The sequence below is a fragment of the Flavobacteriales bacterium genome (assembly GCA_016715895.1).
Classification (GTDB): Bacteria; Bacteroidota; Bacteroidia; order Flavobacteriales_F; family PHOS-HE28; genus PHOS-HE28.
In genome coordinates, this window is record JADJXH010000003.1 from 1,023,594 (window position 1) to 1,080,629 (window position 57,036).

At 66.2% G+C, this 57,036-nt stretch carries 53 protein-coding genes and 1 other RNA gene (2 of these 54 running past the window's edge); 34 read left to right on the plus strand and 20 right to left on the minus strand.

The features are described from left to right. From IPM49_04750 to IPM49_04795, 10 genes are all read left to right on the plus strand, one after another. A protein-coding gene (locus IPM49_04750; protein MBK9273835.1) for a hypothetical protein crosses the window boundary here: on the plus strand, positions 1-463 show its 3' portion. 383 nt of this gene lie to the left of the window's left edge; the window shows 463 of its 846 coding nt (coding positions 384-846); its start codon lies beyond the left edge, outside the window; the stop codon is at positions 461-463. A gap of 38 nt (positions 464-501) precedes the next feature. Beyond that, on the plus strand, positions 502-1,119 hold the full coding sequence (gene recR / locus IPM49_04755) for a recombination protein RecR (protein ID MBK9273836.1): 618 nt from the start codon (positions 502-504) through the stop codon (positions 1,117-1,119). A 34-nt stretch (positions 1,120-1,153) separates the two neighbouring features. Beyond that, positions 1,154-3,070, plus strand: a complete 1,917-nt coding sequence (locus IPM49_04760) for a glycosyltransferase (GenBank protein ID MBK9273837.1) — start codon at positions 1,154-1,156, stop codon at positions 3,068-3,070. Positions 3,071-3,116: 46 nt separating this feature from the next. Continuing rightward, a complete protein-coding gene (locus tag IPM49_04765; GenBank protein ID MBK9273838.1) occupies positions 3,117-4,436 on the plus strand; it encodes a 2-oxo acid dehydrogenase subunit E2 in 1,320 nt (439 codons plus the stop codon). A 70-nt stretch (positions 4,437-4,506) separates the two neighbouring features. Further along, complete coding sequence (locus IPM49_04770; GenBank protein MBK9273839.1) at positions 4,507-6,690, plus strand: PD40 domain-containing protein; 2,184 nt, start codon at positions 4,507-4,509, stop codon at positions 6,688-6,690. 71 nt (positions 6,691-6,761) lie between these two features. Next, positions 6,762-7,538, plus strand: coding sequence for a 3'-5' exonuclease (locus IPM49_04775; GenBank protein ID MBK9273840.1), 777 nt, complete (start codon positions 6,762-6,764; stop codon positions 7,536-7,538). Between the two features lie 41 nt (positions 7,539-7,579). Continuing rightward, the gene (locus tag IPM49_04780; protein ID MBK9273841.1) at positions 7,580-8,194 is read left to right on the plus strand and encodes a fumarylacetoacetate hydrolase family protein; all 615 of its coding nucleotides are present in this window, start codon (positions 7,580-7,582) and stop codon (positions 8,192-8,194) included. 68 nt (positions 8,195-8,262) lie between these two features. Then, positions 8,263-9,108, plus strand: a complete 846-nt coding sequence (gene kdsA / locus IPM49_04785) for a 3-deoxy-8-phosphooctulonate synthase (GenBank protein ID MBK9273842.1) — start codon at positions 8,263-8,265, stop codon at positions 9,106-9,108. 48 nt (positions 9,109-9,156) lie between these two features. Beyond that, positions 9,157-10,179 carry a CBS domain-containing protein gene (locus IPM49_04790; protein MBK9273843.1) on the plus strand — a complete coding sequence of 341 codons (1,023 nt, stop codon included), beginning with the start codon at positions 9,157-9,159 and terminating at the stop codon, positions 10,177-10,179. Between the two features lie 23 nt (positions 10,180-10,202). Then, the gene (locus tag IPM49_04795; GenBank protein MBK9273844.1) at positions 10,203-10,880 is read left to right on the plus strand and encodes a phosphatase; all 678 of its coding nucleotides are present in this window, start codon (positions 10,203-10,205) and stop codon (positions 10,878-10,880) included. On the opposite strand, the gene IPM49_04800 is transcribed toward IPM49_04795, so the two are convergent. From IPM49_04800 to IPM49_04825, 6 genes are read right to left on the minus strand one after another with little or no spacing between them, the layout of a single operon-like run. After that, positions 10,881-11,339, minus strand: coding sequence for a DUF2141 domain-containing protein (locus IPM49_04800; GenBank protein ID MBK9273845.1), 459 nt, complete (start codon positions 11,337-11,339; stop codon positions 10,881-10,883). Then, positions 11,330-11,935, minus strand: coding sequence for a leucyl/phenylalanyl-tRNA--protein transferase (locus IPM49_04805; GenBank protein MBK9273846.1), 606 nt, complete (start codon positions 11,933-11,935; stop codon positions 11,330-11,332). The genes IPM49_04800 and IPM49_04805 overlap by 10 nt, the downstream gene beginning before the upstream one ends. Next, on the minus strand, positions 11,932-13,596 hold the full coding sequence (locus IPM49_04810) for a S8 family serine peptidase (GenBank protein ID MBK9273847.1): 1,665 nt from the start codon (positions 13,594-13,596) through the stop codon (positions 11,932-11,934). Before IPM49_04810 ends, IPM49_04805 begins: the two co-directional genes overlap by 4 nt. A 16-nt stretch (positions 13,597-13,612) precedes the next feature. Further along, the gene (locus IPM49_04815; protein ID MBK9273848.1) at positions 13,613-14,293 is read right to left on the minus strand and encodes a hypothetical protein; all 681 of its coding nucleotides are present in this window, start codon (positions 14,291-14,293) and stop codon (positions 13,613-13,615) included. Then, on the minus strand, positions 14,290-15,399 hold the full coding sequence (gene mnmA / locus IPM49_04820; protein ID MBK9273849.1) for a tRNA 2-thiouridine(34) synthase MnmA: 1,110 nt from the start codon (positions 15,397-15,399) through the stop codon (positions 14,290-14,292). The genes IPM49_04815 and mnmA overlap by 4 nt, the downstream gene beginning before the upstream one ends. Then, positions 15,396-16,406: a hypothetical protein gene (locus IPM49_04825; GenBank protein ID MBK9273850.1), complete on the minus strand. Its 1,011-nt coding sequence runs from the start codon at positions 16,404-16,406 to the stop codon at positions 15,396-15,398. The genes mnmA and IPM49_04825 overlap by 4 nt, the downstream gene beginning before the upstream one ends. Positions 16,407-16,472: 66 nt before the next feature. Between IPM49_04825 and IPM49_04830 the strand changes: the two genes are divergently transcribed. The 4 genes from IPM49_04830 to IPM49_04845 all read left to right on the plus strand — a co-directional run bounded on the left by IPM49_04830 (position 16,473) and on the right by IPM49_04845 (position 22,620). Further along, positions 16,473-17,570, plus strand: a complete 1,098-nt coding sequence (locus IPM49_04830; protein ID MBK9273851.1) for a glycosyltransferase family 9 protein — start codon at positions 16,473-16,475, stop codon at positions 17,568-17,570. 9 nt (positions 17,571-17,579) lie between these two features. After that, the gene (locus IPM49_04835) at positions 17,580-18,716 is read left to right on the plus strand and encodes a glycosyltransferase (protein MBK9273852.1); all 1,137 of its coding nucleotides are present in this window, start codon (positions 17,580-17,582) and stop codon (positions 18,714-18,716) included. A 107-nt stretch (positions 18,717-18,823) separates the two neighbouring features. Continuing rightward, the gene (locus tag IPM49_04840; protein MBK9273853.1) at positions 18,824-19,495 is read left to right on the plus strand and encodes a murein L,D-transpeptidase catalytic domain family protein; all 672 of its coding nucleotides are present in this window, start codon (positions 18,824-18,826) and stop codon (positions 19,493-19,495) included. Beyond that, positions 19,492-22,620 carry a L,D-transpeptidase family protein gene (locus IPM49_04845; protein ID MBK9273854.1) on the plus strand — a complete coding sequence of 1,043 codons (3,129 nt, stop codon included), beginning with the start codon at positions 19,492-19,494 and terminating at the stop codon, positions 22,618-22,620. Before IPM49_04840 ends, IPM49_04845 begins: the two co-directional genes overlap by 4 nt. On the opposite strand, the gene IPM49_04850 is transcribed toward IPM49_04845, so the two are convergent. Then, on the minus strand, positions 22,590-23,543 hold the full coding sequence (locus IPM49_04850) for a glycosyltransferase family 2 protein (protein ID MBK9273855.1): 954 nt from the start codon (positions 23,541-23,543) through the stop codon (positions 22,590-22,592). The genes IPM49_04845 and IPM49_04850 overlap by 31 nt on opposite strands. Before the next feature lie 57 nt (positions 23,544-23,600). On the opposite strand from IPM49_04850, the gene ffs reads away from it, so the two are divergent. The 4 genes from ffs to IPM49_04870 all read left to right on the plus strand — a co-directional run bounded on the left by ffs (position 23,601) and on the right by IPM49_04870 (position 25,931). After that, positions 23,601-23,693, plus strand: an RNA gene (gene ffs / locus IPM49_04855) — signal recognition particle sRNA small type. Between the two features lie 56 nt (positions 23,694-23,749). Next, positions 23,750-24,559, plus strand: coding sequence for an SDR family oxidoreductase (locus tag IPM49_04860; GenBank protein MBK9273856.1), 810 nt, complete (start codon positions 23,750-23,752; stop codon positions 24,557-24,559). 86 nt (positions 24,560-24,645) lie between these two features. Then, positions 24,646-25,308: a fructose-6-phosphate aldolase gene (fsa, locus tag IPM49_04865; GenBank protein MBK9273857.1), complete on the plus strand. Its 663-nt coding sequence runs from the start codon at positions 24,646-24,648 to the stop codon at positions 25,306-25,308. Positions 25,309-25,310: 2 nt separating this feature from the next. Further along, positions 25,311-25,931 (plus strand): threonylcarbamoyl-AMP synthase, encoded by a 621-nt coding sequence (locus IPM49_04870; protein ID MBK9273858.1) that lies wholly within the window; start codon positions 25,311-25,313, stop codon positions 25,929-25,931. A gap of 321 nt (positions 25,932-26,252) precedes the next feature. On the opposite strand, the gene IPM49_04875 is transcribed toward IPM49_04870, so the two are convergent. From IPM49_04875 to IPM49_04885, 3 genes are all read right to left on the minus strand, one after another. After that, positions 26,253-27,785, minus strand: a complete 1,533-nt coding sequence (locus IPM49_04875; protein MBK9273859.1) for an NAD(P)H-hydrate dehydratase — start codon at positions 27,783-27,785, stop codon at positions 26,253-26,255. 72 nt (positions 27,786-27,857) lie between these two features. Then, complete coding sequence (locus IPM49_04880; GenBank protein MBK9273860.1) at positions 27,858-28,706, minus strand: hypothetical protein; 849 nt, start codon at positions 28,704-28,706, stop codon at positions 27,858-27,860. A 245-nt stretch (positions 28,707-28,951) separates the two neighbouring features. Next, positions 28,952-29,605, minus strand: coding sequence for a protein-L-isoaspartate(D-aspartate) O-methyltransferase (locus IPM49_04885; GenBank protein ID MBK9273861.1), 654 nt, complete (start codon positions 29,603-29,605; stop codon positions 28,952-28,954). Positions 29,606-29,672: 67 nt separating this feature from the next. Between IPM49_04885 and IPM49_04890 the strand changes: the two genes are divergently transcribed. The 5 genes from IPM49_04890 to IPM49_04910 all read left to right on the plus strand — a co-directional run bounded on the left by IPM49_04890 (position 29,673) and on the right by IPM49_04910 (position 34,647). Then, positions 29,673-30,698 (plus strand): Gfo/Idh/MocA family oxidoreductase, encoded by a 1,026-nt coding sequence (locus IPM49_04890; protein MBK9273862.1) that lies wholly within the window; start codon positions 29,673-29,675, stop codon positions 30,696-30,698. A 23-nt stretch (positions 30,699-30,721) separates the two neighbouring features. Beyond that, entirely contained in the window at positions 30,722-31,579 is an 858-nt protein-coding gene (locus IPM49_04895) for a hypothetical protein (GenBank protein MBK9273863.1), read from the plus strand. Between the two features lie 8 nt (positions 31,580-31,587). Next, positions 31,588-33,003, plus strand: a complete 1,416-nt coding sequence (locus IPM49_04900) for a sugar transferase (GenBank protein ID MBK9273864.1) — start codon at positions 31,588-31,590, stop codon at positions 33,001-33,003. A gap of 259 nt (positions 33,004-33,262) precedes the next feature. Next, positions 33,263-34,150 (plus strand): 3-hydroxybutyryl-CoA dehydrogenase, encoded by an 888-nt coding sequence (locus tag IPM49_04905; GenBank protein ID MBK9273865.1) that lies wholly within the window; start codon positions 33,263-33,265, stop codon positions 34,148-34,150. Continuing rightward, complete coding sequence (locus IPM49_04910; GenBank protein ID MBK9273866.1) at positions 34,147-34,647, plus strand: GNAT family N-acetyltransferase; 501 nt, start codon at positions 34,147-34,149, stop codon at positions 34,645-34,647. Before IPM49_04905 ends, IPM49_04910 begins: the two co-directional genes overlap by 4 nt. A gap of 21 nt (positions 34,648-34,668) precedes the next feature. Here IPM49_04910 and IPM49_04915 read toward each other — a convergent pair whose 3' ends face one another. Together IPM49_04915 and accC are read right to left on the minus strand one after the other, a co-directional pair. Next, positions 34,669-35,364, minus strand: coding sequence for a DUF4294 domain-containing protein (locus IPM49_04915; GenBank protein MBK9273867.1), 696 nt, complete (start codon positions 35,362-35,364; stop codon positions 34,669-34,671). Positions 35,365-35,428: 64 nt separating this feature from the next. Further along, positions 35,429-37,048 (minus strand): acetyl-CoA carboxylase biotin carboxylase subunit, encoded by a 1,620-nt coding sequence (gene accC, locus IPM49_04920; protein ID MBK9273868.1) that lies wholly within the window; start codon positions 37,046-37,048, stop codon positions 35,429-35,431. A gap of 3 nt (positions 37,049-37,051) precedes the next feature. On the opposite strand from accC, the gene IPM49_04925 reads away from it, so the two are divergent. After that, entirely contained in the window at positions 37,052-37,873 is an 822-nt protein-coding gene (locus tag IPM49_04925) for a hypothetical protein (GenBank protein MBK9273869.1), read from the plus strand. Positions 37,874-37,875: 2 nt separating this feature from the next. Here IPM49_04925 and IPM49_04930 read toward each other — a convergent pair whose 3' ends face one another. Then, a complete protein-coding gene (locus tag IPM49_04930; protein MBK9273870.1) occupies positions 37,876-38,568 on the minus strand; it encodes an alpha/beta fold hydrolase in 693 nt (230 codons plus the stop codon). Between the two features lie 52 nt (positions 38,569-38,620). Here IPM49_04930 and IPM49_04935 point away from each other — a divergent pair, with 52 nt between their 5' ends. Next, positions 38,621-40,861 carry a cation:proton antiporter gene (locus tag IPM49_04935; GenBank protein MBK9273871.1) on the plus strand — a complete coding sequence of 747 codons (2,241 nt, stop codon included), beginning with the start codon at positions 38,621-38,623 and terminating at the stop codon, positions 40,859-40,861. A 44-nt stretch (positions 40,862-40,905) separates the two neighbouring features. Here the strand turns inward: IPM49_04935 and sucC are convergent, their stop codons facing one another. Beyond that, the gene (gene sucC, locus IPM49_04940; protein MBK9273872.1) at positions 40,906-42,096 is read right to left on the minus strand and encodes an ADP-forming succinate--CoA ligase subunit beta; all 1,191 of its coding nucleotides are present in this window, start codon (positions 42,094-42,096) and stop codon (positions 40,906-40,908) included. Positions 42,097-42,157: 61 nt separating this feature from the next. Here sucC and IPM49_04945 point away from each other — a divergent pair, with 61 nt between their 5' ends. The 5 genes from IPM49_04945 to IPM49_04965 are packed head-to-tail and all read left to right on the plus strand — an operon-like array spanning position 42,158 to position 46,492. Next, positions 42,158-42,805 (plus strand): ABC transporter ATP-binding protein, encoded by a 648-nt coding sequence (locus IPM49_04945; protein MBK9273873.1) that lies wholly within the window; start codon positions 42,158-42,160, stop codon positions 42,803-42,805. An 18-nt stretch (positions 42,806-42,823) separates the two neighbouring features. Beyond that, on the plus strand, positions 42,824-43,537 hold the full coding sequence (locus IPM49_04950) for a hypothetical protein (GenBank protein MBK9273874.1): 714 nt from the start codon (positions 42,824-42,826) through the stop codon (positions 43,535-43,537). Further along, positions 43,534-44,292, plus strand: coding sequence for a DUF4412 domain-containing protein (locus IPM49_04955; GenBank protein ID MBK9273875.1), 759 nt, complete (start codon positions 43,534-43,536; stop codon positions 44,290-44,292). Before IPM49_04950 ends, IPM49_04955 begins: the two co-directional genes overlap by 4 nt. Then, complete coding sequence (locus IPM49_04960) at positions 44,289-44,900, plus strand: YdeI/OmpD-associated family protein (GenBank protein MBK9273876.1); 612 nt, start codon at positions 44,289-44,291, stop codon at positions 44,898-44,900. The genes IPM49_04955 and IPM49_04960 overlap by 4 nt, the downstream gene beginning before the upstream one ends. Before the next feature lie 17 nt (positions 44,901-44,917). After that, positions 44,918-46,492 (plus strand): T9SS type A sorting domain-containing protein, encoded by a 1,575-nt coding sequence (locus tag IPM49_04965; GenBank protein MBK9273877.1) that lies wholly within the window; start codon positions 44,918-44,920, stop codon positions 46,490-46,492. A gap of 23 nt (positions 46,493-46,515) precedes the next feature. Here the strand turns inward: IPM49_04965 and IPM49_04970 are convergent, their stop codons facing one another. Continuing rightward, on the minus strand, positions 46,516-47,304 hold the full coding sequence (locus tag IPM49_04970; protein ID MBK9273878.1) for a hypothetical protein: 789 nt from the start codon (positions 47,302-47,304) through the stop codon (positions 46,516-46,518). 86 nt (positions 47,305-47,390) lie between these two features. Between IPM49_04970 and IPM49_04975 the strand changes: the two genes are divergently transcribed. After that, positions 47,391-48,140, plus strand: coding sequence for a TIGR02757 family protein (locus tag IPM49_04975; protein MBK9273879.1), 750 nt, complete (start codon positions 47,391-47,393; stop codon positions 48,138-48,140). Here the strand turns inward: IPM49_04975 and IPM49_04980 are convergent. Then, the gene (locus IPM49_04980; protein ID MBK9273880.1) at positions 48,127-50,547 is read right to left on the minus strand and encodes a VCBS repeat-containing protein; all 2,421 of its coding nucleotides are present in this window, start codon (positions 50,545-50,547) and stop codon (positions 48,127-48,129) included. The two genes, IPM49_04975 and IPM49_04980, sit on opposite strands and share 14 nt — an antisense overlap. A 178-nt stretch (positions 50,548-50,725) precedes the next feature. Here IPM49_04980 and IPM49_04985 point away from each other — a divergent pair, with 178 nt between their 5' ends. Together IPM49_04985 and IPM49_04990 are read left to right on the plus strand one after the other, a co-directional pair. Continuing rightward, positions 50,726-52,765 (plus strand): BatA and WFA domain-containing protein, encoded by a 2,040-nt coding sequence (locus IPM49_04985; protein ID MBK9273881.1) that lies wholly within the window; start codon positions 50,726-50,728, stop codon positions 52,763-52,765. Then, a complete protein-coding gene (locus tag IPM49_04990; GenBank protein ID MBK9273882.1) occupies positions 52,762-54,054 on the plus strand; it encodes a dihydroorotase in 1,293 nt (430 codons plus the stop codon). Before IPM49_04985 ends, IPM49_04990 begins: the two co-directional genes overlap by 4 nt. On the opposite strand, the gene IPM49_04995 is transcribed toward IPM49_04990, so the two are convergent. From IPM49_04995 to IPM49_05010, 4 genes are all read right to left on the minus strand, one after another. Beyond that, on the minus strand, positions 54,051-54,626 hold the full coding sequence (locus IPM49_04995; GenBank protein MBK9273883.1) for a tetratricopeptide repeat protein: 576 nt from the start codon (positions 54,624-54,626) through the stop codon (positions 54,051-54,053). The genes IPM49_04990 and IPM49_04995 overlap by 4 nt on opposite strands. Continuing rightward, positions 54,623-55,216, minus strand: a complete 594-nt coding sequence (locus tag IPM49_05000; protein ID MBK9273884.1) for a peptide deformylase — start codon at positions 55,214-55,216, stop codon at positions 54,623-54,625. Before IPM49_05000 ends, IPM49_04995 begins: the two co-directional genes overlap by 4 nt. Positions 55,217-55,276: 60 nt before the next feature. Then, positions 55,277-55,696 (minus strand): Holliday junction resolvase RuvX, encoded by a 420-nt coding sequence (ruvX, locus tag IPM49_05005; GenBank protein MBK9273885.1) that lies wholly within the window; start codon positions 55,694-55,696, stop codon positions 55,277-55,279. Between the two features lie 347 nt (positions 55,697-56,043). Then, complete coding sequence (locus tag IPM49_05010; protein ID MBK9273886.1) at positions 56,044-56,478, minus strand: four helix bundle protein; 435 nt, start codon at positions 56,476-56,478, stop codon at positions 56,044-56,046. Positions 56,479-56,676: 198 nt separating this feature from the next. Between IPM49_05010 and IPM49_05015 the strand changes: the two genes are divergently transcribed. Beyond that, on the plus strand, positions 56,677-57,036 hold the 5' portion of the coding sequence (locus IPM49_05015; protein ID MBK9273887.1) for a 2,3,4,5-tetrahydropyridine-2,6-dicarboxylate N-succinyltransferase. Its footprint extends 456 nt past the window's final position; 360 of the gene's 816 nt are visible here — the first part of the coding sequence; it begins with the start codon at positions 56,677-56,679; its stop codon lies beyond the right edge, outside the window.

The window sequence follows — 57,036 nt, forward strand, 5'->3', positions numbered from 1 at the left end:
CATCCGCGTGAACGGGCAGCAGGTCTACCTGAACAACAGCCAGCAGTTCAGCCAGGTGTGGCTGCAACAGACGATCGACCTGACGCCCTTCCTGGGCCTGAGCACGGTGGACATCACCTTCCACCTCTTCGCCACCACGGTGGTGAACAAGGCCGGCTGGTACCTGGACGACATGGAGGTGACCGCCTGCCTGCCCTCCAGCGGCACGAGCGCCCTGGAGGAGCGGGATGGTGGGGGCCTGTGGGTATGGCCGAACCCGGCCGAGGGGCTGTTGCAGGTGCGCAGCACCGCGCCCCGTGCGCAGGGTTGGCGGCTGCTGGACGTCAGCGGGCGCGAGGTGCGTCAAGGCGGCTTCAGCGGTGCGGGTACCTGGACCATTCCCACCGAAGGGCTGACCGGACCGCACATGCTGGAGGTGAGGTCCGATGACCGGATCCGGCGCCACCGGGTGATCCTCCGTTGAGTGCGGAGCCCCGAGGCCGGGCCGTTACCTTTGAACGCGTGAGCACATCGTCCGCTCTGCTGGAGAACGCTGTTGACCAATTGGCCACCCTTCCCGGCATCGGTCGGCGCACGGCCATGCGGATGGCGCTGGACCTGTTGCGCCGTGATGTGGCCGCCGTGCAGCGCTTCAGCGAGGCCGTGCGCCGCCTGCGCGAGGATGTGCGCTATTGCGGCGAGTGCTGCAACATCAGCGACCAGCCGATCTGCGGCATCTGCGCATCACCCACGCGCGACCGGGGCCTGGTGTGCGTGGTGGAGGACATCCGCGATGTGGTGGCGATCGAGAACACGCATCAGTTCAAGGGCCTATACCACGTGCTCGGCGGGGTGATCAGCCCCATGGACGGTGTGGGGCCTGACGACCTGCAGATCGCCCGGTTGCTGGACCGGGTGGATGGCGGCTCGGTGCGCGAGGTGGTGCTCGCCCTTGGGGCCACCCTGGAAGGCGACACCACCTGCTTCTACCTGAACCGACGCCTGCAGGAACGCGGTGTATCGGTGAGCCAGATCGCCCGGGGGATCAGCGTGGGGGGCGACCTGGAGCACGTGGACGAACTCACCCTGGGCCGCAGCATCATGGACCGGAAGCCCTACGAGCAAGGCGTGAAGCGATGACGACATCCCGCCATCGGGATGTGCCCATGAGCACATGAAACTCAGTGTCATCATCGTCAACTACAACGTCCGGGCCTACCTGGAGCAGTGCCTGCGCGCGGTGTTCGCCGCGATGGAGGGCGTGCCCGGGGAGGTGTTCGTGGTGGACAACCAGAGCACCGACGGCAGTGTGGAGATGGTGCGCGAACGCTTCCCGCAGGTGCGGCTGCTCGCCAACACCGGGAACGTGGGCTTCAGCCGGGCCAACAACCAGGCCATCCGGGAGGCCAGGGGCGACCACATCCTGCTGCTGAACCCGGACACCATCGTGGGCGAGGATGTGTTCCGCACCGTAGTGGCTTACATGGATGCCGACCCCAAGGTGGGCGGCGTGGGTGTGAAGATGATCGATGGCACGGGACGATTCCTGCCCGAGAGCAAGCGCGGGCTGCCGACACCGGCGGTGGCCTTCTACAAGATCATCGGCCTGGCCCGTCTCTTCCCGAAGAGCAGCGTGTTCGGGCGCTACCATCTGGGGCATCTGCCGGAGGACCGCGCCGCCCGGATCGAGATCCTTTCCGGAGCGTGCATGTTCCTGCGCAAACGCACCCTCGACGAGGTCGGCTTGCTGGACGAGAGCTTCTTCATGTACGGGGAGGACATCGACCTCAGTTACCGCATCACGCTGGGGGGCTACGAGAACCACTACGTCCCTCAGGCGCGCATCCTGCATTACAAGGGCGAGAGCACCAAGAAGAGCAGCGTGAATTACGTCTTCGTGTTCTACAACGCCATGGCCATCTTCGCCCGCAAGCACTTCACGCGCAAGGGGCCTGACCTCTTCAGTGCCCTGATCCGCGGGGCCATCTATCTCAGCGCTGCGGGCGCCCTGTTCAGCCGCTTCTTCCACCGCGCGCTGCTGCCGCTGCTGGACGCCCTGGCCATGGCCGCATTGTTGCTGCTTGTGGGCCCGCACGTGGGCGTGGTGCAATGGGCCGATGGAGCCCCCCGCCACCTGCTCCCCTTCCTGTCCGCCGCCCTCACCTGCCTGGCCCTCTTCGGTGCGTACGACAGGCCCATCCGGCTCGGTCACGCCGTGAAGGGCGCCGCCGCCGCCACCCTGCTGATGGCCGCCTGGTGGAGCTGGCGCATGCAGGCCTGGCCGGGCAGCTGGGCCCTGCTCACCTGCCTGGGGCTGATGACCGGCACGGCCTTCGCCATCCGGGGCCTGCTGCACATGCTGCGGGTGAAGGGATACGCGTTGCGACCGAGCCATCGGCTGCGCATCGCGGCCATCGGTTCCCCCGAGCGGGCCAGACAGGCGCTCGACCTCCTGTGGCAGACCCACTTCGGGCTTGGCCGCCAGCTGGTGGAGCCGCCGGAGGTGCTGCAACGAACGGACCGCACGGCCGAGCTGTGCCGCAGCCTCCGAGACCAGCGCTACGACGAGGTGGTGCTCTGCGCCGGCGACCTGAGCTGGGCCGCGGTGATCGATGCGCTTGAACGGTTGCGCACCAGCGGGGCCGCCTTCAAGATCGCGCAGCCGGACGGACAGGCGATCATCAGCCCCAACAGCATCGAGAGCCTGCAGGATCTGCTGGTGCTGGAGGCGCACGCGGTGAACAGCCCCGCCGCGCGGCGCACCAAGCGGATCATGGACGTCACCGTCGCGGTCCTGCTGGCGCTCACCCTTCCCATCAACCTGTGGTTCGTGCGCCAACGCCGGGGCTTCCTGGACAACCTGTGGCAGGTGCTGCTCGGCCGGCGCACCTGGGTGAGCTACCACCATCGGCCGCCACGGACCATGAAGCTGCCCCACCTGCGCCGCGGCGTCATCGATCCGGTGCGCGCCCTGGGCCTGCCCGCCGACGGCCTCCTCGTGGACCGCCTCAACCTCATGTATGCCAAGGACTACCGCGTCTGGGACGACCTGCGGTACATCCGGCGGGGCTTCGCACTGATGGGCTCCTAGGGCCCGCGCACGTCGGTGTCCGGTGGTTACTTTTGGCCCCGACGCGATGGCCCAGAACGAGATCCTCCTGCCCAAGATGGGCGAAAGCGTGGCCGAGGCCACGATCATCAAGTGGCTCAAGAACGAAGGCGACCGTGTGGCCGCCGATGAGCCCATCGTGGAGATCGCCACCGACAAGGTGGACAGCGAGGTGCCCGCGCCGCACGACGGGGTGCTGGTGAAACGCCTGGTGGGCGAAGGGGATGTGGTGAAGGTGGGCCAGCCCATCGCCGCGATCAGCTCCGGCGCCGGCGCGCCTGCAGCAGCGCCTTCGAGCGCGGCATCGACCGCCGCCCCCGCCAGCAACGGAAGCCCGGCGGCCAGCGCCACACCCCGGCCTGTTGGTGCCGCCGTCACCCGCACCGGTCCCAGCGGCAAGTTCTACAGCCCCCTGGTGCGCACCATCGCCGAGCAGGAAGGGGTGAGCATGGCCGAGTTGGAAGCCATCGCCGGCTCCGGAGAAGGTGGCCGGGTGACCAAGAAGGACCTGCTGGACTACCTGCCCACGCGCGGTGCCGCTCCTGCCCCCGCCCCTGCCACTGCTTCTGCTCCTGCCCCTGCTCCTGCCCCGGCGCCGGCCGCCGCTTCGGCGCCCGCCCCCAAGCTCACCCCTGCCCCGGGCGACGAGCTGATCGAGATGGACCGCATGCGCAAGCTGATCGCCGATCACATGGTGATGAGCAAGCGCACGAGCCCCCACGTCACCAGCTTCGTGGAGGCCGACGTGACGAACCTTGTGCTCTGGCGCGATCGGGTGAAGAACGCCTTCGAAAAGCGCGAGGGCGAGAAGCTGACGTTCACGCCGATCTTCATCATGGCCATCGCGCAGGCCATCAAGGAGATGCCGATGATCAACATCCAGGTCGACGGCCATACGATCATCCGCAAGCGCGACATCAACATCGGCATGGCGGCGGCGCTGCCCACGGGCAACCTCATCGTGCCGGTGATCAAGAACGCCGACCAGCTCAACCTGGTGGGCCTGGCCCGGAAGGTGAACGACCTGGCCCGGCGCGCACGGGAGAACAAGCTGCAGCCCGACGAGATCAGCGGCGGCACGTACACCGTCACCAACGTGGGCACCTTCGGCAATGTGCTGGGCACGCCGGTGATCAACCAGCCGCAGGTGGCGATCATGGCCACCGGCGCGATCAGGAAGAAACCGGCGGTCCTGGAGACCCCGGCCGGGGATGTGATCGCCGTGCGCCACATGATGTTCCTGAGCCACAGCTACGACCACCGCGTGGTGGACGGCGCGCTGGGGGGCCGCTTCGTTCGACGCGTGGCGGACATTCTGGAAGCGTGGTCACTGGACCAGGACATCTGAACCGATCCCCGCTGGGGAAAATGGCTACATTTCGCAGCCCTCGATCAGGGCCTGAACCATTCGTACCGCAATGAAGCACGGCTACGCGCTCCTTCTCTCCTCCACACTGCTCGTCCCCATGGACGGCGCCTTCGCCCAGGGCGAGAGCACCACGTTCACCTGGAAGTTCGAGGAGGGCAACAAGCTCATGGAGGAGAAGCTCTACAACCAGTCGGCCGAGATCTGGGACCAGCTGGTGCAGGAGCAACCGGACAACGCCAACCTGAACTACAAGCTGGGGTACTGCTATTTCCATTCGTACAACCAGAAGCACAAAGCCCTGCCCTATCTGGAGAAGGCGGCCGCCCAGCGCAGTTCCGGCTACGGGGGGTTCAACACGGCCGGCTACGATCCCTTCGACGTTCGGGAGAAGAACGCGCCCGTGGAGGTGGATTACTATCTGGGACGCGCGTACCACCTGAACGGGGAGTACGACAAAGCCGACCAGTCCTACCAGAAGTTCCTTGATGGCGCGGACAAGGCGCACGAGCTCTATCCCATGGCGACACGCGGCAAGGAGCAGACGGCCAATGCCCGCAAGCTCGTCGCCGACCCCAAGCCGTACCAGATCAGCAATGTGGGCAAGGTGGTGAACCAGGATCACCCCGACTTCAGCCCCGTGCTGAGCGTGGACGGCAACGCGCTCTTCTTCACCAGCCGACGTGTGCGTCCGGACAGCTCCAACAGCGGCGTCATCGATCCGGTGGCCGGCCTGCCGTTCGAGAACATCTATGTGAGCTACAAGGACCGCGAGGGCAACTGGCAGGCACCCGAACTGCTCAACATCAACCCGCCCGAAGGAGGTCATCTGGCCAGCGTGAACGTATCCGCCGATGGACAGACCCTCTTCATCTACCGGGACGACGGAGGTGATGGCAACCTCTACGAAAGCCGGCTTGTGGGCGAATTGTGGAGCGATCCCGTGCTCATCGGCAGTGACGTGAACACCAAGAGCTGGGAGACCCATGCCGCGATCACGGCCGACGGGAACACCCTCTACTTCGTGAGCGACCGCAAGGGCGGCGCAGGTGGTCGTGACATCTACCGCGTGGTGAAGCTGCCCACCGGTGAATGGAGCAAGGCCCAAAGCATCGGCAATGTGGTGAACACGCCATATGACGAGGATGCCGTGTTCATCCACCCCAATGGCCGCACCATGTTCTTCGCTTCCAAGGGCCACAACAGCATGGGTGGCTTCGACATCTTCACCACCGAGATGCAGGAGGACGGCACGTGGACCCCTCCGGTGAACATCGGGGTGCCCCTCAACACGGTGGACGATGACGTCTTCTTCGTGACCACCGCCGACGGCCGGCGCGGTTACTTCAGCTCCGACAAGATCGGCGGGTATGGCGAGAAGGACATCTACTTCGTCGACCTTCCCGAGGAGATGGAATCCGAGGGCCTCACGGTGCTCAAGGGATTCATCATCCCCCCGCCGGGCACCACCCTGCCGCCGAGCACCATCCTGTACGTCACCGACAAGGCCACTGGCGAGGTGAAGACCTACAAACCGCGGCAGCGTGACGGCGTGTATGTGGTGATCCTGCCGCCGTGCAAGGAGTACAACCTGGATTACCGGGTGGACGACAAGACGATCCATACGGAGGACATCTATGTCGAGTGCGAGACCGCCTATCAGGAGATCAACAAGGAGATCTACCTGAACCCGGTGAGCATCACCGGACCGGCGAGCATTGTGGACCTGCCCAAGGGCGCTCCTCCGGGCAGCAAGGAGAAGGGTGAACCCGCCACGACCGGTGGGAAGGCCAAACCTGAGGAGTACCTGACCGATGCCCAGTTGAAGGAGAAGGGCAAGACCCACACGATGCCCGACGCCAGCTACGCGGCCGAGTATGCCAAGTACTACGAGTACAACAAAAAGGACATCGATCAGGCCGAGACGGATTGGAAGGGCTTCATCGACACCGTGGTGGGCCTGATCGACAAGAACGGCAAGGCCACCATCGTCATCGAGGCCAGCGCCTCGAAGGTGCCCACCCGGACCTTCGGCACCAACGAGAACCTGAGCCGCCAGCGGATGGACGATGCCCGCAAGCGCCTCATCGAGGCGGTGCAGGCCCGCGGCAAGAACGCCGACGTCATCTACATCGAGGCCATCAACTCCCTGGTGCAGGGCCCGGCCTACAAGGGCGATTACATCAACACCGAGAAGTACGGCAAGTTCCAGTATGTCAAGCTGAAGACGCGCTGATCCCTGCCGCTGTGGACAACTTGAAAGCCCTCCGGACCTCCGGGGGGCTTTTTCATGGCCAACTTGCGGACATGCGGCTGCACCTTCAACGGCCACTCGCCTTCTTCGACCTGGAGACCACCGGAACCCGCATCGGTCAGGACCGGATCGTGCAGGTCGGCATCGTGCGCATGACCCCCGACGGGAGCAGGCAGCCGTGGCAGAGCCTGGTGAACCCTGGCATGCCCATCCCTCCGGAGGCCAGCGCCATCCACGGCATCACGGACGCCATGGTGGCCGATGCGCCGCCGCTGGGGGCCTTGGCGGATGAGGTGCTGGCGGCCCTGGAGGGTTGCGACCTGGCCGGTTTCAACGTCATCCGCTTCGATGTGCCCTTCCTGGCCGAGGAACTGCATCGCGTGGGCCATGCGTGGGACACCTCCGCCCTGCGTATCGTGGATGTGCAGCGCATCTTCCACCGGATGGAGCCCCGCGACCTGAGCGCGGCGCTGCGCTTTTACTGCGGCCGGGAGCACGGTGGCGCACACGATGCCCTGGCCGATGTGGAGGCTACGGCCGATGTGCTGCTCGCCCAGTTGGAGCGGTACGGCGACCTTCCTGCCGACGTGGACCAGCTCGGCGAGTTCAGCGGAGACCGCCAGCGCAGCCCCGATGCGGCCGGCAAGCTGGCCTTCGACCAGAACGGCCAGATCTGCCTCACCTTCGGCAAGTACCGGGGATGGCCCCTGGAGTCAATCGGCCGCAACGACCCCGGCTACATGCAATGGCTGATGACCAAGGCCGAACTGCCCGGCAGCACCCTGGCGGTGATGCGCAAGGCCTTGGAGGACCTCAACAGCGTGGGCTGACCGGCCACGAAGACCCGTTCAACACGCCAACCACCACGCTCATGAAGTGCATCTGCATCGGCCGCAACTACGGTGACCACGCCCGCGAGCTGGGGAACGCCCCTCCCGAAGAGCCGGTCTTCTTCCTGAAGCCCTTCACGGCCATCGCCCACCCCGGCAGGCCCCTGAAGCTCCCCACCCACCTGGGCACCATCCACCACGAACTGGAGCTGGTGTGCGTGCTGGACGGCTACGCCAAGGACATCCCGGCGGCCATGGCGCCGGGCATGATCAGCGCCTACACCCTGGGCCTGGACCTGACCGCGCGCGACATCCAGAACGACCTGAAGGCCAAGGGGCTGCCCTGGGAGAAGGCCAAGGCGTTCGACGACAGTGCGGTGATCGGGGACGTGCACCTGCCCATGACCAGCGCCACCGACCTGCAGAGCTTTCAGATCGAGCTGCTCCGCAACGGCACCCTGGTGCAGCGTGGCCGAACGCGGGACATGCTCTTCCCGGTGCATGAACTGATCGCCTACGTGTCGCGCTTCATCACCTTGGAACCGGGCGACCTGCTCTTCACGGGCACACCGGCCGGTGTGGGCCCCATCGCCGTGGGCGACACCCTGGAGGGCATCCTGGACGGCAAACGCATGCTGCGCGTCACCGTGGAGTAAGGCCGGACGGCTCGAAGCGCCGGGCTACCTTTGCCCGCCGGCCGGTCGAGCGGTCGGTCCCTGTGCTCATGACCAAGATCGTCCACGTCGGCAACATCGCCTGCGGCTCCGACCAGCTCTTCCTCATCTCCGGTCCCTGCGTGATCGAGACCGAGGACGTGATGCTGCGCACCGCCGAGAAGCTCAAGGAGGTGAGCGAGCGCCTGAAGCTGCCCGTGATCTACAAGAGCAGCTTCACCAAGGACAACCGCAGCAGTGTGGACTTCTACCAGGGCCCCGGCTTGGAGGAAGGGCTGAAGGTGCTCGCCCGCATCAAGAAGGACTTCGGCTTCCCGATCCTCACGGACATCCACTACCCCAGCCAGGCCAAGCCCGCCGCCGAGGTGGTGGACGTGCTGCAGATCCCGGCCTACTTGGTGATGCAGACCACCTTGGTCACCGAGGCTGCGAAGACCGGCGCGGTGATCAACTTGAAGCACGCGCAGTTCCTGGCGCCGGACAACATGATCAAGCCGGCCGAGAAGTGCGTGAGCGTGGGGAATGACAAGATCATCCTCACCGAGCGCGGCTACACCTTCGGCTACAACGACCTGATCGTGGACCCCCGCGCGTTCTACCACATGCGCAGGACGGGCTACCCCGTGGTGTTCGACATCACGCACAGCATCCGCAAGTACGGCATCCCCAGCGCCGACCCGCGCGGCGGCAACCGCGACGTGATGCCCACCATCGCCCGCGCCGGCGTGGCCGCTGGTGTGGACGGCGTGTTCATCGAGACCCATCCCGATCCCAGCACCGCCGAGTGCGACGCCGCCAGCCAGCTCTGCGTGTACGACCTGGAGGAATTCATCAAGCCCCTGCTCGATCTTCACGCCGTGGAGGTGAAGCACCGCAACGTCACTGTAACCCCATAGATTAAAGTACGGGCGACTATATGGTCGCCCCAACACACTCCGCATTCCATGGAACTCTACCTCGACAGCGCCGACATCAAGGAGATCGATGAAGCCTTCAAGCTCGGCTTCCTCACCGGCCTCACCACCACGCCCACCTTCATGCACCGGGGCGGGGTCACGAACATCGACAAGATGATCCTCGACCTCGCCAAGAAGGTCCCCATCCTGCAGGTGGAGGCCCTGGGCGAGACCGCCGAGGAAGTGGTGAAGGAGGCCAAGCGCCAGCTGAAGATGGGCCTGAAGAAGGAGACCACCGTCTTCAAGATCCCTGTGAGCCTGGAGGGCCTGCGCGCGTGCAAGATGCTGCGCAACGAGGGCATCATGGTGAACGTGCACCTGGTGTACACCATCCAGCAGGCCTACATGGCCATGCAGGCGGGTGCCACCTACGTGTGCCCGCTCGTCGGCCGCCTTCAGGACCAGGGCCACGACGCCCTCGCCCTCGTGGAGCAGTGCGTGCGTGCCGTGAACTACTACGGCTACGACACCAAGATCATGTTCAGCAGCGTGCGCACCGTGGAGCACGTGCGCAATGCCGTGGAGCTCGGGGTGCACACGATCACCGTGCCCTGGAAGCTGATGAAGCAGCTCACCGACAACCATTTCACGGCCATTGGCACCAAGCAGTTCTACGTGGACACGCGCCTAATCACCATGAAGGTGAAGGACGTGCTCTCGCGCAGCAACCCCATCGTGAAGGACAGCGCCACCGTGAGCGAGGCCCTGGTGGAGATGACCAAGCATGGCTTCGGTGCCGTGATGGTGGTTGACGGCAAGGGCAAGAACGTGGGCGTCTTCACCGACGGTGGTCTACGCCGCGGCATCGAGAAGGAGGGCAACAAGTTCCTAGCGAAGAAACTGAGCACGCTGAAGTTCAACGCGCCCTTCACCATCAGCCCGGAGGCCCTGCTCGACGAGGCCCAGAAGGCCTTCAAGGAGCACAAGGTGGACACGCTGAGCGTGAGCGAGAACGGCAAGCAGCTCGGCATGCTCGACATCCAGGACCTGATGAAGGCGATCGCGGGGTGACCGAGGCCACACACCAGCACCCCATGGACCGTGACCCTTTTCTGGAACTGGGCACGGAAGTCCTGCTAGGGCAACCGGAAATGGTGGAGCGCCTCGCTGCCGTGCGCGCAGTGCTGTTCGACTGGGACGGCGTCTTCAATGACGGCTGGAAAGACCTTGAAGGTGGCAGCCCCTTCAGCGAGGTGGGCAGCATGGGCGTGAACCTGCTGCGCTTCGGGCTGTGGTTGCAGAACAAGGAACAGCTCCCCTTCGCTGCCGTCATCACCGGACAGCACAACCCCCATGCGGAAAGGTTCGCGCAGCGGGAGAAGCTGCACGCGCTCTACATGGGCTTCATCGACAAGCGAGAGGCCTTCGATGCCTTCCTGAAAAAACACCGGTTGCGCGACGAGGAAGTCGCCTTCTTCTTTGACGATGCTATAGACCTAGCGGTTGCAGCCCGGTGCGGACTTCGGATCCTGATGCGGGGCCAGGCCGGCGAGTTCTTCGTGAAGCACGCGGTGACCAGCGGATGCGCAGATGTGATCACGGCCCTTAGCGGCGGACAGAATGGTCTGCGCGAAGCAACCGACGCACTGCTGACCCTCATGGGACGCTACGGTGAGGCCATCGACAACAGGGCCGGCTACTCGGAGACCTACCAGCGCTACCTCAGCGAACGTCAGGCGGTGGCGCCGGAGATCGTGCGCAACGCGCGATGATCAGGGCGCAGGACGTGCGGGCGGCTTTCCCCGCAACCTGAACCGTATGGTGGTCCCCTCCGGAGGCACGGTCACGGAGGCCTTCTCGAACAGGACAGCGGAGGGTTTGCCCAGCACGTCGTTGCTGAAGCCGATCGGCTCCCCCGGCAGACCTTGGGCGCCTTTGTCCAGCGCATCATTGCCGTTGAGGTCGAGGAAGGCCTTGGCCGCATATCGCCCGGCCGGCAGGTCGGCGAAGCGCACCGTGGTCACCGGCCGCACGGCCTCCACCTTGCGCTGCAAGCAGCCCTTGTCCGTGGCGAACGACACCGCGTCCGGGCACACGGCCACCATCAGTGCGCCATCCCCCTGTGCCGGAAGGGTCACCTCCACCACCAGGCCGCCCTGCGCCATCGACCGGACCAACCCAAGGCAGGCCATCACCATGAACAGGGCGCGGGGCGAGGGGATCAGAAGCATGCGGGGACCTGCTTGGCGGCGGCAAGCATACGCAAGAACCTTGCCCGGGGCACCTCCACCGCACCCAGGCTGGCCGTGAAGGGGTTCAGGTATTGGGAGTCGAACAGCGTGAACCCCGCGCTGCGCAGGTGTTCCGCCAGGGCGTGGAAGGCCACCTTCCCCGCGTTGGGCACGCGATGGAACATGCTCTCTCCGAAGAACGCGCCGCCCAAGGCGACCCCGTAGATGCCGCCGACCAGTTGGCGCCTGCCGGGTCCGTCAGCGGACCAGACCTCCACGCTGTGGGCATGCCCGGCCCGGTGCAACTGGACGTAAGTGGCCTGGATCCGCGCGTCGATCCAGGTCTCCGGACGCTCGGCGCAGGCCTCCACCACGGCCGGGAACGCTACGTCGCGCGTGATGTGGAGGTCCATCTGGCGCATGGCCCGTGCGAGACGTGCGTTGGGTCTCACCGTTCCGAGGTCGAACACGGCTCGGGGATCGGGATCGTGCCAGTAGAGCTCCCCATCGGCATGCGCCATCGGGAACCGGCCTTCGCCGTACGCCTCCAACAGAGTGTGCACCGGGATCACCGGCACTTCCCGGGAACGGCTCATGGCCGCACCTTGACCACGGTGCGTTCCACCAGCGGACCACCGAGGTCGGCGCGCAGGTGATACAGCCCGTCCGGCAGGCCGGCCAGCTGCGGATCGGCGAGGGTGAGCTGGCGATAGGTGCCCGGCTCAACGGGCTCGGACAGGCGCCAGACCAGCCGCCCGAGCGCATCGAAGAGCTCCAGCTGCAGCAGGTCGGCCTCCCCGGTGAACAGCGCCAGGGTGAACCCGTCGCTGAAGGGCATCGGGAAGACCTGCAGGACGGCCTCATGCCGCAGGCCGGTGAGGTCCTCACCCTCCAGCAGCAGGTGAGCCCGCCACAGATCGGGGATGCCGTACCCGACATCGCTGTCCGGACGCAGGGCGTGCGATGCGCTGCGCCGAATGACGTCGGTGATCTCCGCCGCGGACCGGTCGGGATGGAGCTGCCACAGGCAGCACGCAAGCCCGGCCACGATCGGTCCGCTGAAGGAGGTGCCGTTGATGCGCGCCAGTGAAGTGCCGTCCACATCGAGGCCGGTGGCCTCCCAGCCCACCGCACACACATCGGGCTTCACCCGGCCGTCCGCCGAGGGACCATGCCCACTGAAGGGTGCGCTCTGGCGCTCAAGACCCACGGCCCCCACGGCGAGGATGCCCTCGGCGTCGGCGGGCGGGCTGATGCGGTACCACGCGCTCTGGCCGCTGTTGCCCGCGCTGTTCACCACCACCATGCCCTTGCGGGCGGCGATGCCGGCGGCGATGCTGATGCGGGTGGTCCGGCCGTCGAGGTCGGTCACGCTGTGGTCCTGCGTGCTGTCATCGAAGGTGGTGTAGCCCAGGGAGGTGTTCAGCACATCGCAGCCCAGGCTGTCCAGCAGTTCGGCCCCGCGCACCCAGTGGTCCTCCTCCACGATGAACTCGCTGTCCGCATCCTCCGTGCGCACCAGCGCCACATCCACGTCCGGGGCCACGCCCAGGAACCGTCCGGGCAGGCGACCCGCGATGACCGACAGCACGCTGCGCCCGTGCCAGTGATCAGCGTACACATCGCCGTCGGCCTGCACGAGATCGGCGGTGAGGACGATGCCGTTGCGTTCGCGCAGCGCGGAGAAGGCGGCCAGTTGGTCCACGCGATCGAACCCGCTGTCCAGCACACCCAGCAGCATGCCCTCCCCCGTGGCGCCGGCGCGGTGCAGCAGGTGTCCGTTGAGCATGCTGAGCTGCCGGAAGCCCTGGCCGTAGGTGGCCTCGTCGGCCGCATCCACGCTGTTCTTCAGAAGCACCGGGAACTTGGAGGGAGTGCCCACGTGATGCGGCCGGCCATCATGCACGCACCGCATGGCCCGCACGAATGGCAACCGGTCGAGCGTGTCAAGCGCGAGCGTGTCGGTGCTGCGGATGGTGGCGCTGTTCTGCCAACGGCTTGTGCCAAGCACCTGCAGGTCGCCCGCCTGCCGCAGGGCGGCCACGAAGGCCGGGTCCACCGGCAGGTCGAGGGAGTCCAGCGGGATCCCTTGCCGGTCGCGGCGCTCGATCGCGCGCGCGCTGAGGAAGGTGGTCGGGGCGGAAAGGCTGTGCGGCGTGCCTCCCTTGTGCGTGAACTCGATGAGGTAGGTCGCCGGTGCCGTCTGGGCAGCGGTCTCGGGGGATGTGATCAGCAGGGCCGCCACCGACGGCACCATCCACCAACAGATGCCCCTAGTTCCCATGTGCGGTGATGACCTGCCGGAAGTACCAGCCGTTCGTGCCGGTGACCTGGGTGTTCGACGTGTCGCGCATACGCTCCACAAGCCCCACGTGCTTGGCGTACCGTTCACGGTAGATGAGCGTGTCCACCTGGTTGTTGGGATAGTAGTTGCGCACCAGCAGGGTGCTGTCGAAGCTGAGGGTGCCATGCTGCCAGGGCCGGTCCACCTCCTCATAGCCCACCTCCACGTCGCGGAGGCTGTTGAAGGCGTTGAGGTTCCAGCGCTCGCCCACCTTCGGCGGGAAGGAGAGCTTGAGCAGCCGCACATCCTCCTCGGTGCGCTCGGCGTAGGTGGCCTGGCGCGTCTGGGTCCACACATCCTTGATCCGCCAGTCGTTCGTGAGGGTATCCCACACGAAGCGCTCGATGCGCTGAGCGGTCCGGCCTTCCGGGTCGGTGTACACCGAGTCGATCACCTCGCGAAGGCGGTAACGGACCGCTCCGCTCACGCCGATGGCCTCGAAGGACCAGGAGGAATCCACCAGGTACTCCGCCCAGGCGCCTTGCTGCACGGGGAAATAGCCATAGCCCAGGTCGACCGGCCCGGTCCCGTCCTTGCGGCAGGCGGGCAGCAGCGCGGCCAGCGCGCCGATGGCGAGCAGGGAACGACGGGCGATCAGGCGGTGTGTCATGGCATGCGGTCGATGAACCCTCCACCGAGGACATCATCCCCGTCGTAGAAGACGGCGCTCTGCCCCGGAGCGATGCCTGCCACCGGCGCATGGAACTCCACACGCACGTGCTCACCCTCCATCCGGAGCGTGCTGGGCGTGCCTTTGTCCTTGTAGCGCACTTTGGTGACGGCTTCGATCTCGCCGTTCAACGCGTTGATCTTCATGAAGTTCGGACGCCGCACCCACATCGTCTGCCGGCGCAGTTCCTCCTTTCTGCCCAGGACCACGGTATTGGTCTCCGGACGGATGTCCGTGACGTAGAGCGGTTCGCCGACGGCGATGCCCAGGCCCTTTCGCTGGCCGATGGTGAAGAACGGATAGCCGTCATGCTCCCCCAGCACTTCGCCGGAGGTGCTCACGAGCTTGCCGTGCGCGAGCCTGGCGGTGACCTCGGGTTCCTTGCGCTTCAGGAAGCCCCGGTAGTCGTTGTCAGGGATGAAGCAGATCTCGTAGCTCTCGCTCTTCTGGGCCAGTTGCGGGAAGCCCGCCTCATGCGCCAGCCTGCGGATCTCGCTCTTGTGGAACCCACCCACCGGAAAGCGGGTGCGCGCCAGGCTGTCCTGCTTGAGGCCCCACAGCACATAGCTCTGGTCCTTGCCTTCGTCCAACCCCTTGCTCACGGTGAACCGACCGGCATGGGGTCCTTCCACCACCGGGGTGAGGCGGGCGTAGTGGCCCGTGGCGATCAACGGACAGTCCAGCATGTCCGCGCGCTTCAGCAGGGCCTCCCACTTGATGAACGTGTTGCACAACACACAGGGGTTCGGCGTACGGCCACCGAGGTACTCCTCCACGAAGTTGCCGATGATGGCCTCGCCGAACTCGTCGCGGATGTCGAGGATGATGTGGTGGAACCCGCGGCTGACGGCCAGGTTGCGCGCGTCGTTGATGCTGTCCAGGTCGCAGCAACCCGTAAGGCGCTTCGCGCCGCCGCTGCTGGCGTAGTCCCAGGTCTTCATGGTGACCCCCACCACCTCATAGCCCTCCTCATGCAGCAGCAGTGCGGCCACGGAGCTGTCGACCCCGCCGCTCATCGCCACGAGCACCCGTCCATGCCTGCTCATGGGGCGGTGGGTCTGGGTTCTCCGTCCACATAGTCCACCCGGCTCAGGACCCGGCCCGCCGTGTCGTACTCGGTCACGATGCCATTGAGCAGCCCGTTGCGGTAGGTGCCTTCACGCTTCTTCGATTGCCCTTTCAGCACGCGCTGCACCTCGGGCGTTCCGCCAAGGGCGGGGTCGGCGGGCAGCTGCTCCGTCACCCACGTGCCATTGCAGTGGTACTCCGTGAACGGCCCGTCGAGCCTGCCCTGCACGTACGTGAACTCACTGCGGAGCTGGTCGTCGTCGCAGTACTCCTTGAACACGCCGTTCTCCTTCTTGTCCTTGATGAAGCGCCCCTGCTGGTACACGAGCTGCAGCTGCACCTTGCCGTTCTCCAGAAAGTGGTACCAGATGCCATCACGGTCGCCGTTCACCATGCGTCCTTCGATCTCCTTCACCCCATTGGGGTGGTACCAGGTGAAGGTGCCATCGCCCAGGCCGCGCACGTAGGTGCCGCGGTGCTTCACCTGCCCTCCCGGGAAGAACTGCTCGTGGACCCCGTCCTGCTCCCCGTTGGCGTAGGTGATCCGCTCGGCCAGGGTGCCGTCGCTGAACCAGGTGAGCTGCTCCCCATGCTGCCGTCCCTTCACCCAGGCCTCCATGGAGCGCTTGCCCCCATCCGGACCGTAGTAGGTCCAGATGCTGTCCTTGTCCTGGCCCACGTAGCGTCCTTCGGCCATCAACCGGCCGTTGGGATGGTAGTGCCGTGCATGGGCCGCCGATCCATCGGCGTAGTGGTCCACGATGCTCTCCACGGCGCCGTTGGTGGCGAAGTAGGTGAAGGAACCGACGGGCCGGTCGTCCTTGAACTGACCGGTATAGCGCAGCTGCGGGCTGTCCGCCCAGGTCCGGGCCCAGGGGCCCTGCTTGCGGCCCTGCGCGTCGGTCCGGTTGGGCGCGGGGGGTTGGGCGGCGAGCCCACCAGCGACGAGCAACGGCAGCACCGCACGAAGGGCGTGGCAACGCATGCGGCAAAGATACCCACGCACGCCCGGCAGCCCCCGCTGAAAGGGGCCCGCTATCTTCGGCCGCGGATGACCCTCTTCAGACCGGATTGCCGCCACTTCAGGGGCGACGTGCCCTGCGGACCGCACAAGCTGCATGGCGTACACTGTGCGGACTGCACGCATTACGACCCCATCCGCCAGCGCGTGCTGATCATCAAGCTCGGTGCGTTGGGCGATGTGGTGCGCACCACGCCGCTGCTGACACCGCTTCGCCAGCGGTTCCCGCAGGCGGAGATCCACTGGTTGACGCTCAGCCCCGAGATCCTGCCGGCCTCGGTGGACCTGAAGCTGCCATTCGACCTGGCCTCCCTGCTGGTGATCGAGGAGACCACCTACGATTACGCCATCAACCTCGACAAGGACCGCGAGGCCTGCGCCCTGATGGTCCGCGTGAAGGCCGGCGAGAAGCACGGGTTCATCTGGAAGGACGGCCGTTGCGCTCCGGTGGATGAGCGGGCGGTGCACAAGTTCAGCACGGGGGTGTTCGATGACCTGAGCCGGTCGAACACCCTGAGCTACCTCCAGGAGATCTTCGACATCGCCGGCTTCACCTTCCAAGGCGAGGACTATGTGCTGGACAACCACGCGGCCGGACGCAGGGCCTGGGACATCGACCGGGCCCGTCATGTGGTGGGCCTGAACACCGGTTGCGGGGGCCGCTGGACCAGCCGCCTGTGGAGCGAGGACCGCTGGACCGAGCTCGCAAGGCACCTGAAGCGCGACGGCTATGAGGTGGTGCTGCTGGGCGGCCCGCCGGAGCATGACCGCAACCTGCGCATCGCGGCGGCCAGCGGAGCCACCTACTTCGGACATTTCGACCTGCAGCTCTTCATCGACCTGCTCGACCAGTGCGACACGGTGGTGACCCAGGTGACCATGGCGATGCATCTGGCGCTGGGCCGGCACAAGAACCTGGTGCTGATGAACAACATCTTCAACCGGCACGAGTTCGAGCTGTACGGTCGCGGAAGTGTGGTGGAGCCGAGCACGGGCTGTGAGTGCTTCTACGCGCCGCGTTGCCGCCGCCTCGACAAGGGCGGACACGCCTGCATGGACGACATCAGTGCAGAAACGGTGCGTTCGGCGGTGCATGCCTGCAGGCTGCACCGTGCACCGGATGCTTGATCCGCGTCCATGCGCATCACCTACCTGAGCACCTTCTTTCCGCTCCGCGGCGGCATCGCGCACTTCAACGAGCGCTTCGCCGGCGAACTCCTTCATCGCGGCCATGCGGTGCGGGCCGTCACCTTCAGCCGGCAGTACCCCAAGCTGCTGTTCCCGGGAAAGACGCAGGAGGAGTCCGGTGGTGCGGCGGGGAGCGCACCGATGACCGCGGAGGTGCGCGTGGACAGCATCGGTCCACTGAGCTGGTGGCGGACCGGGCGCTCCATCCGTCGGGATGCGCCGGACGTGCTGCTGTTCAAGTACTGGATCAGCTTCTTCGCCCCGTGCTTCTGGGCCATCTCGCTGCTGGCCCGTGGCAACCGGGGCACGCGCGTCGTGTACGTGGTGGACAACTTCATCCCGCATGAGAACAGGCCCGGCGAGCGGATCCTGCGGTGGCTCGCCTTCCGCTGCGTGGACGGCTGCCTGGTGATGAGCGAGGCCGTGGAGAAGGACATCCGCACAGCGCACCCCCGGCTTCCCATTGAGCGGTCACCCCATCCGGTGTACGACAACTTCGGCGCTGCACAGGACATGGCCCATGCACGGCGCATGCTGAAGTTGCCGGAGGATGCCGTCGTCGCGCTCTTCTTCGGCTACATCCGGCCTTACAAGGGGCTCGATCTGCTCATCGAGGCCTTTCCTGCGATGGCCGCGCTGGACCCTCGTCTGCACCTGGTGATCGCCGGCGAGTGCTACGAGGACGAGCAGCGATACCGCGATCTGGTGAACGCCAGCCCGATGGCGGAGCGCATCCACTACTTCGGCGACTACATTCCCAACGATGCGGTGGCCACCTACTTCAGTGCGGCGGACGTGCTGGTGCTCCCCTACCGCACCGCCACCCAGTCCGGCATCGTGCAGATCGCCTATCACTTCGAGCGTCCGTGCATCGTGAGCGATGTGGGCGGGCTGGGCGAAGTGGTGGTCGATGGGGTCACGGGCTACGTGGTCGGTGCTGGTGGAGGCGCTGCGCTTGTGGACGGGATGCGGCGCTTCCTGGCCGGACCGAAGGACATGCGTGAGGCCATCCGACGCGAACGGCGCAAGTACGCCTGGGATGCCTTTGCCGAGGCCTTGGAACGGCTGGCCGCGCGCATCCGGTGATCGCCAACGCCCCGGACACGGGACCGGACGGCGTAACCGGCCGGTCCGTCGACCGTTGAACGGGACGATCGTTCGCGGTCCTTACCTTCAACCCCGCAAGGAAGACGATGGTGCTGCTACCGGCCATCCTGGCATTGCTATTTCCTTCGGCCACCCCGGCCGAGCCCATGGTCGTGCCCGGCGCGGACCGAGGAATCCACCTGCAGGTGGATGAGGTGGTGGACCTGCACCGCACCTACGGACTGGAAGGACTGCTGGACCTTGAAGCCTTCCGCACCGGCATCGAACGGGCGTGCGCGGAGGCCCCGGATGCCCATGTCCTGGCCATCGCCGACATGTCACGACCCTCCACGCAGAAGCGCCTTGTGGTGATCGACCTCATCACGGGCCGCACGGTGCTGCATACGTACGTGGCCCATGGACAAGGCACCGGCGAACTGATGGCCGAGGTGTTCGGCAATGAGGAGGGCTCGCACCGCACGAGCCTTGGTCTGTACCGCGTGGGAGCGGAGATCGTGAGCCCCAAGCACGGGCAGGCCCTTCTGCTGCACGGGCTGGATGCGGGAATGAACGACCGTGCGCTGGAGCGTGAGATCATCATGCACGGCGCGGACTATGTGAGCGAGGCCTTCATCGCCGCGCATGGCCGGCTGGGCCGCAGCTGGGGGTGCCCGGCGGTTCCACGGAGCACCATGTCCGACCTGGTGCGGCTGCTCGCCGATGGTGGACTGCTCTACGTACACCACCCGGTCGCCGAAGCGCTGACCGCGGCCCGATGAGCGCGCGCCCTTCCGCAGGTTCCCTGATCATCGGCGCCGTGGTGCTGTGCTGCGGCGGTTGCGAGGTGGTGCAGGTGCCCTCGTCCAGCGCCGAGGAGGAGGCGCGCACGATCAACGCGGTGTTCGAGACCCCCCAGGTCTACTCGGTTCGCCATCTCCTGGCCGGAGAGCTGGACAGCTTCCTGACGGCGCATCCCGAACACGCCGTGGACTCCAACGCCATCGAGGCGTTCTACCGGCGACGCAACGGGCAGTACGCGTGGTTCATCAACGATTCCCTCTCCTCAGCGGCCGGGACCTTCATGGACCTGGTGACCGCGAACGACAGCATCCTGCGGCAGGCCTTTTCGCACGACGCGCTTCATGCGTTGATCGACCGCATCCGTGACCGGCGGGATACGGTGCCGCTGACGCCGGCGTTCATGCGACACCTGGAGCTCTCGCTCACGGCCCAGTTCTTCCGCTTCGCGGACCGCAAATACAGCGGCCTGGTGCAACGCGACCTGCGCGAGCTTGACTGGTTCATCCCGCGACGGAAGAAGGACCTCGCCCAATTGCTCGATTCGCTCGTGGCCGGAAGGATGGACCTCTCCCCCATCGAACCCCTGCATCCGCAGTATGCGGCGCTCAAACAGCGCCTGCCTGCGCTGTACGGGCTGCGCTGGATGGATGCGCTCCCACGTGTGGACCTGGGCAAGCGTCGCAAGCTGGAGCCCGGGGACCGGGACACGGCCGTGGTGCTCATCCGGGAACGCCTGACGGCACTGGGGGACCTCACGTGGTATGACCTGGGCCGTGCACAGGACCCGCATCTGTACGACAGCACATTGCTGGCCGCTGTCAAGATCTTCCAAGGCCGGCATGGACTGCTGCCGGACGGGGTGATCGGCAAGGGCTTCCTCCTTCAGCTCAACACCCCGATCAACGACCGCATCCGTACCGTGCTGGTGAACATGGAACGGCTGCGGTGGGTGCCCGAACGGACCGCTCCGGACATGCTGCTGGTGAACATCCCCGAGTTCCGCCTGCACGTGCACGAAGGGGGGCGCACGATCTGGAGCATGGATGTGGTGGTGGGTGCGGAGGCCACGAGCACGGTGGTCTTCACCGACTCGCTGTCGCGGATCGTGTTCAGCCCCACCTGGTCCGTGCCATCGAGCATCGTGCGCAATGAGATCCTGCCCGCCATGCGGCGCGACCCGGGTTATCTGGCGCGCAAAGGCATGAAGCGTGTGGGCGGCAGCGACGCGCTTCCGCGCATCGTGCAGGAACCGGGACCAGGCAATGCGCTGGGGCGGGTGAAGTTCCTGTTCCCCAATTCCTACAGCATCTATTTGCACGACACCCCCAGCAAAGGAGCCTTCGCCCGTGAGAACCGTGCCTTGAGCCATGGCTGCGTGCGGTTGAGCGACCCCAGGCGCCTGGCGGCCTATTTGCTGCGCAATGACACGGGCTGGACGGCCGCACGCATCGATTCCGCCATGGTGCGCCCGACCGAGCTGAGCGTGCCGGTGCGGCCGCGCCTTCCTGTGGTCATCGGCTACTTCACAGCATGGGTGGATGAGGATGCGCGGCTGAACTTCCGCGACGACATCTATGGTCACGATGCCCGGCTGGCGAGGGAGCTCTTCGGTGAGCCCGCTGTCCCAGCCCCCCGTCCGTCAGTGCGGCGCCCCCGGAGGCAGGGCCGTAGCCTCAACGGCCACCACGCGGAACGCGTCGCCGCCGAAATACCCGGCCAGGGTGCGGTTCCAATAGGCATCCGGATCCGCGGTGGGCTCCGGGATCCGCAGGCTCCTCAGGGGTTGAGGGAACACGGGCAGCTCCGCCTGAGGAGATCCGCTCCGCACAGCGAACGTGATGGTCCGGTGCAGATCCGCGGTATGCCGCCGGAAACGCCAGGCATCACCGCTCAGGAGATCGCGGGTCACCCAGCGGTCGTTGCCCCAAACGAGCAGCCCGACCAAGGCGAGGCCAAATGCCATCCGCACTGCCGTCGATGTGGCAAGCCAGCCTGGCACCGGTCGATCGCGCATATGCAGGCCCAGGGTCCAAGCGGCCCCGATGATGCCGATGAGGAAGGGCCCCAGCACGAAGTTGAGCGTGCGGTGCTGCCCCAACATGCCCATGGTCCAGTACGGCAGCAAGGTGCCCACGCCAAGCGCAAGTGCCGCCGCGATGAGCCAGGGCGACGCCCGCTGAAAGGCGCTTGGCGCGGTCGCTCGGGTGCGACCGGCCCACCAGGCCAGGAACAGGGCGCACAGGACCACGGGATCGGAGAGCCAGGTGAGGGCGAAGCGCGCGGCCTGAGCACCTCCCATGCCGAGCGTGAGCAGCACGTCGTGACGCTGGTCGAAATGCATGCTTCGCACGGCATTGCCCGGCGCAAGCGCCACGAAGAGCCCGCAACCGACCGCCATGGCGAGCATGCCCCAGCGACGGAACGGTGCGGTCCGCGTGTTCACCAGTTCCGCGAGCGTCCATCCGGCATGGCCGCACACCAGGAGGACCATGGCCGTTTCATTGCAACCTGCGGCGGCGACCAGGGAACCGACCGCGATCGGGACTTGGAGGCGGCGCGGCCCCGCCCTCTCCAGGCGGATCAGGGCACCGGCATGCACGAGCAGGAGCAGCCACGCCCCATGGTAGGTCACCGCACCGGTGTACCAGTAAAGCCCTTCACCGAGGTGCGGCATGGCGTGGAGGTGAAGCAGGTTGAAGGCCGCGGCCAACGCCCAACGGTCACTCCGCCGCGGGATCAGCTTCGGCCAGCCCGCAAGGAGCCAGGCCATGGCCGCCGTGACAAGGACGAGGAGCACCACAGGCACCGCGCGATACAGGGGAAGGCCGATCCCGAGGCCCAGGGTGAGCGGTCCATAGAGCACCAGCGCATTGCTGAAGTACCGACCGTTCCACGTGTGGTGCTCATGCACAAGGCGCTCAAGGGGCTCGCTGCGCATGCCCATGGCCGCGTAGCCCCAATCGTCACCATAGGGGGCGCAGGCGGACGCCAGCAGCACATTACGCGCGAGGAGGAGGAGGAGGACGGCGCCGATCGACCATCGAATGGACCGGTGCACCATGTCAGGCCGGGTCACAGACCTACACGCTCGTCGATCCGGTAGTGCCCGCGTTCCGGAGCGTTGCGCGTGACCAATTCGGCCAGGAAGCCCACCGTGAACAACTGCACCCCGATCACCATGGCCACCAGTGCCACGTAGAAGAGCGCGTTGTCCGACACGAGGCGCGCAGGGCGATCGTTGAGCACGTGCCAGAGCTTGTCACCGACGAGCCAGGTGGTGGCCCCGGAACCGAGCACGAACATCACCGTTCCGAGCGCACCGAAGAAGTGCATCGGTCTGCGCCCGAAGCGGAACACGAACCAGATGGTCATCAGGTCCAGGAAGCCATTGATGAAGCGGTCGAGCCCGAACTTGGTGCGGCCGAAACGCCGGGGATGGTGCTTCACCACCTTCTCGCCGATGCGCCGGAAACCTTCGCGCTGCGCGATGAACGGGATGTACCGATGCATCTCGCCGTAGACCTCGATCGACTTCACCACGTGCGCCCGGTACGCCTTCAGTCCGCAGTTGAAGTCGTGCAGGCGCACACCGCTCACCTGCCGGGTGGCCCAGTTGAACAGTTTGGTGGGGAGGGTCTTGCTGAGGGGGTCATGGCGCACTTTCTTCCAGCCGCTGACCAGATCGTAGCCCTCATCCACGATCATGGAATACAGCGCAGGGACTTCCCCGGGGTCGTCCTGCAGGTCGGCGTCCATGGTGACCACCACGCGGCCGGCAGCGGCTTTGAAGCCCTCATTGAGGGCGGGGCTCTTGCCGTAGTTGCGTCCCAGGCGGATGCCTTTGACCCGTGGGTCCCGAGCCGATAGGGCCCGGATGACCTCCCAGGAGCCATCGGTGCTCCCATCGTCCACAAAGATCACCTCGTAGGCCACGCCCATGGCGCCAAGCGCGGCGTGCAAGCGCTCGGTCAACGGGGTGAGCGACTCATGCTCGTTGAGCAGGGGGACGACGATCGACAGGTCCATGGAGCCCACAAAGGTGCGCAAACGCCCGGTGCGTCGCAGAGCGCTACCTTTGCGCCGGGGCAAGTCTTTCACGACCAGCTCCCGCTGAACCCCCCAGGGCCGGAAGGCAGCAAGGGCAGGCGGTCGTAGCGGTGCGATGGAAGTCGCTTGCCCCACCCATTCGCGTGCCCGGGCCGGTGACAGGACCGGCCTGGGGCACGATTCCGATGAACGACCAGGCCTTCGTGAAAGTGGTGCTCGTCACCGGCGGCAGCAGCGGCATCGGTGAGGCCATCTGCAAGCGGCTGGCCGCGGAAGGGCATCGCGTGTACGGGACCGGACGAACGGTGGACGAACAGCCGAGCGGCTATCGCCTGGTGGAGATGGACATCACGGATGCGGATTCGGTGCAGCGCGGGGTGCAGGAGGTGCTTACGGAGACCGGGCGCATCGACGTGGTGGTGAACAACGCCGGGCTCGGCATCCAAGGGCCGGCGGAGGACATCACTCCGGAGCTTGCACTGAAGGTGCTGGATACCAACGTGATGGGCGCGCACCGCGTGTGCAGGGCCGTGTTGCCGGGAATGCGGCAGCGAAAGCAGGGGCTGATCGTACACATCACCAGCCTGGCGGCGAACTACGGGCTGCCCTTCCGGGGCTTCTACAGTGCCAGCAAGGCGGCCCTGGAGCGGTATGCCGAGGCGCAGCGGATGGAACTGGCTCCGTTCGGCGTGAACGTGGTCACCCTGCAACCCGGCGAATACCGAACGGGTATCGCCACGTCCCGGGCCCGGCCCACTTCGATCGGCACCCATTATTCCGAGGCCTACGAGCGCGTGATGCAGGTACTGAACGGCAGCCTTCATTACAGCCGCGACCCGGATGAGGTGGCGGTGAAGGTCTCCCGGCTGATCCACCAGGCGGCACCGTACGGCGTTCACTACGCGGCGCACGGGGTCCAGCGCCTGTCCGTGCTGTTGAAGAAAATACTGCCCTCGCGCCTGTTCGAACAGCTGATGATGCGGCATTACCGGTAGATCGCGGCTCCGCCCCACCTGCCTGTCGATCCGGCATGTGGAGAATCCGAGCGCCGGCCTGATCCGCCGCCGTCTACCTTCGGCGCATGAAATTCTTCATCGACACGGCCAGCCTGGCGCAGATCCGGGAGGCCCATGCCCTTGGCGTGTTGGACGGTGTAACGACCAATCCGAGCCTGATGGCCAAGGAAGGCATCAGCGGTGACGACCAGGTGCTCAAGCATTACGTGGACATCTGCTCGATCGTGGACGGGGATGTCAGCGCCGAAGTGATCAGTACGGACCTGCAGGGCATGGTGACCGAAGGAGAACGGCTTGCGGCGCTCCATCCGAACATCACCGTAAAGGTGCCCATGACACGGGACGGGGTGAAGGCGATCAAGCACTTCACCGGCAAAGGCATCAAGACCAACTGCACGCTGGTGTTCAGTGCAGGCCAGGCCCTGCTCGCGGCCAAGGCAGGGGCCACGTACGTATCGCCGTTCATCGGACGGTTGGATGACGTGAGCACCGACGGCGTCCAGCTCATCGAGCAGATCCGGACCATCTATGACAACTACGGGATGACCACCCAGGTGCTGGCGGCCAGCATCAGGCACCCGATGCACATCATCCAATGTGCCGAGGTGGGGGCCGATGTGGCCACATGTCCGCTCAGCGCGATCCTGGCGCTGTTCGACCACCCCCTGACGACGATCGGGCTGGAGAAGTTCCTCGCCGACCATCGGAAAGCCCAGGCGGTGCGCTGATCATGCTGCTGCAGGTCCACCACCGCGACCCGGAGCCCAGAAAGGTGCGCACCATCGCCGGGAAGCTGCGCGACGGTGCTGTCGTGGTCTGTCCGACCGACACGGTCTACGCGTTCGTTTGCAGCCCCAAGCACGCTGCGGCCATGGAACGTGTGGCGCGCTTGAAAGGCGTCAAGCCACAGCGCGCGGAGCTCTCCCTCCTGTGCAAAGACCTTTCCCAGGCCGCTCTGTTCGTTCGACCGATCGATACCTCCACGTTCAGGCTGCTGAAACGGGCGCTGCCCGGTCCGTTCACCTTCATCCTACCAGCAGGAGGCGAGGCACCGAAGCTGTTCCAGACGAACCGGAGGACGATCGGTCTCCGGATCCCGGACCACCCAGTGGTCCTGGCCTTGGTGGAGGAACTGGGTCATCCACTTGTGGCGGCTTCCGTGCATGATCCGGACCAGGTGGTGGACTACACCACCGACCCGGAGCGGATCGCGGAGCACCTGGGCGCTCAGGTGGATCTGGTGATCGATTCGGGTATGGGCGGGCTTGTGGGCAGCACCGTGATCGACCTTAGCGGAGATGCCCCCGTGGTGCTGAGGCCGGGAAAGGGGTCGGTGGACGGCCTGTTGTGAAGGGGCTTACCGAGGACCGAACGGTGGCCGATCTTCGGGATGGCGAGCGACGGTCCTTTCGAACGCTGATACCGGAGATCGTACGGTCAAGGGAAGCACCTTGATCGAGGATGGTCGATGAGCGGGCTTCATGGAGTGCCTCGCACACCGACATATGTATGGCCATACATACTTTCTTCCCGTTGACTTTGAATCACTTAAGAAGATCATCTTCGCTTCCCCCTGCCAGGCCGCACTCCATATTGCATTGATCATCAATTATTTACACTGGTCATTGATTTTGACGTATGTATGGCCATACATATGTCGGTCAGGAAATGATCACACCTTCTTCTGCGAAGTCTCTCCTTCCTTCACCCGCTTATATGCATTAGGAACAGCCCGGATCACATCCATCACCGTCATCCCGTCCTGACCCAGTTCCGCGGCGGCCAGATCCCCGGCCAGCCCATGCACCCACACGCCAACCACCACAGCATCCTCCGCCGACAGCCCTTGGGCCAGTGATCCTGTGATGAGACCGGTAAGGGCATCACCGGATCCGCCTTTGGCCAGTCCGGCATTCCCGGTAGCGTTGTACAGCACCCTTCCGTCGGCCAGGCAAATGGCGGTGTTCGCCCCTTTCAACACCACGACCACGCGCCGCTGCTGCGCGAAGGCTGACGCCCTCCGGATCCGCTCGCGGGTATCGATCGACGCACCGAACAGCCTGTCCGCTTCGCCTGGATGGGGAGTGAGCACCGAACCGGCAGGCACGGATCCGAGCATACCGGGTGTGGCCGCCAGGATGTTCAGCGCGTCCGCGTCGAACACGATCGGCCCCTTGAAGGTGCGCATCAGCTCATCCAGGACGTGGACGGTGGCCTCGCTCTGGCCGATGCCGGGGCCGACCCCTACCGCGGACCATCGACCCTCGGGGACGCGGGAGCTCAGGAACGGCATGGGCCCATCTTCGACGACCATCGCCTCGGGTACGGTGCAGTGGATCGCCTGGGCCCCGCCCGGAGGGACAAAGGCCGTGACCAGACCGGCACCACTGCGGGTCGCGGCGGCTGTGGCCATCACCGCCGCACCCAGATGCCCCTGACCACCTGCCACGATCAGCGCGTGTCCGAAGGATCCCTTGTGGGCATTCCGGGGCCTGTTGGCCAGCCGCCTGCTCACATCACCGGGTTCCACGAGGTGGTGCAGGCTGGCACAGGAGGCGATCGCCTGCTTGTCCAGACCGATGTCCACGATCTGCCATTCACCACACGAACCGGAGTGCTCCGGTAGGACCATGAAGGGCTTGGGCACCTGGAAGATGCAGGTCCACTCGGCCTGCACGATCGCGGACCGATCATCAGGACCTCCGTCCGCCCACGCACCCGAAGGCAGGTCCACGGAGAAGACCCGAGCCCCGCGCGCGTTCAAGTCCTTAACCAGCTTCAGGAAGTGACCCGCGAGCGGCCTGTCCAGCCCGGTCCCGAACAAGGCATCGATCACCACTTCACCAGGCACGATGGGCGGGATCGATCGGTGCGCACCGATCAACACGTCGACCGGGAGTTCTTTCAATCGCCTGAGATTGATCGCATTGTCCGCTGTGGCCCTGGTCGGATCGTAAGGGCACAGCACACGGACGGGCCACTTGCGACCGGCCAGCAGCCTGGCGATCGCCAGTCCATCACCTCCATTGTTCCCAGGACCGCACACCACCAGGACCGGGCGCGGAGAACGACCGTGGGCCAGCAGGAACGCCGTGGTGAACGCCTTCGCCGCGCGCTCCATCAGGTCGAGGCTCGCCACCGGCTCCCGTTCGATCGTCGATCGATCGATGGAGCGGACCTGCTCGGCGGAGAGCACAGGCAGCATGGCAGCAAGGTATCTGAAATGAAGAAGCCCCTGCCTTGCGGCAGGGGCTTCCTGTTCCGCAGGAGGGACTCCTTACTGGAAGTAGAAGTTCATGTTGATGGACACACCGTTGTTGTTGGTGTCCACACCGAAGTCGTTCACCTTCGTGCCACCCTCGATCTCGCCAGGGCCGTTGTCGCCAGCGGCGCGGTCCCAGCTCGTGGTGTTGAAGCCTTTGCTGGCGAGCATCAGGCCCCAGCCGTATTCAGCACCGAGGGAAACTTTCGGAGCAACGAACCATTCCACGCCCACGAAGGCGTTCAGGCCCACCATCAGGGCACCGCCCATCTTCTCCTCGGTGATGCGCGAACCCGTGTTCTCCAGGCTGTTGCCATACTCGAAGCTCTTCTTCTGGCCAGCGATGCCGAAGTTCAGATCAGCGCCGTACACACCGACCACGCGGGTGCTGCCGACACGCTTCTCGAGACCCACACCGATCTGGATCGTGTTGCCGCCCCACTTGGTGGAGTTCTCCACAGTGGCGTTCGGGTCGGTCGAACCCGCATCGGGAACGAGGACCGTCTCCTTGTGGCTGTAGAAGCCCAGGCGCAGGCGGCCACGGAACGCAGTGTTGGCGTTCTTCAGCTTCTTCACACCGATCACGGCACGGGTCACGCTACCGAAAGCGCCCTCGTCACCACCACCGGACCAGTTGTACGGATCCCATGTGCTGGCGGAGATCCAGCTCGGCACGGCATTGCCCGTGGTCCCGTTGAACAGGTTGCCAGCATAGCCGATGAACGGGGTGGCGTCGATGGTCAGGCCCCAATCACCATCCTGGGACAGCCAATTCTCACCGCGGTTGCTGGTGATCTCGCCCGTTTGGGCGGTCACTGCCGTAGCGGCGGAGATCGCTGCAGCGAACAGTACAGTCTTTCTCATGACGAACGTTTTGGTTTTACGTGTGCTTCTCGTTGATACTCACGGTCCTTCCCGGTCAAAGGTAGGTCCGAGGCGCGGCAAAGCTATTAACAATCGAGGTGGATATCAACACTTTTTTGTTGATCCATCGATCCGTTCATCGCCTTGGTCAGCCTCATCACGTGTTCGACCGGAGAATTCGGGGGCGAAGATAGCCCCGGTTCTGACACTACCAAGTTCAGGCCAGAAGAAGTGTAGTTCGTCGACTACTGACGATCGGCGAGCATCGGTACGAAGCGGAAGTCGCCATGCTCCTCGCGGTTGATCGAGACGTCGTCCATCCGTCGGATGCGGACCATGCGTTGCACCGGCCCCTCCCCCACGGGAATGACGAGCACCCCTCCTGCGCGCAGCTGGTCCACCAATGGCTCGGGCACGAAAGGCGCACCACAGGTGACCAGGATCCGATCATACGGCGCATAGGCCGGCAACCCCTGGAAGCCATCCCCATGATACAGGGCGGCCTTGTAGCCCAAGGACTCCAGGCGCGTGCGGGTCGTGAGGTACAGTGGCCTGTGCCGCTCCACGCTCCACACCTTCGCACCCAGGGCCGCCAGCACGGCGGTCTGGTACCCGCTCCCGGTGCCCACCTCCAGCACCCGATCCCCGCGACGCACCTCCAGCAACTGGGTCTGGAACGCCACGGTGTACGGCTGCGAAATGGTCTGGCCACACCCGATCGGGAACGGTTTGTCCTCGTAGGCATGAAGCCGAAGGGCACTGTCCTCGAAGAACAAATGCCGCGGCACCTGTCCGATGGCGTCGAGAACGGCCGCGGCGCTGATGCCCTTGGTCCGCAGCTCCTGTACCAACTTCCGCCGGGCCCCTTGGGACCGGTAATCATCACCCCGCAAGGTCATCGTCGCAAAAGTAGAAGCCCCCTCCACGGGACCGGGGCCTATTTTCGCGCCGCTTTCAACAGGCAGCATGTCGGAAAACCGTTTGCGCATCGGGATCCTTGGGGCCGGCCATTTGGGGCGCATCCACCTCCAACAGGCCCTGACGGTGGAGGGCCTGGAGGTGGTGGGCTTCCACGACCCTGACCCGGTGAAGTGCGCGGCGGTACATGCGGAGTTCGGGATCTCCGCCCTGGGCTCGGTGGACGCGGTCATCGAGGCCGCGCAACTGGTGGACGTCGTGACCCCGACACTGAGCCATCATGCCTGCGCCATGCAGGCCTTGGCCCAAGGTCGCCATGTGTTCATCGAGAAACCCCTGGCCAACACGGTGGAGGAGGGTCGTGAGCTGGTGCGGATGGCCGAAGCTTCAGGCCTCTGCGTCCAGGTGGGGCATGTCGAGCGGTTCAATCCGGCGTTCCAGGCCGCGGTGCCCAGTTTGAAGGAGCCCCTCTTCATCGAGGGTCACCGGCTGGCACAGTTCAACCCACGCGGCACGGATGTGCCGGTGATCCTCGACCTGATGGTACACGACCTGGACCTGGTGTTGAGCACCGTGCGTTCCGCCGTGACGGCCGTGCACGCGAGCGGAGTGGCCGTGGTGAGCGATTCTCCCGACATCGCGAACGCGCGCATCGAGTTCGCCAATGGCTGTGTGGCCAACCTCACGGCCAGCCGGATCAGCTTGAAGAACATGCGGAAGATGCGCTTCTTCCAGCGGGACGCGTACATCTCCGTGGACATGCTCGCCAAGGAGACGGAGATCGTGCGCATGGAGGCCGTAACGGGGGAACCCGATCCCTTCGCGATCACGCTCGACCTCGGGGGCGACAAGGGCAGGCGGGCGATCCAGTTCGAGAAGCCCGAGGTACCATCGATCAACGCCATCCGCGAGGAGCTGCGGTCGTTCGCCAGCGCGGTCCGCTCAGGCGCCACCCCGGCGGTCACCATCCAGGATGGTCTCAACGCGCTGGAGCTGGCGCACCGCATCCTGGAGCGAATGCAGGAGAACCTGCGGCGGGTGGTACCGTCCGGCCACATACCAGGCCCCTCCTAGCCCGCGTTATAACCCATCGGCCCATGCGCTCCACCACCCTCCTCGGATCCGTCGCTCTGGCGCTGCTGGGTTCCTGCACCAAGGGCGACAAGGAGGCTTCTTATCTCCAGTTGGGCACTGTCTCGGTGGTCACCGATCCGCTGACCGAGGGCACCGGTTCGAACCGCATCACCGACCTCTGGGTGTTCGTGGATGACAAAGCACTCGGGGTGTGGGAGTCCGGTTCACGGTTGCCGGTCCTGCGCGAGGGCCCGGTCGTCATCAAGCTCATCGCGGGGATCCCAAGGAACGGTATACGGGACGATCGCATCCAATATCCGTTCTATGACACCTGGTCGGGCGCGGTGGACCTGACGAAAGGCGCCACGGTGAGGATCGACCCGGCGTTCACCTACTTCCCGGGCAACGTGTACTGGATCGAGGGCTTCGAGGACCCCGGGTTCAAGTTCACGCGGAGCGCGGACAGCGACACCACGATGGTCCTGGTCAACGATCCGGCCCTGGTGCTCACGGGGAACGGTGCGGGACTCATCCATGTGGACCCTGCCAGGCCCTATGTCCGCATGGTGAGCAGCGATGCGTTCACCCCGAACGGCGCGGTGTTCCTGGAGATCGACCGGCGCAGTGACCATCGGTTCCTGATCGGCGGCCTGATGGACCCCAGCGGAGGCGGTAGCCCCATCGACCTGCCCTACCTTTATGTGGCACCCACCCTGCGGGATGATGGAGGCATGCCTTGGTCCAAGATCCATGTGGACCTGAGCAGCCTGTTCAACGCACCGGGGATCACCAACAGGCGCTTCTACATCGAAGTGCAGCTCGTGGATGGCGCCACGAGCGGGACCATCTACCTGGACGATCTCAAGGTCGTGCACCGCTGACCTGAAGCATGGACCGACGCGCCCAGGTCATCCGCTACGTGCTTTCCGACGTCCTCTCGGCCGCCACGGCCTGGACCCTGTTCTACCTGTATCGGAAGACCGTCCTGGAACCCCTGACCTTCGGCCATCCGGTCCCGGTGGAACTGGACCGCAACTACTTGACCGGGCTGGTGGTCATCCCGCTGTTCTGGCTGGGCCTGTACACCATGATCGGCGGCTACACGGACATCTTCCGGCGGTTCCGCACGAAGGAGCTTGGGCAGACCCTGCTGATCAGCGTGCTCGGCGTGGTGGTGATCTTCTTCGCCCTGCTGCTGGATGATGAGGTGCCCGATGGCACCTACCTCTCCCGCTCCTTCGTGGTGCTCTTCGGCCTCCATTTCGGGCTCACGTTCCTGCCCCGGTTCCTGCTCACCAGCCGCACGGTGCGCATGGTGCACGAGCGGCGCATCGGTTTCAACACCGTACTGGTGGGTGGGAATGAACGGGCGGTGGCCATCCATCAGGAGATCGAAGGCATGCGCAAGAGCCCGGGCAACCGGTTCGTGGGATTCGTGAGCGTGAACGGCGGTGATCAACAGCTGGGCACCACGGGCCTGCCGCGCCTGGGCAAGTGGACGGAGCTGCGCCGCGTGATCGCCGAGAACCAGGTGGAGGAGGCGATCATCGCCGTGGAGAGCAGTGAGCACGAGCACATCAGCCGCATCATCAACGAGCTGGAGGGCACCAACGTGCGGATCAAGATCATCCCCGACATGTACGACATCATGGCCGGGAGCGTGAAGATGACGAGCATCTTCGGTGCGCCGCTGATCGAGGTGAACCCCCAGATCATGCCGGCGTGGCAGTTCGCCTTGAAGCGGTTGGTCGACATCGTGTTCAGCGGTCTCGCACTGCTGCTGCTCTCTCCGGTGCTCTTGGTCATCGCCGTGCTCGTTCGGTCCTCCGGCGCAGGCCCCATCTTCTTCCGCCAGGAACGCATCGGCCGGTTCGGCAAACCCTTCCGCATCATCAAGTTCCGCAGCATGGTGGCCGATGCCGAGCAGGCCGGCCCGCAGCTCAGCAGCTCCACCGACCCACGCATCACCCCCATCGGCCGGTTCCTGCGTCGCACCCGGCTGGACGAACTGCCGCAGTTCTGGAACGTGCTGAAGGGTGACATGAGCCTGGTGGGACCGCGTCCCGAACGCCAGTTCTTCATCGACCGCATCATGGAGGTGGCCCCCCACTACCGCCACCTGCATAAGGTCCGCCCCGGCATCACGAGCTGGGGTCAGGTGAAGTTCGGCTACGCCGAGAACGTGGAGCAGATGGTGCGCCGCCTCAAATACGACATCCTCTACATCGAGAACATGAGCCTCGCGGTGGACCTCAAGATCCTCGCCTACACGGTCATCATCATGCTCAAGGGCGACGGGAAGTAGTCCTACGCACATCCTTGTCCGCAACAGTGCTTGCGCACGGGCCAACGCGCGACAGTGCCTGCCCGCAATACCACCGCGTGACAGTGCTCTCCCACGGGCTTACGCACGACAGTGCCCACGCACAGTCCAACGTGCAACAGTGCCCGCCCGCTGCCCATTGTCAACTGTGGTACTGTCCACTGTCCCACTGTCCACTGTTACAGGGAGGACCGTACGCCGGGCACTGTCCGCTACTTTCGTCCCCCTATAGATCGAAAAGATGAACATCTCCGTCATCGGTGCCGGCCAGATGGGCAATGGCATCGCCCACGTGTTCGCGCAAGGTGGATACCGGGTCACCCTCATCGACATCGCGCAGGACAGGCTGGACAAGGCCGTGGCCACCATTGCGAAGAACATGGACCGCCAGGTGGCCAAGGGCGGCCTCACCGAGGAAGGCAAACAGGCGGCCCTCGCGAACATCGCCACCACCACCGACATGGCTGCAGGCGTGCGCACCGCAAACCTGGTGGTGGAGGCCGCCACGGAGAACGTGGACCTGAAACTGAAGATCTTCCGCGACATCGATACGCATGCCCCCCAGGGCTGCATCCTTGCGACCAACACCAGCAGCATCAGCATCACCCGCATCGCCGCCGCCACCCACCGTGCGGGCGACGTCATCGGCATGCACTTCATGAACCCCGTGCCGGTGATGAAGCTGGTGGAGGTGATCCGCGGCTACGACACCACGGATGCGGTCACCAGGACCATCATGGACCTGAGCACCGCGATCGGCAAAGTGCCGGTGGAGGTGAACGACCAGGCGGGCTTCGTGAGCAACCGGATCCTGATGCCGATGATCAACGAGGCCATCGAGACCCTGTTCCAGGGCATCGGTGGCGTGGCCGAGATCGACACGGTGATGAAGCTGGGCATGGCGCATCCCATGGGACCACTGCAGCTGGCGGACTTCATCGGGCTGGATACCTGCCTGGCGATCCTGCGCGTGCTCCACGAGGGCTTCGGCAACCCCAAGTACGCCCCCTGCCCCCTGCTCGTACAGATGGTGACCGCAGGCAAGCTGGGCGTGAAGAGCGGTGAGGGCTTCTACCGGTACACCGCCGGCAGCAAGGACCTGGTGGTTGCACCCGCGTTCGCGAAGTGAACATCCGCGAGGCGACACCGGCCGACATCCCGGTGATCCAGGGCATCGCCCACGCCTGCTGGCCGGTGGCCTACACCGGCATCATCAGCCCGTCACAGATCGCCTACATGCTGGACCTCATGTACGGAACGCCGGCGTTGGAGGAGCAGTTCGGGCCGATGGGGCACCGGTTCCTTGTCGCCGAGCAGGAGGGCCGCGTCATCGGGTTCGCAGGGTTCGAGCACGGATACGGACCCGGGCGATCACGGCTGCACAAGCTGTACGTGCTGCCCGAGGTGAAGGGGAAGGGTGCGGGACACGCCCTGCTCGAAGCCATGTTGCTGGAGGCCATGAAGGCCGGTGATGCCGCCGTGGAGCTGAACGTGAACAGGCACAACCCGGCGAAAGCGTTCTACCAGCGCCACGGCTTCACGATCGAACGCGATGAGGTGCTCGACATCGGGGAGGGTTTCGTGATGGACGACCATGTGATGCTGCGCCGGTTCCGACCGGGGTGAGCCGCAGGTCGGGACGACCGGTCAATGCACCCGATCGGAGGCCGTAAGGCCGTAGCGCTTGAACAGCCGGGCCTTTCGTTTCTCGAGCCGCGCGGTGGCTTTCGGGGTGCGCGCCTCCCGCGCGGCCACCGCCAGCTCGCCGGCCTGGATGCGCAGCACGATCTGCTCGATCATCGCATCCTCGCCGAGCGGGTCGTAATCGTCCTTCAGGTCGTTGCCGAAGAGCTTCGCCACCCCCTGCCAGATGAAGGCCTGAAAGCCGCCGCGCAACTGCTTCACCAGATCGTAGCCGGTGCTTCCGGTCTCCCGGTCGATGAGCTTGATGAGGATGCCGCCCTGGGTGATGGTGAGGTCGGTGATCTCCGCCTCGAACTCGGCACGCAGCTCCGCCTCCGCAAGCTTCATGTACAGGTCCCTCTGCCGGTCGCTCGTGATCGCGGCCACTTCATACCCATACTGCTCCAACAGTTCCGCGCTGACCCGGGCATAGGGCCACACCTTCACCACGTTGCGCACCAGCCGGTCGTAGCGCGCGGCCTGGCGCCGGGCCCGGGCGCTGGTGAAGCCTTCGACGCGTTTCTCAGGGAGCAGGATCGTGGGCACGGTATCACCATCCTCCACCCGCAGGGTGATGAACGGGTAGGGCGAGCGCTCCTGTGCGGCGACCTTCGGCAGCCACATCAACAGGAACAAGGCAAGCGTGACGGGTCTGGGCATGGGACCCCCATTGTGGACGTCGGAACAACGCAAAGGTGGGGCCGTTCTTGCCCCTTCTACCCGCTTAGCGCCTCCGAAGTTTCCACAGCGACACGGCATCCGCGACGGCAGGTGCCACCACGGCCGCCCCCGAGCGCCCGTCCAGCAGCATGGCCGCGATGGACGCAGCGGCGCGCGCCTCCACCGGGTCCGTGCCGTCCAGCACCTCGGGACGGAAGTGATCGCGCACGAAGTGCGTGTCGTACGACCCACTGCGGAACGCCTCATGCCCCATGGTGAACCGACAGAACGGCAGAGTCGTTTCCACGCCTCCGATGGCGTAGTCGTCGATGGCCCGTTCCATCCGCGCGATGGCCTCCTCCCGCGTGGCCCCGTGAGTGATCAGCTTGGCGATCATGGGGTCGTAATGGATGGGGATGGTCATCCCCTCCTCGAAGCCGTCGTCCACACGCACACCGGGACCCTGCGGGGGGCGGTAGGTGGTGAGCGTGCCGATGTCCGGCAGGAAGTTGTTGGCCGGGTCCTCGGCGTACACGCGGATCTCGATGGCGTGGCCGTTGATGGCAAGGTCCTCCTGCGTGAAGGGCAGCTTCTCCCCTTCCGCCACGCGGATCTGCAGCTTCACCAGGTCGAGGCCGGTGATCATCTCGGTGACGGGGTGCTCCACCTGCAGGCGGGTGTTCATCTCCATGAAGTAGAAGTTGCGCTGCTCGTCGAGCAGGAACTCCACCGTGCCGGCGCCCACGTAGTCCACGCTCTTTGCCACGTTCACCGCGGCCTCGCCCATGCGCTTGCGCAGCTCGGGGGTGAGCACCGCGCTGGGGGCCTCCTCCACCACCTTCTGGTGGCGGCGCTGCACGCTGCATTCGCGCTCGAAGAGGTAGCACACGTTGCCATGGGTGTCGGCCATCACCTGCACCTCGATGTGGCGCGGGCCGGCCACGTACTTCTCGATGAACACGCTGCCGTCGCCGAAGGCGTTCTGCGCCTCGCTGATGGCGCGTTCCAGGCTCTCCTTCAGCTCGGGCTCGGCGTTCACCACGCGCATGCCCTTGCCACCGCCGCCCGCCGCCGCCTTGATCAGGATCGGGAAGGTGATGGTCTTCGCCACCTTCATGGCCTCCTCCAAGCCGCTCACGGCGCCCTCGGTGCCGGGTACGAGCGGCACGCCGAAGGCCTTCACGGCCTCCTTGGCGGCGAGCTTGTCACCCATCACCTTCATGGCGTGGGGCGTGGGGCCCACGAAGGTCACGCCGGCCTTCTCAAGCGCCTGGGCGAAGGCCCCGTTCTCGCTGAGGAAGCCGTAGCCCGGGTGTACCGCGTCGACCTTCAGGTCCTTGCAGACCTGCACCAACTTGTCGATCACCAGGTAACTCTCCTTGCTGGGCGCGGGACCGATGCACACGGCCTCATCGGCGAAGCGCACGAAGGGCGCATGGCGGTCGGCCTCGGAGAACACGGCCACGGTGGAAATGCCCATCTCGCGGGCGCTGCGCATCACACGGAGCGCGATCTCTCCCCGGTTGGCGACGAGCAGCTTCTGGATCTTCTTCGCTTTCACGGCGTGAAGATGGGGAGAAAGAGAAAGTGGTGAGAACGGGCAGAACGGTGAGCATGGTGAGAATGGTGCCTTGTTGACGTACCCAAGGTTCCATGGCTTGGCGTGGTCTTTGGAAAGCGCCATCCGATGAGCCGCGCTCTCACCCTTCTCGCCACCCTCGCCACCCTCACCGCACTCCACGGGCAGGGTCGCGTACGCACCATCGACACCGATAGTGGCCGTGTGGTGCAGCACTACTTCACCACGGGTCAGGTGAGCACGCTGGAATGGACCGACAAGGACGGCCGCTTCGGCCGCAGCCGGGCCTTCAAGCGTGACGGGACGGTGATCGTGGACCACCACACGCGCCGGATCGCCGGGCATGCCTCGGTGCACTTCGAGTACCACCCGAACGGGGCGGTGCGCAAGGCCGAGTTCAGCGATGCGCCCGATGCCGGGATCCAGTGGTACCGGAGCACGACCACCTTCGACGACCAGGGCGACCGCACGGGCTTCAGCGAGCAGGGGCATGATGACCTGCACGTGATCCCTCGGCCCGGCACCACCTTCACCGCGCCGGTGGAGCCGGTGGGCCCCACGGAGGATCCGGTGCGGGTGCCGGAGGTGGCCATCTGCCAGAAGCTGTTCGTGAACGAGGTGTTCGTGGTGAACGCCACACGGCACGCGGCCAGGGTGCGGGTGCAGGTCACGCACCCCTCCCCTGCGCCGGGTCCTGCAGCGCACACGTTGGCACCCGGCGACACGGTGCGCCTCGGCACCTACACCATCGGTGAGACCTTCGAAGGACCGGAGAACCACCTCGCCGTGGAGGCCATTCGGGTGGTGCGGAACCGCGATCGTCCCACGGCATCAGGTGAACTGCGCACGAACGAGGCCCAGGTGAGCCCGGAGCACCGCCGCTACTACATGGTGCTGTCCGGCTGGCGACCACCCCGTCGTGAACGGTAGGCTCACCCGCCTTCCATCCCCTCCCAGAACCGGGAGAGCTGGGTGATCAGCAGGTCGAGGTCGACATCCTCGAACGGGTGGTGGGTGCGCGGGAGGACCATCACACCGGCATCCTTCAGCTTGCGTGCGGTGAGCAACGTGTCCTCCGGCACGGCCGTCGTGTCGCGGTCCCCCACCATCAGCAGCACCGGGCATTCGATGGCGGCCAGCACCTCATCGGTGAGCAGCGGCGCGCTGGCCAGGCGGGTCATGAGCTCGGCGGTGTGCTTCACCAGGTCCTTCCATCGCGCGGGGCCGTGCGCGGAAGCGAGCCCCATGGCGAACTCGGGCACCTTCTCCTCGATCAGCTGCGGGTCGAGCTTCTTCAACTCCTTCTGGAGTCCTTCGGTCGTCCACACGAGCTTGGTGCCCAGGGTGGCCACGGAGGCCACGCGGCCGGGATGTCGCGCGGCCCAAAGGAGGGCCGCATAGCCACCCATGCTGTAGCCGAAAAGATGGACCGGGGCATCCACCTTCTCCAAGGCGGCATCCATGTCACGCAGGAAGTGCTCGAAGGAAAGCCCATCGGCCGGCACTTCGTCCTCCCCATGCCCGGTGAAGGTGAGGCTGCGGCAGGTGGCATGGTCAAGGCTGTCGGCCAGATAAGCGAGCTGGCGTTTGGTACCGAGCGCGCCGTGGAGCAGGAGGATGTTCATGGGCGTTGCGAAGATGCGGTATCCGCCGAAGGCGCGGGGTATCTTGAGCCCGATGAGCCTTCTGCCTCCCCTGATCAAGGACCTCGGACTGATCCTGTCCGTGGCGGCGGTGACCACCCTGGTGTTCAAGCGGATCCGGCAACCGTTGGTGCTGGGCTACATCGTGGCCGGTTTCCTGGTCGGCCCCCACGTGAAGTTCATGCCCACCGTGACGGATGAGGTGAACATCCGCACTTGGTCGGAGATCGGTGTCATCTTCCTGCTGTTCGGATTGGGTCTGGAGTTCAGCTTCAAGAAGCTCGCGCAGGTGGGCGGCGCAGCGGCCGTCACCGCCATCACCACGGTGCTGTTCATGTTGGGCGCGGGCTATGCGACAGGTCAGCTGCTCGGCTGGAGCGGCATGGACAGCGTGTTCCTGGGGGGCATCCTGTCGATCAGCTCCACCACCATCATCGTGCGGGCGTTCGACGAGCTGGGCCTGAAGACCCGGGGCTTCGCGCGGCTGGTGATCGGGGCACTGGTGATCGAGGACCTGGTGGCCATCCTGTTGCTGGTGCTGCTGAGCACGCTGGCGGTCGGTCGCCAGTTCGCGGGCACCGCGCTGTTCCTGGAGATGGGGAAGCTGGCCCTTTTTCTGGCGCTGTGGTTCGGTGGCGGCATCTTCCTCATCCCCACGCTGTTCAACCGCACCCGCCGGCTGATGAACGACGAAACCCTGCTCGTGGTGGCGGTCGCGCTCTGCCTGGCGATGGCGAGCCTGGCCGTGGCTGCGGGGTTCAGCGCGGCGCTCGGCGCCTTCATCATGGGTTCCGTGCTGGCCGAGACCGTGCTGGCGGAACGCATCGAGCACCTCACCCGGCCCGTGAAGGACCTGTTCGGGGCCATCTTCTTTGTGTCGGTCGGCATGCTGCTGGACCCAGGGGTGCTGCGCGACGAATGGGCGCCGGTGCTGGCGATCAGCCTGGTGACCCTGCTTGGCCAGCCCATGAGCAGCGGCGCCGGGGCCCTCCTCGCAGGCCAACCCTTGAAGCGTGCCGTCCAGGCCGGCATGAGCCTGTCGCAGATCGGCGAGTTCTCCTTCATCATCGCCACGCTCGGCCTCACCCTCGGCGTCACCAGCCCCAAGCTCTACCCCATCGCCGTGGCCGTGTCGGTGCTCACCACCTTCATCACCCCCTACATGATCCGTGGCTCGGAAGGCGTCGCCGCCTGGTTGACGCGCAGCCTTCCGCCTTCCTGGGTGGCGGCCCTAGACCGCTACGCGCAGCAGACGGATCAGGTGCGGGTGACCAGCGACTGGCGCAAGCTGCTTCAGGCCTATGCGCTCAACGTGAGCGTGCTCGCGCTGCTGGGCGTTACGGTGATCCTGATCGGCGAGCGCGAGCTGCTTCCCTGGTCCACGGACCGGCTGGGTGCCCGCTCCGGTGCATTGGTGGCCGGATCGATCACACTCGCGGTGCTGCTGCCCGTGGTGTGGGCCATGACCTTCCGCAGGATCCAACGGGCCGCCTACCGGCACCTGTGGCTGAACCGGCGCGCGCTGCGCGGTCCCCTGGTGATGATCGAAGGGGTGCGCATCGTGGCGGCAGTGGTGCTCCTGTCGCTGCTGGTGAACCGGTTCTTCGGTGCGGGCCCGGGCCTGCTGGCGACCGTATTGCTCATGATCGTCGCCGTCGTGCTCTTCCGGCGAAGCATGCATGCCTTCTACCAACGGCTGGAGAAGCATTTCCTCATCAACTACCACCAGCGTGGGAAGCGACCCGACCGGCCGGAGCTGGCGCCGTGGGACCTTCACCTGGCCGAGGTGGAGGTGCCGGCGACCTCGGTGGCCGTGGGGCGCACGCTGGAGGAGCTTGCGCTGCGCGAACGGCACGGGGTGAACATCGCCCTGATCGAACGCGGCGACCGCACCATCCAGGTGCCCGGCCGCGAGGAACGGCTGATGCCCGGCGACAACCTGGTGCTCATCGGCACGGACGAGCAGCTGGCAGCGGCGGGCGCGGCGCTCAGCCAAAGCCCCGAGGCGAGCGGCATGCCCACCCCGGACCGGTGTGAGATGAAGCTGGTGAAGTACCGCGTGCTGCCCCGGTCACCCTTGATCGGCCGCACCATCCGCAGCAGCGGCATCCGCACGGAAGGCCATGCCCTGGTGACCGGTTTGGAGCGCGATGCCCAGCGCATCCCCAACCCCGACGGGGCCATGGTGCTTCAGCAGGACGACCTGCTCTGGCTGGCGGGCGATGTGGACAGGCTCCGCAGCTTCATGCACAACGGCATGGCGGCGCGGGAGTGAGCCTCATGGGCGCATGTGCCCAGGGCGTCAACCGGTGTGCCGACCTAGGCCAGTACCTCCTTCACCCGGTCGGCGGCCTCCTGGAGGGCCACGGCGCTCAGCACTTTCAGACCGCTGGCGTCGATCAGCTTCTTGGCCTCCTCGGCGTTGGTGCCCTGCAGGCGCACGATGATCGGCACCTTGATGTCGCCGATGTTCTTGTAGGCATCCACCACGCCCTGCGCCACGCGGTCGCAGCGCACGATGCCGCCGAAGATGTTCACCAGGATCGCCTTCACGCGCTCGTCCTTCAGGATGATGCGGAACGCCTTCTCCACGCGGGCCGCATCGGCCGTACCGCCCACATCCAGGAAGTTGGCCGGCTCGCCTCCGCTGAGCTTGATGATGTCCATGGTGGCCATGGCCAGGCCGGCGCCGTTCACCATGCAGCCCACGTTGCCGTCGAGGCGCACGTAGTTGAGGCCTGCCTCGCCGGCCTCCACCTCGATGGGGTCCTCCTCGGTCTTGTCGCGCATCTCCACGTAGTCCGGATGGCGGTAGAGCGCGTTCCCGTCCAGGCGGACCTTGGCATCGACCGCCGCGATGCGGTCGTCGCTCATCTTCAGCACGGGGTTGATCTCGAACATCGCCGCATCGCAGCCCTCGTAGGCCCTGTACAGTGCGGCCACGAACTTCACCATCTCCTTCTTCGCCGTGCCGGTGAGGCCCAGGTTGGTGGCGATCTTGTTGCACTGGAAGGGGCGAAGTCCCACGCGGGGGTCCACGCTCTCCTTGAAGATCTTCTCCGGGGTGTGCTCGGCCACCTCCTCGATGTCCATGCCGCCCTCGGTGCTGTACATGATGATGTTGCGGCCGCTGGCGCGATCGAGCAGCACGCTCATGTAGAACTCCTTGGTGGGGCTGGCACCGGGCGCGTACATGTCCTCGGCGATCAGCACCTTGTGCACCTTCTTGCCCTGGGGGGGCGTCTGCGGCGTCTTCAGCATCATGCCGATGATGGCGCCGGCCTTCTCGCGCACCTCGTCCGTGCTCTTGGCCAGCTTCACGCCGCCGCCTTTGCCGCGGCCGCCCGCATGGATCTGGGCCTTCACCACCCAGAACTTGGTGCCGGTCTCCTGGCTCAGCCGCTTGGCCGCGTCCACGGCCTCGTCGGCGTTGTAGGCCACGATGCCGCGCTGGACGGTGACGCCATATTGCTGGAGGATCTGCTTGCCTTGGTACTCGTGGAGGTTCATGAAGGTGCGTGCGTTGGCGGGGCGAAAGTAAACCCCGCTCCGGAATGCTTCCTTTGGGGCGGTGATCACGGCGACCGGCATCCGGAAGAAGTTCGGCCCCCTGGAGGTGCTCAAAGGCGTGGACCTGCACGTGGCCGGGGGCGAGGTGGTGAGCATCGTGGGCGCCAGCGGCGCGGGCAAGACCACCCTGCTGCAGATCCTCGGCACCCTGGAGCGGGCCGACAGCGGCACCCTCACCATCGGCGATGCGGAGGTGACCAAGCTCGGCAGCAAGGCCCTCAGCGCCTTCCGCAACCGGCACATCGGCTTCGTGTTCCAGTTCCACCACCTGCTGCCCGAGTTCACCGCGCTGGAGAACGTGCTGATGCCGGGGCTGATCGCCGGACGCGGCATGGCCGATTGTGAGCCGCGCGCCAAGGAGCTGCTGGACAGGCTGAACATCGGGGCGCGCGCCCGGCACAAGCCCTCACAGCTCAGCGGCGGCGAGCAACAGCGCGTGGCCGTGGCCCGGGCCCTCTTCAACAGCCCCAGTGTGGTGCTCGCCGATGAGCCCAGCGGCAACCTGGACAGCGCCCATGCACGCGAGCTTCATCAGCTCTTCTTCGACCTGCGGAAAGAGCTCGGCCAGACCTTCGTGATCGTGACGCACAACGAGGAGCTGGCCGACATGGCCGACCGCAAGCTGGTGATGCGGGACGGGGTGATCTGAGGCCGCTACCTTGGTCCCATGCCCGACCCACGGCCCGGTCCCTCCCGGCGCAGTTTCCGCATCGTGCTCGGCCTGCTGATCGGCCTGGCCGCAGCGAACGCCGGCTACCTGGCGGTAAAGGCTTGGCGGGGTCCGGAAGGCATGCACCGGTTCACCGGCGACAGGCAACAGGCGCGCAACGCCCTGTTCCAACGCATGATCCCGGACAGCGGCGCCATCGTCTTCCTGGGCGACAGCCACCTGGAGCATTATCCGCTCACCGAGCTGTTCCCGCAGTTGCCCGTCGTGAACCGGGGCGTGAGCGCGAGCACCGTCGAGGACGTGACCCGGCGCGTGCGCTTCAGCTGCGGACCTGCACCGGCGCTGATCGTGGTGCATGTGGGCATCAACGACCTGTTCAAGAGCAGGCCGGTGGAGCGGTTCGGATCGGACCTGGCCGCGCTCCTGGATACGCTCCGTTCCGAGCATCCTTCGGCACCGATCCTGGTGGACGAGCTGCTGCCCACGGCGGACAAGGGGATGGACGAGCAGGTCCGTCGCTGCAACGCAACGATCCACCACCAGGCGGACCGCATCGGGGCGGAGGTGCTGCCGCTCTACGATGCGTTCGCCCAAGAGGGAATGATCGATCCCGCTCTCAGCTACGACGGCGTGCACCTCAACGCGGAAGGCTACGCTCGCTGGACCACGCTGCTGGCGCCGCTACTTTCGCGGTACACCTCCACGCCATGAAGAGGCACCACCTGCGTTCGCTGCTGTTCACCATCGGCCACATCGCCGCGCAAGCCGCCCTGGCCCAGATGCCACCCGGCCTCCCAGGGACCGTTCCCCTTGGTGAAGGGATCAGCGTGGTCGACGACACCGACCCGTTCACCCCGAACAGCTTCATCGGTTCGTTCCGGATGGAGACCCGGCTGTACCGCAACAACGTGGAGGAGGGCACCAGCCCCACCACCCTGCGCTACTGGAGCAGCGCCGACCAGGTCCTTGCCGAGGCCGCATCCCCCGGCAACCCGGCCATGCGCAGCCTGGTGGACCTGAAGGGCAAATGGCAGTACATGCTGATGCCCGAGGGCCAGGGCGCACGCATGGCCATGAAGATGCGAAAGAAGAAGGTGGTGCTGGCGGATCCGGGTCAGGGCGAGGTACCCCGGGTGGAGATCACTTCCGAGACCCGGACGATCGACGGGCACTCGTGCGTGAAGGTCATCGCCCGCAGTGCCGATGGCGTGTGGACCGGCTGGGTGGCCCGGGACCTGCGGGCACCCTTCGCCGACCTCCAGCGGGTGGCGGGCACCGGGGATCCACGGCTCACCCGGCGCATGAGCGAGGTCCAGGGTTTCCCGCTGGAATTCGAATGGGTGGATGCCAACGGCGTGGACCGGGTGACCTGCACGGTGCACGACCTGGTCATCGGCACGGTGGATGCGGGCGTCTTCAGCCTGGACGGTTATCAGGTGATGGAACTGCCGGGCATGGGCCGATGAAGCGCAGCACCAAGCTCGATGGGCTGGAGCGCGTGGAGGTGACGAGCCGCGCGCAATGGAGGGCCTGGCTGAAGAAGCACCACCGACGGACCGAAGGCATCTGGCTGGTGCGGTGGAAGGTGTCCACCCCGACCAAGCATGTGTCCTATGCGGAGGTGGTGGATGAAGCGCTCTGCTTCGGCTGGATCGACAGCCTGCCGCGCAAGCTCGATGCGGAGCGCACCATGCTCTACCTGTCGCCGCGGAAGCCCCGCAGCGTGTGGAGCAAGCTGAACAAGGCACACATCGTGCGGTTGGAGGCCGAAGGCCGGATGACCGCGGCGGGCAGGGCCAAGGTCGATGCGGCGAAGGCCGACGGATCCTGGAACACGCTCGACGCCGCGGAGGCGTTGGAGATGCCCGCGGACCTGGCCCGGGCGCTCGACCGGCGCGCGCGATCGCGGACCTACTTCGACAACCTGTCCCCGAGCGCCCGCAAGATGCTCCTCACCTGGATCGGTTCGGCCCGGACCGCGGAGACCCGGAAGAAACGCATCAAGGCCACGGTGGACGAGGCTGCGCAGGGCCGACGGGCCTTCCCTCCCGCGACGAGGCCACCCGCCCCGTGATCGAACGTCCATTGACCATGACCGCATCCCGTCCCTCGTTCGGCCTGCTTGCGCTGATCGGCCTTTGCCACCAACTCGTCCTTGGCCAGTCCTTGTTCCACAACCGGTACGTGCACGCCCAGTACCCTGCGACCAGCGAGCAATTCCAGCCGTTGCCGAGCGGCTCCACGGTGTTCTTCGGCGCCGGGGCGTCCGCGCCCTTTTTCGGTTCCCTCGGCCTGCTGGACCCGCAAGGCCAGCTGGTATGGGGGCGCCAGGTGGACCTGGGGGGCATCGGAGAGACCGGGATCGGTGCGGTGCACGACCTCGGCGATGGCACGCTGCTTTGCGCCGTGCAGGGCTGGTACCCGTCGCACGGGGCCGTGGCGCTGGTGGACACCCTTGGCGCCCTCGTGTGGAGCAGGGATATGGGGATGCCCGTGTCCGACGTCATCCTCACCGCGGACGGCAACTGTGCGGCCCTTGGATGGCGCAGTGTGCTCATGTCGGGGAGCGACTTCGACCTTCACCTGACGAAGCTGGACCTGAACGGCAATCTGCTCTGGACGAAAAGGTACCCCGAGCCGGGCAACCTCACCGGGTTCAACTCCCTGGACAAGATCACCTACAACATGCTGGAGCAGCCCAACGGAGACCTGTGGCTCTGCTTCGGATACACCGATCTCCTGGGGGTGCTCTGTGTGAATGCCACCGGCAGCGTACAGTGGGTGCGCTACTTCGCCACCGGCATCGAGCACGACGTCTTCCAGGTGGGCGGGGATCCCTGCGCGCTCTTGCCCGGCCCGAACGGGACATGGCTGTTCGGCAAGGGCCTCGATCCCAACGGACCCGGTGGGATGTTCGCGATCCTGATCGATGCGCAGGGCCAGGCGACGGCGGGACGTTCCTACACGGCAGGCGGCAACATCCATCTGCGCGATGTGCAACGCGCGCCGGACGGCACCTTCTGGATGTTCGCGGGAATGGGACCCGACCATGCGTTCGTTCATCTCGACCCCAATGCCGATCTGTTGAGCGCGTACAAGCTCAGCGATGGCCTCACGCGAAGTGTCTTCGGCTTCGGCTTGGGGAACGATGGCGCCCATCTGGTCTCACGGGTCCTGCCGGACACCACATGGACGAGCGCACCGCACGCCCGTGAACGGTTCGACCCGATCGCCGGACCGGCATGTGACAGCATGCTGACCGCGACGATCGTCCAGGGGACCTTGGCCGTGCAGACCATTCCAGGTCCGGCGCTCACCGCGCTCCCCGGCATCCAGTCCGCTTCGCAGGTACTGACGCTCGTTCCGAGGATCGTAACGACCGCACCGGAATGCGGAAGCACCGGACATGTCGACGCATCCCACGAGCGCACCGTGCACCCCTACCCTTCCCCGGCCATGGACGTGCTGCACCTCCCGGGATCCGGGTCCGGCGCGTCGTTCGATGTGGAACTGACCGACGCGTTGGGAAGGACCTGGCGGCGCGTGGTCCAGGGCGGGTCCGGGCTGTGGATCGAAGACCTGCCGGCAGGAGCGTACAGCGCGCGGTATCGCGGCACGGACGGGCGACCCCTGCAGGCCCGCTTCATCAAGGTGGACCGTCCTTGACGGTTGGTGCGGGGCATTCCGCGTCAGGGCATCACCGCGAACCGCACCGCGCGCTCACCGGCAGCCTCCATCAGGATGTAGCTGCCCGGGCTCCAGCCGGTGACGTCGAAGACCACCCGACCGCCCGAGGCGGTGCGCTCCAGCACCACGCGACCGGAAGCATCCACCACCCGCACCCCGGCCACTTCACACAGTTCGAACCGGTCGCCCGTGCGCTGCAACGGCAAGGGTTCCGCGTGGTCCGGCAGGGAGGTGGCCAGCGGATCCTCGCAGCAGTTGCCTCCGGCTGAAACGGCCTGGGTGCCCGTCCAGCACCCGTACTGCGTGAGGTGGTACCGCAGGATCCCGCCGAACTCCGTGAGGAAATAATGGGCCACCTGATCGGCCGTGTTGCAGCCCCCTTGGTTGGAGTTGATGTCGCAGGAGTAGGCACAGATCATGCTGCCATTCCCGTTGATGTTCGCGAAGGTGGCCGGGGGTGCGAACCGCACATCGGTCACCGCGTTGGGCGCCCCGTTGATGGTGACGCTGGTGCCCGAGCCGATGCCGCAATGGTCGTTGCTGCCGTTGTAGCCCGCATAGATCACCTGGGTGACGTTGCCGGCGAACGGCCCGGTGAAGACGATCTTGACGAACTCGTAGCTCACGATGCCCACGCGCAGGTCGGGAATGTTCTCGTCCACGTTGATCACCAGCGGACCGCCGTCGTAGTTCGAGTAGAGGATCACGTTGCCCTGGGCGCTGCACAGCGTTTGGGCGGTGACGGGCGCCAGGAGGGCGAACAGGGCGGTGGACAAGGCGATGATGCGCATCGGGGACGGAATGGTGCACCCAAGGTAGCGGACGGTCGCCATCTTGCGCCGTGGCGAACAAGGATCCCGATGGGCGGGTACGGCGTCTGCTCGAAGGTGCCTATCGCCGCTTTGCCACGCCGGTCTTCGCCGACAGCGACCCCTTGCAGGTGCCACGGTCGTTCACGGCGCGGCACGATGCGGAAGTGATCGGCTTCCTCACCGCCACCATCGCGTGGGGTCAGCGGCGCACCATCATCGCGAACGCCTGGCAGTTGGTGCGGCTGATGGACGGGGCTCCCGGCGCGTTCGTGGACGAGGCCTCGGCCAGGGACCTCGACCGCCTGTCCGGGTTCGTGCACCGCACCTTCAACGGCGGCGACCTGCAGCAGTTCGTTCGGAGCCTGCGCCATCTGCGCAGGACGTACGGAGGCATCGAGGAGGCCTTCCTCGACGATGGGTCCGTTGGCGACATGGGAACGGCGATCGCCCGGTTCAAGCGGCGCTTCTTCGAGCCGCGGCACATGGCGCGCACGCGCAAGCATGTGGCCGACCCCTCGCGCGGCAGCAACGCCAAGCGGATCAACATGTACCTGCGCTGGATGGTGCGCAGTTCCGCGGAAGGCGTGGACCTGGGGCTGTGGACCCGCATCCGGCCGTCGGACCTGATGGTTCCGCTGGATGTGCACACGGGGCGGGTGGCGCGCGAGCTGGGGCTGCTCACGCGCGCTCAGGACGACTGGAAAAGCGTGGTCGAGCTCACGGAGAACCTCCGCCAGCTCGACCCTGTGGATCCGGTGAAGTACGACCTGGCGCTCTTCGGGCTCGGCGTCAACCGGGCGCTCAGCGCTCGATGAGCACCGCGGCGGTGGCGGCGTGGCCGGCCTCGTCGCGAGCGTGGAGCATGTAGAGGCCACCGCCCAGGCCGCTGCGGTCCAGCACCACGGTGGTCGACCGGCGCTGCAGGCGGCGCACCTCGCGGCCCGAGGCATCCACGAGCACCAGCTCCACCCGGCCCTGGAACGACCCATCGAGCAGGATGGTGGCCGTGCTGCTCACCGGGTTGGGCACCACGGTGATGGCGGGCGGCGCGGAGGCCGCGAGCTCCTCCACCCCCACCGTCCCGAAGGTGAGCGTGTTCAGCACCGTGTTGGTGATGATGGGCGCGTTCTGGTCGAAGTGGATGGCGGCCGTGTTGTGCACGGTGGCCCCTTCGGCCAATCCGCCGTGATGGTCGATGCTGAACGTGAAATAGCCCTGGCTGCCGATCGGGTCGCTCGCGCTGTCCGGCAGCTGGATGTCGGGGTAGGTCACCACCAGCAGGCCGTCATCGCTCAGGGCCACCGTGTGCACATGGCTGGAACCCAGCACGCGCAGCGAGGAGAGGTCAAGGTCCTGATCGAGGGTGTCCACCAGCACCACCAGACCTGCCGGGATGTTGCCCGTGTTCTGGAAGCGGATGGTGTACACCAGGGTGCTGCCCATGTCGGTGAGGTGCTCCGGTCCCGTGCCACGAGGAAGGACCTGCTTGTCGTTGGGGTCCACCGCGCAGCCCACTTCGCTGTCCACCGTGGCCGAGGACGGATGGGCCACGCCGTTCACCAAGGCCACCACGGCGAGGGAATCATCGAGCTGCTCGCCCACATGGTTCTCGTCCGGCATCACCACCAGCACCTGGATCTGGCGCGTGTGGGTGGCGGGCACGTTCACGAAGGTCCACTGGGGCACCCCGTTCACCACGGCGTCCGGCGCGGGGATGGCACCGGCGAAGGTGCTCAGCGGGTCCAGGTGCAGGGCGGCCGTGACATCAGCGGTCACCGTGCCGGTGTTCGACACCGTGATCCAGTACGGCACCACTTCGTTGCAACGGATGTCGCCCGGTGTCAGCACAGGGCCCAGGGCCACCACGTCCTGATCGGCATGCAGGCCGAAGTCGCGCTCCAGCGCCGTGTTGTTCTGGGCGGTCACCGTCACGTTGTAGAGGTCGGGCGTGGTGTTGGTCCAGCCGGTGACGGGCGGGAGCCACACCGCGTAGGGGCCGGGGATCACGTTGAAGCTGTACATGCCGCTGTGGTTGGTGAAGGTGGCCGGCACGTCGGTGGCCTCCACGCGGATGTTGTACAGCCCATGATCGCTGCCGTTGAAGATGCCGTCGGCGTTCACGTCGTTGAACACGCGGCCCACGATGCTGTTGCCCGCGATGGCCAGGTTGTCGAAGCACACCACGCGGTACTGGGTCACCGAGGCGGTGAACAGCTCGGCATCACCGTCGCCGTCCACATCACCGGCCACCAGCAGGTGGGGATCCACGATCCCGGTGGCGATCACCTGGCGGGGGCCGAAGGTGCCCTGGCCATCGAGGTGCTCGTACCAGGCCAGCTCATCGAGGGTGTTGGAGGCCACGGCCACGTCCAGGTCACCGTCGAGGTCGAGGTCCTGGACCAGCACACGGTCGCTCACCGCCGAGGCGGCGCTCAGGGGCTGGGGCGGGGCGAAGCCGTTGGGCAGGCCGCGCTGCCACTGCAGCTGCTGGTCGGGGGCGCTGGCCATCACCAGGTCCACGAGGCCGTCATTGTCCAGGTCGCGCGGGGCTCCGATGCCCACCGCACCGAGCACGGCGGGCGAGGCGAAGGAGGCGCCGCCGAGGTTCTCGCACCAGCGGAGCTCGTGCGTCAGAGGGTCGTTCCACACCACGTCCAGGTCGCCGTCCGCATCGCGGTCGAAGGCCTCGGCGCGTTCGGCCGATACCGGACCGGCGACGATGCCGCCCAGGTTGAACTGGCCCAGCCCGTTGGTGTTCTCCATCCAGCGCAGCTGGCCGGTGGTGGTGGTGATCAGCAGGTCCATGTCGCCATCGCCGTCCAGGTCTCCCGAAGCGATCGCCAACGCGGTGGGACCGTTGCCCACCACCTCTGCGGGACCGAGGCCGAAGGTGCCCACGTTGCGGTACCAGGTGATCGTATTGCCCTGCTCGTCGCAGCCCACGATGTCGATCCAGCCGTCGCCGTCCACATCGGTCGCATGGCCCACCACGTCGGTGGTGTTCCAGCTCTGCGCCGGGCCGAAGGACTGACCCAGGTTCACGTGCACCACGAGGCCGTTGCGGCTGCCGATGAGGAGGTCGCGCGCACCGTCGTTGGTAAGGTCCACGAGCTCCAGGCTCTGCGGGCCCTCCACCGTGAACTCATGTCCGCCACCGAACTGCGCGAAGGCAGGCAGGCTTGCGATGCTGATCACGAGGAGAAGAGGACGGGGCGCGTTCATGGTCGTCGAGCTTTGCGCGGCTGTTACGCAGGCACCCTTCGATGAGTTACGTCGCAGCATCGACCGGGAACACCCTGGATCGGACCGGAAGGCTTGACAGCGGCGGCAGGCGCGAAAGGACCGGTCGTGCGGCCCGGGGGCGGGCGGGCGGTCCATCCGCCGCATCTTTGCGCACCGGATGACCTTCCTGAACCCTTCCTTCCTGTGGGCGCTCACCGCCCTGGCCATCCCGGTCCTCATCCACCTGTTCCAACTGCGGCGCTTCAAGCGCATCGACTTCACGCACGTCCGGTTGCTGGAGGAGGTCACCCGTCGCACCCGGAGCATGAAGAAGGTGCGTCACTGGGTCGTGCTCGCGGTGCGGTGCGCCGCCCTCGCCGCCCTGGTCCTGGCCTTCGCCCAGCCGGTGCTCCGCGGGTCGGGCACCGGCGCCGTGGCGGGCCGCCAGGCCGTGAGCGTGTTCGTGGACGACAGCTACAGCATGGACGGCCAGAACGCCGGCGGCCGCCTGCTCGACCAGGCCCGCAAGGCCGCCAGCGAGATCATCGGCGCCCAGGCCGCCACGGACCGGTTCCAGGTGCTCACCAACCGGTACGAAGCGCGGCAGCAGGTGCTGGTGGGCCGCGATGATGCCCTGGAGGCCGTGTCGCGCGTGGAGGCCGGACCCTTCGCCCGGCCCCTGTCCCAGGTGCTCGCCCGCCAGCGCGAGGCCTTGGTGCGGGGCGATGAGCAGGGGCGCCGCAGGATCCTCCTCACCGACCTGCAACGCCATGCGGTGGACCTGGATGAATGGACGAACGACACCCTGATGCCCGTGCTCATCGTGCCCTTCCAACCCGGCGAAGCGGCCGACCTCAGCATCGATTCGGCGTGGTTCGAGGGCCCGGTGCGCCGCGCCGGCCGGCCCGAAGTGTTGCATCTCCGCATCACGAACCACGGCACGGCCGACCTCACCGACATCCCGGTGCGCCTGACCGTGGACGGCACCGTGCGGGCCCTCGGCACCTTCGCCGTCCGTGCGACCTCCGCCGTGGACACCGTGCTCCGCTTCACGCAACTGGGCGCCGGACCGCACTGGGGGGAGCTCGGCATCCAGGACCCGCCCATCGTGTTCGACGATGTGCTGCCCATCGCCTGGACGGTGGTGGACCGCATCCGCGTGCTGCTCATCGGCGGCGCGCTGCCCGACGGCGACAAAGCCCTGCAGGCCGTGTTCCGCAGCGACAGCAGCTACGTGGTCACCGCCGTCGACCTGCGCGCGGTGGAACCGGCCCAGGTGGAGGAGGCCGACCTGGTGGTGCTGAACGGCACCGCCTCCATCCCTGGAGGATTGGCCCAGCAACTGCGCGAGCGCGTGGCCGCCGGGGCTTCCGTGGCCTTGTTCCCGCCCGCGGAGCCGCCGTTGGCGGATCACAACGCCCTGCTCACCGCGCTGGGCGCCGGATCCTTCGGCGCCCGTGACACCACCGCGCTCGCGGTGGACCGCATCGACCTCGACCTGCCCTTCTATCGCGAAGTGTTCACCCACCTGCCGCGCAACGTGGACCTGCCTGCGGTGCGCCTTCGGTATGCCTTGCGCACCCCCCCGGGCACCACCGCCCTTCTTCGCACGGTGGACGGACAGCCGTACCTGGCCCTTTCCTCCTCGGGCGACGGCCGCGTGCTGGTGGGTGCCTCACCCCTCACCGACGCCGGTGGGGGGCTCATCCGCCATGCCTTGTTCGTCACCACCTTGTTGCGCATGGCCGAGACCAGCCGCGGTTCGGGCCCGCTGTACCAGGTGCTGGGGACCGAACAACAGGTTCCGTTGCCGGGCGTGCCGCCCGCCGGCGAGGCCGGGTTCACCCTCTGGGGGCCCGAAGGGCGTTCGTGGGTGGCGGAGACACGCCGCGGTACCAGGGGCACCGAACTGATGCTCGGGGGCGACGACCTGCAGGCCGGGCCGTACGCGGTGACACAAGGCACGGACACCGTGGCCATGCTCGCCCTGGTGAACGACCGGTCAGAGGCCTCGCGTGACCTGATGCCCGTGGAGGAGCTGCGCGAGCAGCTGGCCCAGCGCGGGCTCACCGCGTACCGCGTGCTGGACGCCCCGCAAGTGGGCACCGTGCTAAGTTTGAACGAGGTGGACGGAGGCACCAAGCTGTGGCCGTGGTTCATCGCACTGGTCCTGCTCCTCCTCGCCGTGGAGACCATCCTGATCCGAACGAACCCATGAGCCGACTGCTGCTTCGCCAGGTGCACGTCATCGATCCCGGAGGGCCCGCCCATGGGCAGGATGTGGATGTGCTCGTGGAGGACGGCCGCGTGACCCGCATCGGGCAGCGCTTGGCGAAGGGCGATGCGCAGGAGCTGCGGCGACCCGGCATGCACGCCTCACCCGGATGGATCGACCTGCGGGCCCACTTCCGTGAGCCCGGTGACGAGCCCAAGGAGGGTGTGCTCAACGGACTGGAGGCCGCTGCCGCCGGAGGATTCACCGCCGTCGCGGTGCTGCCCAGCACGCGGCCGGTGATCGACGACAGCAGCCGGGTGGAACACCTGCTGCGCAAGGCCGAGGGCCACCTCGTGCGCCTGATGCCGCTGGGTGCGCTGAGCAAAGGCCTGCTGGGCCAGCAGCTCGCCGAGCTCTACGACATGCACCGGGCCGGCGCGGTGGCCTTCACCGACGACCAGGAGCCGCTGCGCAACCCGAGGCTGCTCCTCCTGGCCCTGCAATACGCCCGTGTCTTCGGCGGCACGGTGATCACCTTTCCGCAGGACCCCGACCTGCTGGGCCAGGGGCAGATGCACGAGGGGCCGTTGAGCGCACGGCTGGGCATGCGCGGCGTGCCTCCGCTGGCCGAACAGGTGCGCCTTTCGCGCGACATCGCCGTGCTGGAGTACGCCGGCTCACGCCTGCATGCCACCACCGTCAGCACGTCCGAAGGCGTGGCCCTGGTGCGGGCGGCCAAGGCGAAAGGGCTGGCGATCACTGCCTCGGTGGCGGCGCACCACCTGCTGCTGGACGATGGCTGCCTGCGCGGCTTCGACACCGTGTACAAGGTGATGCCGCCCCTGCGCGATGCCGCCACCATCGAGGCCCTGCGCGAAGGCGTGAAGGACGGCACCATCGACACGATCGTGAGCGACCACCGTCCGGAGGACATCGAGCACAAGAAGGTGGAGTTCGGACAGGCCGCGTTCGGCATGGGCGGCATCGAGACCGCCTTCGCGGTGGCCAACACCGCCCTGAAGGGCCACATGAGCCTGCGGCGCATCATCGAGCGCTTCACCCACGGCCCGCGCAAGGCGCTCGGGCTGCCGGTGCAGCACGTGGCGGAAGGCACGGCGGCCGACCTCACGCTCTTCGATCCGGAACTGAGCTGGACCTACGAGAAGGCCGGCGCGGTGAGCCGGGCGGACAACTCGCCCTTCTTCGGTCAGCAGCTCACCGGAAGGCCGCTCGGCATCGTGCGGGGCGGGCGGCACCGCTGGAGCCCCGTGCTTCAGGAGGCCGCCGTCTAGGAGGCCTTGCCCGCCGCCGCGTCGATGCTGTCGTTCATGCGGCGGAATCGCTCGATCAGCTCCTCGTCCGTGTACTGCAGGTTCTGGATCATCGCTTTCGCGTCCTGGGCGAAGCGATGGTCCGGGAAGCGGTTGATCACCTCCTCATAGGCCGTCTTGGCCCGGCCCTTCTCCTTCAGGTCGGCGTCGATGGTGAAGGCCCGCAGGTAGTAGGTGTCGGCCAGACGGGCCCACTTCGGATACTCCTTGATGATGCGGTCGTAGAGCTGCACGGCGTCCTGCGGCTGGCCCAGGCCCTTGCTCATGCCCGCGGCGCGGAACAGGTACTCGGGGGCCATGCTGTCCGTGGGGAAGGCCTTCGCGTAGGCCTTGTACACGTCGAGCAGCGCCTGCGCACCCCGCCGGTCGAACACGGTCTTCGCGAAGAGCGTGTCCTCCATGGTCCGGATCCGCGCGCCCATCTCGGGGGCGGGCAACTGCGCGGGGGCGTCGGTGGCGGGTGCGTCGGACGCACCGCCGCCGCAGGCGGTGATCAGCAGGGCCAGCAGGCCGGGGAGCAACAGGGTCCTCATCGGGTGGTCTTCAAGGGGGGGAAGCGCATCTTGTACTTGGCATCGGTGCGCCCGCGCGAGATGTCGCGCAGCCTGCCCTGCAGCAGCTTGCGCCGCAGCGGGGCCAGGTGGTCGGTGAACAGGATGCCGTCCAGGTGGTCGTGCTCGTGCTGGATCACCCGGGCCGCGAAGCCTTCGAAGGTCTCCTCGTGGTCCTTGAAGGCCTCGTCCTGATACTGCAGCACGATCCGCGGCTGGCGCGACACCTCCTCGCGGATGCCGGGGATGCTGAGGCAGCCCTCCTCGAAGGGCCACTCCTCCCCGTCCTCCTCCACGATGTACGGGTTGATGAACACCTTCTTGAAGCCGATCAGGTGTGCGTGCTCGGGATCGGGCGTGCCCTCCTCGTCCTCCGCGAAGGGGGAGGCATCCACGATGAACAAGCGGATGCTGTGGCCCACCTGCGGAGCGGCCAGGCCCACGCCGTTGGCCGCGTACATGGTCTCGAACATGTCCGCGATCAGCTGCTCAAGGCCGGGATGCCCGGGCTCGATGTCCTGGGCCACCTTCTTCAGGACGGGGTCGCCGTAGGCGCGGATGGGAAGGATCATCGGGGCGCGAAAATACGGCGCGTCAACGGGTGGTGCACGCGGCCGGAAGGTCCGCCGCCGTCAGCGTCCGGGGTTCCGGCTCAGCCAATCCTGCAGCAGGATGGTGGCGCTGATCCGGTCCAGCTGCCCCTTGTCGCGCCGGGCCATCCGGCCTTTCCCGCTGGCCAGCAGGGTGCGCTCGGCCAGCACGCTCGTAAATCGCTCGTCCACCTCCTCGACGAAGCAATGCGGGTAGGCCTTGCGCAACGCCTCCACCACAGCGATCGCAGGAGCGGTGCCGTCGGTGGCGCTGCCGCCCAACCCGCGCGGCACCCCCACCACGAAGCCGTCCACCGGTTCCTTCGCGAGGTAGCGTCGCAGGAAAGCCGGCAGTTCGGCCGTGTCCACGGTGTCCAACGCGCTGGCGATGATGCGCACCGGATCGGTGACGGCGATCCCGCAACGCTTCGCTCCTGGATCGATGGCCATCACACGTCCCACGGGGCGAAGTTCGGGAATGAGTGTGGAGCTCCCATGCCTCAAAAGCCCCCCCGCAACAGTGGACAGTGCTCCCCGCAAGCTCACCCTCCCGCAACAGTGGACAGTGCTCCCAGCAAGCTCACCCCCCCCGCAACAGTGGGCAGTTCTCCCCGCAAGCTCACCCTCCCGCAACAGTGGACAGTGCTCCCCACAAGCTCACCCTCCCGCCAACTCACCCTCCCGCAACAGTGGACAGTTCCTCCCGCCAACTCACCCTCCCGCAACAGTGGACAGTTCTCCCCGCAAGCTCACCCTCCCACCACACTGGACAGAACTCCCCGCAAGTCCGGCCAAATCGCGGTGGATCTTCAACCACCAAAGGAGGATGGCGCGAGCATCACCTCGATCCAACTAGCGACGACCAGGAGTCCGCCGAAGCCAGGGAGGTGTCCGAACCGACGGGTAGCCGGGGTCATGTACGCGTACAACAACCGGCCGATCTCCTGACAAAGCCCGAAGGCCCTTTCCACATCCGCCTTGGTCATGTACTCCATCCGCCGGGCATGGTGGAGCATGGATCGCACCTCGTTGCACGAGCCCTTGGCGATGACCAGATACCTGTTGCGATCCGCTTTTGTGGGCCGCCCATGGCCTTCAGCGATGTTGTTCATGATGGACAATGAGGCTCGCAGCAACTGGTCCTTGAACCAGAACCGCTTGCTGTCTCCGAAATGTGTTTCCAGCAGCGCCAACAATTCTCCGGCACGCTGCCAGGCCTTCGATTCTTCGAACGTCGCTGTCATGTCCTTGTGCTTGTATCCGAAAACTAACCCATCGCACGGATCTCAGCTCCATTCAGCGCTTGAACTTGGGTAGGCCCCGAGATCGCGCGCATTGGCCTGGGTCCGCGGACAAGCACTGTGCGCGCCGGCTGGCCTCGCGGGCAGCCACTGTGTGCGTGGGCTGAGTTCGCGGGCAGCCGCTCTCGCCATCTTTGTCCCATGCACGAGATGATCGAACTGGCCTGGAAGGACCGCGACCTGCTGCGCGATGCCGACGTCATGAACCACATCGAGACCGTGATCGAGAAGCTCGACCGCGGCGAAGTGCGCGTGGCCACACCGCCGGCATCCCCCGACGGCGACTGGGTGGTGAACGACTGGGTGAAGAAGGCCGTGATCATGTACTTCCCCATCCGCCAGATGCACACCTTCGAGGTGGGGCCGCTGGAGTTCCACGACAAGATGAAGCTCAAGCACGGCTATGCCCAGCTGGGGGTGCGCGTGGTGCCCCATGCCATCGCCCGCTACGGCGCCTTTCTGGCGCGGGGCGTGATCATGATGCCGAGCTACGTCAACATC

Coding starts and splice junctions, on each gene's coding strand:
- IPM49_04760 (MBK9273837.1), top strand. CDS start 1,154: ATGAAACTCAGTGTCATCATCGTCAACTACAACGTCCGGGCCTACCTG.
- IPM49_04765 (MBK9273838.1), top strand. CDS start 3,117: ATGGCCCAGAACGAGATCCTCCTGCCCAAGATGGGCGAAAGCGTGGCC.
- IPM49_04770 (MBK9273839.1), top strand. CDS start 4,507: ATGAAGCACGGCTACGCGCTCCTTCTCTCCTCCACACTGCTCGTCCCC.
- IPM49_04775 (MBK9273840.1), top strand. CDS start 6,762: ATGCGGCTGCACCTTCAACGGCCACTCGCCTTCTTCGACCTGGAGACC.
- IPM49_04780 (MBK9273841.1), top strand. CDS start 7,580: ATGAAGTGCATCTGCATCGGCCGCAACTACGGTGACCACGCCCGCGAG.
- kdsA (MBK9273842.1), top strand. CDS start 8,263: ATGACCAAGATCGTCCACGTCGGCAACATCGCCTGCGGCTCCGACCAG.
- IPM49_04790 (MBK9273843.1), top strand. CDS start 9,157: ATGGAACTCTACCTCGACAGCGCCGACATCAAGGAGATCGATGAAGCC.
- IPM49_04795 (MBK9273844.1), top strand. CDS start 10,203: ATGGACCGTGACCCTTTTCTGGAACTGGGCACGGAAGTCCTGCTAGGG.
- IPM49_04800 (MBK9273845.1), bottom strand. CDS start 11,339: ATGCTTCTGATCCCCTCGCCCCGCGCCCTGTTCATGGTGATGGCCTGC.
- IPM49_04805 (MBK9273846.1), bottom strand. CDS start 11,935: ATGAGCCGTTCCCGGGAAGTGCCGGTGATCCCGGTGCACACTCTGTTG.
- IPM49_04810 (MBK9273847.1), bottom strand. CDS start 13,596: ATGGTGCCGTCGGTGGCGGCCCTGCTGATCACATCCCCCGAGACCGCT.
- IPM49_04815 (MBK9273848.1), bottom strand. CDS start 14,293: ATGACACACCGCCTGATCGCCCGTCGTTCCCTGCTCGCCATCGGCGCG.
- mnmA (MBK9273849.1), bottom strand. CDS start 15,399: ATGAGCAGGCATGGACGGGTGCTCGTGGCGATGAGCGGCGGGGTCGAC.
- IPM49_04825 (MBK9273850.1), bottom strand. CDS start 16,406: ATGCGTTGCCACGCCCTTCGTGCGGTGCTGCCGTTGCTCGTCGCTGGT.
- IPM49_04830 (MBK9273851.1), top strand. CDS start 16,473: ATGACCCTCTTCAGACCGGATTGCCGCCACTTCAGGGGCGACGTGCCC.
- IPM49_04835 (MBK9273852.1), top strand. CDS start 17,580: ATGCGCATCACCTACCTGAGCACCTTCTTTCCGCTCCGCGGCGGCATC.
- IPM49_04840 (MBK9273853.1), top strand. CDS start 18,824: ATGGTGCTGCTACCGGCCATCCTGGCATTGCTATTTCCTTCGGCCACC.
- IPM49_04845 (MBK9273854.1), top strand. CDS start 19,492: ATGAGCGCGCGCCCTTCCGCAGGTTCCCTGATCATCGGCGCCGTGGTG.
- IPM49_04850 (MBK9273855.1), bottom strand. CDS start 23,543: ATGGACCTGTCGATCGTCGTCCCCCTGCTCAACGAGCATGAGTCGCTC.
- IPM49_04860 (MBK9273856.1), top strand. CDS start 23,750: ATGAACGACCAGGCCTTCGTGAAAGTGGTGCTCGTCACCGGCGGCAGC.
- fsa (MBK9273857.1), top strand. CDS start 24,646: ATGAAATTCTTCATCGACACGGCCAGCCTGGCGCAGATCCGGGAGGCC.
- IPM49_04870 (MBK9273858.1), top strand. CDS start 25,311: ATGCTGCTGCAGGTCCACCACCGCGACCCGGAGCCCAGAAAGGTGCGC.
- IPM49_04875 (MBK9273859.1), bottom strand. CDS start 27,785: ATGCTGCCTGTGCTCTCCGCCGAGCAGGTCCGCTCCATCGATCGATCG.
- IPM49_04880 (MBK9273860.1), bottom strand. CDS start 28,706: ATGAGAAAGACTGTACTGTTCGCTGCAGCGATCTCCGCCGCTACGGCA.
- IPM49_04885 (MBK9273861.1), bottom strand. CDS start 29,605: ATGACCTTGCGGGGTGATGATTACCGGTCCCAAGGGGCCCGGCGGAAG.
- IPM49_04890 (MBK9273862.1), top strand. CDS start 29,673: ATGTCGGAAAACCGTTTGCGCATCGGGATCCTTGGGGCCGGCCATTTG.
- IPM49_04895 (MBK9273863.1), top strand. CDS start 30,722: ATGCGCTCCACCACCCTCCTCGGATCCGTCGCTCTGGCGCTGCTGGGT.
- IPM49_04900 (MBK9273864.1), top strand. CDS start 31,588: ATGGACCGACGCGCCCAGGTCATCCGCTACGTGCTTTCCGACGTCCTC.
- IPM49_04905 (MBK9273865.1), top strand. CDS start 33,263: ATGAACATCTCCGTCATCGGTGCCGGCCAGATGGGCAATGGCATCGCC.
- IPM49_04915 (MBK9273867.1), bottom strand. CDS start 35,364: ATGCCCAGACCCGTCACGCTTGCCTTGTTCCTGTTGATGTGGCTGCCG.
- accC (MBK9273868.1), bottom strand. CDS start 37,048: ATGGCGCTTTCCAAAGACCACGCCAAGCCATGGAACCTTGGGTACGTC.
- IPM49_04925 (MBK9273869.1), top strand. CDS start 37,052: ATGAGCCGCGCTCTCACCCTTCTCGCCACCCTCGCCACCCTCACCGCA.
- IPM49_04930 (MBK9273870.1), bottom strand. CDS start 38,568: ATGAACATCCTCCTGCTCCACGGCGCGCTCGGTACCAAACGCCAGCTC.
- IPM49_04935 (MBK9273871.1), top strand. CDS start 38,621: ATGAGCCTTCTGCCTCCCCTGATCAAGGACCTCGGACTGATCCTGTCC.
- sucC (MBK9273872.1), bottom strand. CDS start 42,096: ATGAACCTCCACGAGTACCAAGGCAAGCAGATCCTCCAGCAATATGGC.
- IPM49_04950 (MBK9273874.1), top strand. CDS start 42,824: ATGCCCGACCCACGGCCCGGTCCCTCCCGGCGCAGTTTCCGCATCGTG.
- IPM49_04955 (MBK9273875.1), top strand. CDS start 43,534: ATGAAGAGGCACCACCTGCGTTCGCTGCTGTTCACCATCGGCCACATC.
- IPM49_04960 (MBK9273876.1), top strand. CDS start 44,289: ATGAAGCGCAGCACCAAGCTCGATGGGCTGGAGCGCGTGGAGGTGACG.
- IPM49_04965 (MBK9273877.1), top strand. CDS start 44,918: ATGACCGCATCCCGTCCCTCGTTCGGCCTGCTTGCGCTGATCGGCCTT.
- IPM49_04970 (MBK9273878.1), bottom strand. CDS start 47,304: ATGCGCATCATCGCCTTGTCCACCGCCCTGTTCGCCCTCCTGGCGCCC.
- IPM49_04980 (MBK9273880.1), bottom strand. CDS start 50,547: ATGAACGCGCCCCGTCCTCTTCTCCTCGTGATCAGCATCGCAAGCCTG.
- IPM49_04985 (MBK9273881.1), top strand. CDS start 50,726: ATGACCTTCCTGAACCCTTCCTTCCTGTGGGCGCTCACCGCCCTGGCC.
- IPM49_04990 (MBK9273882.1), top strand. CDS start 52,762: ATGAGCCGACTGCTGCTTCGCCAGGTGCACGTCATCGATCCCGGAGGG.
- IPM49_04995 (MBK9273883.1), bottom strand. CDS start 54,626: ATGAGGACCCTGTTGCTCCCCGGCCTGCTGGCCCTGCTGATCACCGCC.
- IPM49_05000 (MBK9273884.1), bottom strand. CDS start 55,216: ATGATCCTTCCCATCCGCGCCTACGGCGACCCCGTCCTGAAGAAGGTG.
- IPM49_05010 (MBK9273886.1), bottom strand. CDS start 56,478: ATGACAGCGACGTTCGAAGAATCGAAGGCCTGGCAGCGTGCCGGAGAA.